We start from the raw sequence: 41908 nt of genomic DNA on the forward strand, positions 1-41908 counted from the left end.
ACTAAATTATAATTGTGCTATTTAAATTTTTTGAAATCTGTAAAACTGTCAATAAATCAGAGATCATAATCTATAAGGAAAGAAAATGCTATTCCGTGGTTCCTGCATATTTCTTCTATTGATATATCAGGGTTATTAAATGACTCCATTATTACATTGAATTTTTCTTCCCCTGATCTATATGATCTGGGCATAGTTGCACCTTCTATTAAATACTCCAATTAATATATTACTCCTTTTAACTATATGCAAATTATTACTGGGCATAATCAGTAACCTTGCCCAACTCTTTCCTAATCAGTATCCTTTTCCGGCTTGTAATCCATGTCAAAGAGCATCGCATTCTTGATGTTGCTTGTTTCTTTCGCTCTCTCCTTAACCTTTGCCTCAAGGAATGCGTATGGATCTCTCATGGACATATTCTCACCAACAATACAGATTGCAAAAGCAAAATTATTAATTCGTCTGAAAGAGTCGAATTATATGGTGTTGGGAAACCGTTTCTCTGCATTAAGAAGAGAATGAATCGGAAAACGATTGAGTATTCTGGTTTGTAATAAATACAAAAGCAAAAGAAATTCTATTTTTTTAGAATGGACTTACCAGTTTCCAATTTATAGTTAATTACCTACATTATTATACTATCATTTAAGAATTCTTTTATCCAGTCTTTCGCATATGATTTTTTTACTGATAGCCCCAGAAATCCAGATCTCATAGTTTCTTTCACATCATCTTCAGAATTTATTTTGGCTGTTAAAACAATTCTTTTAATGCCATTCCATATAAATTCTATTGGATTAGGGTCTGGAGAATATGGTGAAAGGAATACCAGCTTTATGCTTTATAAGGATGCAATATCTTTTACTATGGTAGAATTACGGAAATTCGCCACAGAATCCAATCTGAATATAACCGTATGTCATTTCCCTCCCGGGATGAGCAAGTGGAACGGGATTGAGCATCGCATGTTTTCGTATATAAAAATGAACTGGAGAGGCAAACCACTGAGATCATTTCAGGCCATAATCGAGCTCATTGTTGCAGAAGTGAATCCTGTCATGGATAAATTCACATGGAATGGAACTATTCCATGCTATCCGGAAATAGTAAACCTGACAGTGTTATTCATTAACAAATCCTTAGTTAATTTACAGCAATGTTAATGCACAACCAGAATTAGTAATTATACGAATGTTCTTAGACTTAAAAGAACCGATGCGGATTATAAATATCATTTTGATAATATAAAAGATGAATTTAAAGCTGTATTGATTAAAGTAGAAGAGATTGAAAAGATACTAAATCAATCAGGTCAATTATAGAAAGAGGAACATCAATTTGATAGAGCCCATTTGAAATTTAGTTTATTTTCGAACATGCCCTATATGAATTATGTGTTGCATAATATAATGTTTATGCGGTAATTCAATTCTGGATTCGCCATCTTTGCACAACATAAAACAAAATTGAAATATAAAATAATGAAATAACGTTCTGATAATTATGGTAAAATGTGTCATGTATAACCTGAAAATGAGTGAAACGCACCCTTCAACTATATGTGTCCTTGCTGACAGATTTGAGGATTCGTTCAGGGATTTAATTGAAGTATTAACATCTCCGCTTCCAGTAGAAAGCCTTGAGGAATATATAGAAGAATATGCAAGAACAGATGAAATTATGCCGGAAGATAAAACAATTGGATTTGTTATAATAAATAAGGAGAAAAAAGTTGCTTCGCTGAATTTTAATGAGAAAACTTATGACGATGAAGAAATACAAAAAATATTGCAGAAATATAAGGAACTGGGATTTAAAACAGAAATTGAATTAGATTAATACATTGTTAAATTATATCTTTTATCCGCAGATTCATAGGTTTCTCTTGAATTAATTTCAAGGATCTTGCTAATTTTTATCATATGCTCTTCCGGGCTTTTGTCATATATTTCACGCCAGAGTATCAGGCGCTTTTCATGGTCATCGTATAATACTGTTTCACCGCATTTCTGAATGCAGTGTATGGCTTCTGCTGCCTCATAGGCATTTGAAATATTATTAAAGCATTCCATATAGTTCACAGGTCATCACACCTCTTTCCATCAAATTCAGGATATTTTATATTGTATCTGTTCATTGAATATTTAATTATATCTACCAGTGCAAATATATACTCTTTATAATCCCTGATAAATGGGAATATATTGTACTTATCATCAGAATAGATCTTATATAAATCCTCCGGGTCTATTTCTCCTTTTAACGTGTTTATAAGGTATTGCATGAACTCTTCTTTATTTTTCAATCCTTTCTTTTTGTATAATTTCATGTTTTTATCAACTATGCTGTATGCATTATTAACATCGCCATTGACAACGGACATTTTGAATATTTCTATTACATCTTCAGCATTCATTTTTATCACCTATATTATAGCTATACCTGCCAGATATGTGTAAAGGGCAAATGATACTCCAAGGCCAAGGGTTATCAATCCCATGATAATGACACTATATTTTATCCCGGGAGCCATGTTGAATTCATTATCGCTTTCCTTTCTGTATGAATATATAATTATCCTGAAATAATAGAATATCGAAATGGCACTGTTCATTATTGCTATTACTGCAAGCCACCAGAGATCTCCTATGATAAGGGAAAAGAACAGGAAATATTTAGCAATAAAGCCTCCGGTAAGCGGAACTCCTGCCAGGGAAAGCAGCATTATGGCAAAGAACAGCGCTGTCCATCTGGATTTCTTGCTCAACCCTACAATATCATCTATCATCACTTTATCCTTCTTTACAAGGCTCATTGCTATGAAAGGCCCGGCTTTCATGAATATATATGCTATGGCATAAAACATTGCAGACGAAATGGCGAACCTCACAAATACTTGTTTGGAAACAAGAACAGCTGGATAATATGAGTACCCTATTAATGCAAATACAAGAATCATGTATCCGGCCTGTGCAACACTGGAATATGCAAGTATGCGCTTTAGATTGTTTTCCATTAAAGCTGCCAGATTGCCGTAGGTCATTGTCAGTATTGCAAGTATTGCGAAGAGGAAAAATACGTAATTATAGTCAGGTATAAAACCAAGGAACAGGAATTTAAGAAGTATCATATAAGCTATAAGTTTTCCTCCGGTGGAAAGAAAAGCAGAAACGGAATTTGGAGCGCCGTCATATGTATCTATTGCCCATTGCTGCATTGGGAATATTGCAATTTTAAATCCAAATCCTATTGTTATAAATAGCAGTGAAAGCAGAAGGGAGTGGTTAAAATCTATTGTTCCAACAGCATTCAGGTTAAATGTTTTAGTTGATAGATAGAAAAAGGCTATGCCCATAATATTAAATGATGTGCCAACAGTGCTTATCATGAAGTATTTAAGTGAAGCCTCAAGATTTCTCCTGGTCTTGTTAAATGCGGTTAATATATATGTGGCTATGCTTACTCCTTCAAATGAAACAAACAGTACTATCAGATTATAGGTATATGCTGCTATAACCATTGATAATGCCATAAATAGCAGGATAGCGTAATAAACATCAAATCTCTTCTTTATATCGTTCATTGATGGTATAATAATTACCATTATTGACACAAGGAATATCAATGCCCAGTATGAGTCAAATGAGGAAATGTTCAGTGATGCTATGCTGTAATTATTTTTCTGGAACATTATAATAAAAAATGCAGCTATTAAAACGATAAAAGTGAATCCTCCAAGTATTTTTTTATTGTCTGTTTTTATTCCAGCAGCCAGTGCTATAAATCCTGCGGTTCCCAGCAGTACCAATGCGTAAAGATATTCATAATTCATATTAATCCCCCAAGATGAGATGCGTAGGCAGTAAGTATTCTAAAGAATAGTGTGGGATATATTCCAAAGAATATGGATAATGCCATAATTGAAAAAAGAATGGCAAACTCCTGCTTGCTAATATCTTTTAGCCTGCCAAGCCTTTCGTCGAAAAATCCGAATAATGCCCTCTGTGCAGCCCAGATCATGAATGCAGCAATAATTATAAGGCCAAGTACGATAAATAATGTATAAAATCCAATGCTCTGAAATGCAGCTATGGTAACGGAAAATTCACCTATAAAACCAGCCAGTGCAGGCAATCCAAGAGAAGCAAGCATGCCAACAAGAATAAACGATGAGAGGATCGGAATCTCTCTGTTGAGCCCACCGAGTTCGTATATCTTTGAAGTTCCCGTTCTCTTGTAAAGAAAAGAAAGTGAAGCAAATATCAAAGATGCTACAAATGCATGTGCTATAATCTGATACATTCCTCCGGAGAGGTCCATGGTTCTAACATATCCAGTTGAAAGCAATGCGGTTCCAAAAGCGATTGTTATGAATGACATCTCCGCAGCACTCCCATAAGCAGCCATTCTTTTTAAATCCGTTTCAAACAACGCTGAGAATGCAAAATATACGATGCTGATAATGCCAAGCAATATTATAAAATATGCCAGGTCTTTTGGGAATAGCCCTGCTATTGGGTAGAGTATTCCAAGAAGGCCATATCCACCCATAGCCACAAGGCCGCCAGAAAGTAGTATTGTGCCTGAATATGGTGCATCAAAATATGCATCTGGCAGCCATTCATGCAATGGAAATGTGGGCAGTTTTATAAGAAATGCAAGCAAAAATCCAAATATTATAAAATAGAATGCGAATGATGGAATAGTTGCCATAAAGTTAATGTTCATCAGGTCACTGATCTGGAAAGTGAATATGTTTGTATTTAAGAAATAGTATGTAGACAGTGTAAATATAGAAAGCAAAAGGAATAATGAACCAATATGCGTATATATTAAAAATTTCAAGGAGCTTCTTTCCTTGCTTCCGGTTCCATATTTTCCAATAATAAAAAATACAGGTATCAGAACAGCTTCCCAGAATATGTAGAAGAAGAGAAGGTTACGAACCATGAATAATCCTGTAAGCCCAAATCCTGCAGCCATAAACAGGCCATAAAAATATGCACCGTGTGATTTGCTTCCCATCAATATGGCGAAGATTGACACAAGCAACGCTATCAGCACAAGCAAATCCGAGAATCCTGTAAGCCCAAGGGAGAAATTAATATGCACTATTACACCATTTATATTGGAGTTTGCAAGCAGAACATTATAATATGAGATGACACCGCCATTGTAATTTCTAAAATCAAATACAGAATATATAACAAATAACACTGTAAGTATTCCCAGTGATATTAAAGCTACAGACTTTGAATGCTTTCCTCCGAAAAAGCTCAATCCTGTCATTATAAAGAACAGTATAAAAAAGTAAAGCAAGAACATTTAAATCACCCCTATTAGCTCAATAACAGCAAAAATAACAACCATTCCTATTATTAAAAATGCCACATAAAACGGAATATTTCCTGTTTCTATTTTTCTGAAATCCGTTCCAAGTATGGATATTTCAGTACCCACTGAATCTACTTTTTCATTGTATTCCCTGTCCAGTATACCTAAAAAGTATGCAAATGGAAGTATAATTCTCTGCGCTATTATTTCTGTATAAAGCCAGTCAAAATAGAATTTATTCTTTACAATCTTATAAAGCGGATTCTTTGTTATTTTTGTGTTTCCATTTACGTTGTAGCGATATATAGCATATGCTATAGCTATTCCAAGAAATGAAAATACAACAGGCAATGCGGCTATTGCAAGGGGTGGCGAATAAATATTTACCGATGCATAAATAAATTTGTAAAACGGCTTCTGTATAATTCCAAGGGTAAGTGACAGGAATGCCAGTACAATCAGAGGCGATAGATAAATCAATTTGGGATCATGCGCATTCTCTGCGATCTTTGACCTTGGTTTTCCAAGGAATACCAGGAAATACAATCTAAATGCATATGTAGCGGTAAGAACCTCGCCAAACAATAGCAAAAGCCAGGGTATTATATTGCCTGAATTAACAAAATATTCATATGCACCTGAAATTATCTGATCCCTTGAGAAATAACCGGCCGTTGGCGGTATGGCTGCAAGAGTAATAGTTCCAATAAGCATCAATATTGCTGTAGCTGGCATTCTTTTGAAAAGTCCGCCCATATCCTTTACATTTCTTAACTCCAAAAGCATAACAAGTATTACTCCTGCCCCCATGAACAGCAATGCCTTAAATACTGCATGAATTACTAAATGATACATCCCAAAAGCAACTCCGGAGTATCCAATTACTCCTCCAAGCCCAATAGCGGCCATCATATATCCCAGTTCACTTATTGTAGAATAAGCAATTATACGCTTGATATCATTAACTACTATTCCGAGTATGCCTGCATAAAATGCGGTAAACGACCCGATAATTACAACTGCATATAATGAATATGATGATGAATAATAGAACAGTGGAAATAATCTGGCAACAAGGTAAACACCGGCTGTTACCATAGTTGCTGCATGGATTAAAGCAGAAACGGTAGTTGGCCCTTCCATTGAATCTGGAAGCCATACATGCAATGGAAACTGAGCCGATTTAGCTACAGCTCCTGCAAGGAAGAGAATTGTTGCCATCGCAAGGACGTTTGGACCTATTGCAGAAGCAATAGATTGTGCATTGTTTATCAAATACGGTATGCTCAACGGGCTTGTTCCTGAAGGCACCACATTTACAAGTTTAGAATACAGCACGCCCATTCCAATTATGAATAATAAATCTCCAACACGGGTAACAATAAATGCTTTCTTTGCAGCAGCAGCTGCATTTGGCTTGAAAAACCAGAAGCCTATAAGCAGATATGAACATAATCCAACTATTTCCCAGAAAAGGAAGAAAAGCACAAGATTAGAGGAAACAACCAGACCAAGCATTCCAGCTATAAAAAGCGATGTTTCTGAAAAATAGATATTCTTCCTTGGATCATCTTTCATATAGAACAAAGCAAATAGTGTTATCATCAATGACATGAAGGCTACCATCATTGCCATGATTACAGTTAAATGGTCTATGTAAATTCCAAAATCTATGTTATAAAACCATGTATAATGGGAATATATATAGTTGCGGTGGAGAAGGTCCAGATATGCCATTATGACCAGAATCAGCGATCCAAGAATCATAACAGTGCTGAAAATGCCTGAATATTTCAATTTGTATCTGCCTGTTATATATTCTAACGGGAAAGCGAAAAGCGGAAGCAAGAATATGAAATAAAATATGTTAATTACCATTTTATATCCCTCAGCAATGAAATATTTATTTTCCCATATTTTTTGGAAATTAAAGTAAATATAGCAATTCCAACGGAAGTCTCAATAACACCTATTGCAATTATAAATAATGCAAAAACAACTGCAGATGTGGAATAATATAATGATGCCACGCCGATAACATCAAGCAGGGCAGAATTCAATACAATTTCCAGAGATATTATTACCTTCATTCCGACCTTTGAAGTAATTACCCCATAGATTCCTATAGTAAATAAAATCAATGAAAGGTAAAGTATATAAATTATATTCATTTTTCATCATCTCCAACTATATACATTATTCCTATTATGGATGCCACAAGCAAAACAGAGAGAAGTTCAAATGGAACTATGTATGAGGAAAACAGCAATATGCCTATTCTGGAAATATCCTGCGATTTCGGGGTAAAGCTTTTGCTTATTGTGAGCAGATTTGCCCCTATTACTATTATGAATGCGATCACAGCAATTTTCTGTGCTTTATTCTTCAACGTCCTTACCTCCTGTGAGCATTAAAACAAAAACAATTAAGATTACTATAGATCCCGTATACACAAGCAGCTCAACGCTTCCAACAAAACTCAGGCCCAGGAAGATAAAAATTGAAGAAAATACCACCATGAGCATTAAAAGGAATATGGATGAATGTATGAGATTTTTTGAGCTTATGGCGCTGAGTGCCATAATTACTCCTATTGCCGCCAGTATAAGGAATATAATAGTGTATATCATTTTATAACATCCTCCTCCTGCATTGTCAGTTCCTCTGGAGAATATGTAAAACTATTTCTTGTTCTGGAATCTTCAAACTGATGTGTCAAATATATTGCATCGGTGGGGCATATTTCCTCACATTGCCTGCAAACTGTGCATGTGCCAAAGTTAACGTCTGGATATATATTCCTCTTATTCTGCAGGTTTTTTCTATCACCCCTTGCTGTCTGGACAACATTATTTTCAAGCCCTGATCGGTCAAAGTCCCAGTGCTCCATCTTTATGCTGTGGTTAGGGCATATTTTTGAGCATAATGTGCATCCAACACATGCCTCTGGAACAAGGAATATTCTGTATCGGAATCTTTCAGGTATTTCACCTTTATCCTCCGGATATTGAGTTGTTACGGGCTTTGTGAACATATACTTTCCCATATTCACCATGGCTTTCAAAGACCCGATAACAGGCACCGGTTTTTTTGGCATTTTAAGTTCTTTAACTGTTCCAACCATTTTTATCACCTTATATACAATACGAATAAACCTGCATAAACCAGATTAATCATTGATAATGGAAGCAGATACTTCCATCCTAAATTTACAAATTTATCTATCCTTATCCTTGGCAGAGTAACCCAGATCAGGAATGCTATTAGCACCAATATTATAGTCTTGATTAACAGGTATACAAAGCCAACATAGTTATCAAATGGGCCATTTGCACCACCGAGGTATAATACAGCTACAAGAAAAGAGCTCAGGTATACCATTCCAAATAATCCTACGTAGAATAAGCCGAATCTCATTCCAGAATATTCTGTTGTATATCCGGAGATAAGTTCACTGTCACTTTCTCCAAGATCAAATGGTGAATAAGAAGCTCTTGCTACCATAGAAATAAAGAAGACAAGGAGTCCAAGTGGCTCTATTATTCCGTATGGGATAATTTCATTGGAAACAATTGCAGAGAGGCTGAAGCCACCGTTAATAGCTCCGCCGGTCACATATGATCTGGATGATATCATAACTATTGCAAGGACGCTTATCATCATGGGGATTTCAAATGAAATATCCTTTGCAACAGCCCTCATGGTTCCAAGAAGTGCATAATTGCTTTTTGTGCTGATTCCACCAAGTATTTCGCCTATTGGAAGTATGGAAAGTATTCCAAACATCAGTATCAGTGTAACTTTTGAATGCGTAACAGCAATAGACCCGAAATATGCCAGGTCACCGAATGGTATCAGCATGAATGCCAGCATTGTAGCAATAATAACTATGAGTGGAGCTATCTTATATGCAAGGTCGTCCCTTCTTTCAGGCATTATGGCTTCTTTCCCAAGCAGCTTAAAAAGGTCTGCTATCAGCTGAAGCAGGCCATATTTCCCAACCCTGTTTGGGCCAACCCTTCTCTGTATCCTTGCCATATATTTTCTGAAAATATATATTAAAGCAATAAATGAAATTCCTACAAAGGCAAGTACAACAATAGTCTGCAAAAGATATGCAAGACCAAATGAAGTAAAATTTCCAAGGAAAGAAAACCACTGATGAATACTTAACAGGAGGCTCATCTGTCCACCTCTCCGGCAACAGCATCAACAGAAGCTATCGTGGCAATTAAATCTGCTATCATGCCCCCACGTGACATAATTGGCACAGTTGCAAGATTTTTAAAGGAAGGGCTTCTTGCATGAACTCTATATGGCTTTACTCCTCCATCGCCACGTATGAAAACGCCAAACTCCCCGCTTTCCGATTCAACCCGTGTAAACACGTCGCCCTGTGCTTTTAACAATAACATAGCAGCCTTTTTGGCCTTAGGATTGAAATATGGGCCATCTGGCAATTTATCAAGGCACTGCTCTACTATTCTTGCAGATTGCCGTAGCTCTTCAACCTTAACAAGAAATCTGCCTAAATTGTCCTTTGTATGTGCAACAGGAACGTCAAAATTAACTTTATCATAAAATAAGTAAGGTGAATCTTTTCTCACATCGTAGCCTATTCCTGAAGCCCTCAACATTGGCCCTGTAACACCATAATCCAGTGCCACTTCCGGCTCCAGTATGCCTATTCCTTGGTTTCTCTGCCAGAAAACCTCGCTGTCAACATACATTTTTACAATTTCTTCCAGCTTGCCCTTAAACTGGGAGATAAATTCTTTAATTTCTTCAATAATTTTATCGTTAAAATCCTGGTAAACTCCGCCGATGCTCATATAATTTACTTCCTGCCTGCCACCGGAAGCTTCGGTAAAGATTCTCTGTATTTTTTCCCTTTCATGGAATGTGTGAAAAAAGGGAGTAAGCATGCCAAGATCAAGCCCCACAGCCCCAATTCCCACCATTCTTGATGCTATTCTGCTCAGTTCAGCCACAATCATTCTGATCCACTGTGCCCTTTCAGGAACTTCCATGCCCATTAATGTTTCAGCTGCCCTTAGATAACCAAGCTCCATGTTCATTGCGTCTATATAATCCATACGGTCAAAATATATTGTAGCGTTTGAATAATAACCTAATTCGCAGATTTTTTCAGCATTTCTGTGTAAATAACCGATAGTTATGTCCACATCCTCAACAGTCTCTTCATTGAGTTTTACCCTGAACCTGTATATCCCATGTGTAGCTGGATGCACGGGGCCAACATTAAGTTCTATCCAGTGTGCCATTACCAGCCCTCCTTTTCATCAAAGCTCACATGCTCATTTCCGCTTTTGTCCATGCTTATGTACTGAACCTTTTTCAAATCATAATCCTTTCTAAGGGGGTGGCCAACCCATTCATCCGGAAGCACTATACGCCTTAAATTGTCATGCCCTTCAAATATTATTCCTACAAGATCGTATTGCTCCCTTTCATCCCAGTCCGCTGCTTTCCATAGTTTGGTTAATGAAGGTACCTTTTCATCATTTGTTGATACCTTAACAGCAACATAATCATTTTTATCAAAATTATGGATATGGTAAATTACTTCCAGATGGTCTTTCATATCGATTCCGGTTATAGATGATAAATAATAACCATTACCTTTATAATCGTTCATCAGCTCCAGCAAATCTGATTTATCTATATTTAGAACCTTCATGCCGGATTTGTCAGCCTCTTCAGATAAAATTTTGTACATTTTGATCACCTGTCAGTCTCATTTCTGATTTTCTTCTGGAGCGTAATTAATCCATAGGTAAGAGCCTGTGGCGTCGGAGGGCACCCTGGAACGTATACATCAACTGGTATTACCTTATCTACGCCGAGAACTACGGAATAACCGTCTACGTATGGGCCTCCCTGGATAACACAGACACCCATGGCAATGACATATTTTGGATACGGCATTTCTTCATATATCCTCTTTACCCTTGGAGCCATCCTTTTTGTAGTTGTACCGGCAACAATCATTAGGTCTGATTGCCTTGGAGAATTTCTGAATATTTCACTTCCAAACCTTGCAAGATCAATATCGGCCGCCTGTGTAGCCATCATTTCTATTGCACAGCATGCAAGTCCCATTGTAAGTGGCCATAAAGAATTTGATCTTCCCCATTCAAGGGCTTTATCAAGAGTGGTAGTTTTTATGCCTATATCCCCTGTTTTCATTTCATCCACCTCATATACCCTTTCTTATAGGCATAAAAAACAGCAAATAGTGGCATTGCCAGGAAAATTATAGTTTCTATAAATGGAGTAATCCCAAGTGCATAGAAATCAAATGCCCAGGGCAGCAATAACAGCATATCTATATCAAATAAAATGAAAAGAAATATTATAACATAATACTGTACTGTAATATGGCCTTCCTCATATTCTACTGCAACCTCACCGCTTTCGTATGGCTCACGATATGAATCGTCGCCCGGTGGATTATTTTCAATATCAATGTTTCTGACTATATTATTTATGCTGAACTTGATCCCGCCTTTTTTATTTCTGTTATCTCCTACAGTTGGGAGGATCTTAAATACAAGGGATAGTGCAAGCACCAGTAAAATTATGGTAATCACAATTGAAGCGTATCCCTGTAACATTGTTCTTATATTTTTACAGCCTATTTAATTATATCGAACGGTAATAAAATATTTAAATTTCGGCATTTCTAATAACAATATAATCAATAAGTTATGTCTAAATTTTTAGTTTTTGAAAGTATAAATTATTAGTTTTATTTTTGAATTTCTCCGAATATTTTTATGACTTCGGCCGGATTAAAAGAACTTTTTGTATATTTTCTGAAAATAAATATTAAATTTTTTTCATTAACATTTTCTTGTTCCATGATTTCGCCAATAATTTTCCTGATCTGTTCATCATTAAGCATGTTTAATTCCCCGTAGTTTTCCAGCTGATCAAGAGGAACTTTTTCAAGAAGATATAATGATATTGCTTTCTCGAGAGCATCTTTATTCCAGCCTTTCTTTTCTGCTACTTGAAGAATAGATTTGCTTGTTCCCTCTTTTCCTGTACCATTTTGATTTTTATACTGCTTTCCAAGTAAATCTTCCATTTCCCTGTCATTAAGTTTTCTGCCTATGCGTTTTTCCATTTCTGGAATTGTCTGCAACAGTACTCTAGCAAGCAAATGGGCATTATTAAAATAATTGATTATTGATTTAAATGCTGAAAGTAAATTATTATTTATCAGGGCTTCGGATTCAACTGAAGATAGCCCGTAGTTTCCTGTAAGTTCTCCAATAGTTTCAGCCAGTGATTTTGGAATTATTGCAAGAGTGCTTTCAATTACTGCTTCAGTGAGTTGCGTAACAGGTATATCTGTTTCAGGGTACATTCTCTCTTTTCCTGCAAGTGGCCGCAAATATCTTGTTTCTCCATTAGCTGTTGCCGCCCTTGTTTCTTCCAGCTGCATTTTTAATATCTTATCCAGCCTTTCATCAAGCAGTGGTTTAAGTTTTGAAACTGTTAATTTATCTGAAAGAACAACTATAACTGCATCATCATTATTTTTTTCTGATATTAAATACAGTTTTTCCAGCTCTTCACTGGAAATGCCATATGCGGGAAATTCATCTGAATGCATCAATCCCCCGATGCCCATGTTTTTTGCAACATCAGCGAATTCCCTTCCAAGTTTATAATTACCATGTTTCATCAATTTGTTGCAATGCGATACTCTTGCACACATAACTGATTTTCCTGATGAAATTGCCTTTTTTATCATTCCTGATTCTGTATTTGCAAAGATCTCAGTTATATCTTTAAAATCCCCTATTACAGGATTTTTATCAGCAAGGATACCTGAGATTTCTTTAAGCGATGTTTGCCTTGCAATCTCATATTCTATTGTATCTTTTATAAAAGAAAGCTTTGAAACACCTTTAATTTCAACTCTCCCAAAACCCATTGAAAAATTAACATCCTGCCTTATGGAATCCACTTCCCCTCTAAAATTTTGCATGGACATTACATAGTGCCCTATATTCCTCGCAGTTTCCAGTGCATGGTCTGGATCTATTATATCCGGCTCTGTTGAGATTTCTATCAGTGGTATGCCAAGCCGATCAAGGGAATATTCAACTGAATCATTTTTTTCAGATATTTTTCTGCAAGCATCTTCTTCAAGAGTTATGGTTGAAACCCTTACATTTCCCTTTGGTGTGCTTACATAACCATCCATGCCAATAATACCAGTTCTCTGAAAACCTGAAGTATTGGAGCCGTCAACAACTATTTTTCTCATAAAAGATGCATAATCCATAACTTTGCAGTGTAACGCTTCAGATATTGCAATTGAAGTTTTCAGTGCATCATCGTTAACTGGATGTGGCGGTTCTTCATCCATTTCCACAAGGCACGCATTACTGCTTACCGTGTATTTAAAATTTCTATTTCTTATAGTTTCATATGCAACAGCAGTATCCATTTTGCCCATTTCACCCATTACAGGAGTTAATTTCCTGCTGAATGAATTGCTGATATCTGCACCTTCTGTACTGCAGGAACAGAACAGTTTATTTCCCTTTAACTGAAAATGTATTTCAAGGCCTATTTTCATATTTATCACTTTATTGTATTTTCAATTTCTCCCCTTAAATTTTTCACCATTAAATCAGTGAATTTATCAGGATAATTTGCAGAAAGATACATGGCTTTTGCCATTGCAGTTTCTGCCAGCATATCTTTAAGGGATATTACTCCAGCTTCCATAAGTTCCCTTCCAGTGGAATAGACATTCATATTTACATTCCCATATATGCATTGGGATGCCATAAAAAATACTGTTTCTTTCGATAATTTTTTTATAACTCCGGTTATTCCTTTAGAAACATGGCCAAGCCCGGTACCCATTATTATTACTGCTTTTTTATTATATGAAAGGTTATAAAAATCCTCTTCTGCCATTCCGGGATAGAAATATATTAAACCTATATTTTTGTCAAGCTTATCCTTTAATATTATATTATCCGATCTTTTTCGTATCTCCCGCTCTATTATTGTTTTGCCATTTGAATAAACAGCCAGTTCTGGTTCATCTATGGAAATAAATGCATTTCTGCGGCTTGTATGCATTTTCCTTGTTCTTGTAGCCCGGTATAGTGAAATTGAATTATCCGATGTTCCTGTATGCATTGCTATGCCTACTTCACCATAATCCATAGCTGCAAAGTGTACAGAGCCCTCTATATTAAGGAAAGCATCACTGCTGGGCCTGTCAGAGCTTCTCTGGCTTCCTGTAAATATAATTGGAGCTGTCTGTTCCTCGAACATAAATGATAATGCAGATGATGAATACTGCATTGTATCAGTTCCATGGAATATTATTACAGAATTTCCTTTTTTCATTGCCTCTTTTGCTTTTTTTGCAAACATGACCCATTTATCAGCATTTACGTTTTCACTGAGGATATTGTCTATATTTTCATGATAAAGTGAAAAATTCTTGATATTTGGAACATAATTATATAAATACGATATATCTTTTACTGGCTTTACAGCACCGGTTTTATAATCTACAGAGCTTCCTATTGTACCACCGGTGGTAAGGATGCATATCCCATTTTCTCCGCATTTGCTGTTCCCTGGAGGTGGAATGTTATTCTTTTTTTCTTCAAAGTTATATTCCTTAATTAATGTAAATGATTCTTTATTAATGGTGATATTATAACCACTGTCCAGTTTAATGGTCACTGTATTTTTATTTGAGCTGATATATATCCCACTGTAGTTTTTATCATGATAGGAAAAATCAATTTTCTGGCCTGTTAACATCATACACCAATGTTTCTGCAATATAAAAACTTTATAAGTTTTTAATGAGCTCCCTTGCTATAATTATTTTCTGGATTTCATTTGTCCCTTCATAAATCTGTGTTATTTTTGCATCGCGCATATGCCTTTCTGCATTGAAATCCGTTGTATAACCATAGCCGCCAAATAATTGCAGTGACCTTTCAGAAACATAAACTGCAGTATCTGAAGCGTACATTTTTGCAATCGATGAAAGCTCTACAGAATTTTCATGGTTTTGCCATTTTTCTGCTGCTTCCTTAACAAGAAGCTCTGACGCTTTAATTCTGGTTTCCATTTCGGCTATCATGAACTGAATTCCCTGAAAATCAATAATTTTCTTATTGAACTGCTTCCTTGTATTTATGTATTCTAATGCCTCATTAAAAGCTGATTTAGCTATTCCCAGTGCCTGTGCTGCTATTCCAATTCTTCCAGCATCAAGTGTGTCCATTATTACTGAAAAGCCTTTATTGTATTCTCCAACTATATTTGATTCAGGAACGAAAACTTCATGGAAATTCAACTCCACGGTGCTTGAACCCCTTATTCCCATTTTATGTATATCTCTGCTTATTTCCAGGCCAGGTGCATTTCCATCCACAACAAAGGTTGTAATTCCTTTGTAACCCTTAGATTTATCTGTTGATGCATCCATAACAAAAAATTTTGCAAGCCTTCCATTGGAGATAAAGGTTTTAGTTCCAGTGATCTTATATCCACCTTCAGATTTTTCAGCCCTGGTTGATATGGATGCGGCATCACTCCCGGACCCTGGCTCAGTAATTGCAAGCCCCCCCACAGCGCCTCTGGCAATTTCTGTTAAGTATTTCTGATTTAATTCTTCAGAACCAAACATTATCAGGGGCTCGGCAAATAAAGTCAGTGCACCGTCAAGTACCAGTGCTGTGCTCGGGCATGCCTCTGATATTATTTCAATTGCATTTACAAGGAATGGAAAACTCAATCCATACCCACCATATTTTTCCGGAATATATGATGCAAATAATCCCATATCTCTCATTGCCTGAATAATATCCTCTGGGACCTCCATCTTTTCATCTATTTCTTTTGCCAGTGGTTTTATTTTGGTTTCAGCAAGTTCCCTGACATATTTTAAAACATCCATTTCATTTTCATTAAGCATAAAAGTGAATGGGATTTAACTTTAATAGTTTTCTTACTGCAACTAATTAAAATGGAACTGTTCTGGATAACATAGAAAATTACTTAATTTAATTTATGAGTTATATATAACAGCATATATGATGTTTAATATAAAATTGAATGGAAAGAAAATACTCTTCGCCGGTGGCGGAAGAATTGCAGAAAGGAAGATTAAAAAACTTTTAAGTGAGGGGGCAAATATTACTGTAATATCTCCTGAAGTAACAGATTATATATCTGATCTTGGAAAAGCAGGGAAAATTAACATTATAAAAAGAGAAATAACTGGTAATGATATACAAAATGCTTATTTTATGGTGTTATGCACAACCAATAATCCAGAAGTAAATAAAGAAATATCTTATATCTGCAAAAAAAACAATATTTTGCACGACGATACAGGCAATCATATCAATTCAGATATTATGATGGTGTCTAGTAAAAAAATTAATGGAATTACATTATCTATAAGCACATGCGGAAATAATCCCGCAATTTCAAAAAAATTAATAGATTTCCTTGATAATGATTTAATTTCAAATAGCATGGACTTTGAAAATTACATAAAAATAATATATGCCAGTAGAATGTAAATATATGAAAATTCTAGGAAATAAAAAGATATATGAAAATGTTGAAGAAATTTTGGAGCCGGAACACACATTGCTGGTAAACTGGGACCTGCAGAATGGGCTTGTAAAGAATGTATTTAACAGAGAAGAATTAATATCCAATGTTAAAAGCCTGATATCTGCATCCAGGCAAAAGGGGATTCCTGTTCTTTATACAAAAATAACTCCATTGCCATTCAGATATATGGCTTCGTCCAGCATTTACAGTTTTATGAAGAGATTTAACATTGCTGATCCCTCAAAACTTCCCCTATTTATGGCACCAGGTTCAGAAGATGCTGAAATTTATAAAGATGTTGCACCTGAAAAGGATGATTTTGTACTTAACAAAAATACAGCCAGCCTGTTTATTGGCACAAATGCTGATAATATGTTTAAAAATGCGGGCATTACAACACTCATATTTACTGGAATAGCAACAGAAATAGGAGTGGAATCAAGTGTCAGGGATGCTGGAAACCTTGGATATTATACAGTTGTAGCTTCTGATTCCTGCTCATCGCACAGTAGAGAAATGCATGAAGCCTCGCTTAAATCAATTTCTGCAGTCTCAACCGTAATGGCTACACAGGAAATTGTAAAAATACTTGAAAAAAAATAATTTATTTAATCTCAAAACTGGATTTTTTATATTCTATACTTTTTGTTTTATTTTTATAAACAAGATCCAGAACTATTATAAAAATTACATAAATGCCCATTGTAAATAAAGCGTAGGTAAATGGAAATGCAAGGCCTGAAATGGCATAATATATTGCTACAAGTATTATGATAGTTGATAGAGATGGAATTAAAATATCAAAGGTTAAGTTTTTATGGACTTTAGATAGGCCGGTGTTAACAATCATATGTATAATAAGCGTTGATAATGTGCTTATTGTAGCATAAAATATAAATTGATCCAGAAATCCGAATATGCTAAATGAACTGTAAAATATATATGTTGAGATAATTCCGATAAATATAAAAATGCCAAGGAGCAGGAACAGGCTATTTGCCGGCGCATCGTACCTATTTAATTTTGAAAAAACCGATGGTAGATAGCCGTCACGTGCCATCGAATATATATTTCTTGTTATCGCAGTTCCAATAGTATTAAAAAGTGTGTATAGTATGAAGAAATTGAATGCAAGGAAAAACAGTGAGGCGTATAAACCTATATGCGACCGTATTACGATAAATGCAGGTATAACAGTATTTGCAAAACTTCCCATTTTGCTTACTCCGTAACCAACAACCAGTGAATAGGAAATGAGAAGGTCAAGCACCCCTATAATTAAAAGCATAGCCACTATGGCTTTTCCTATGTTCTTTTCAGGCGCTTTCGCTTCTTCACCAAGTGACACTATTGAACCGTAACCGGTATAGGCCAGAAAACTTCCTGTTATAAAACCAAGAAACAGGTTTTTATATCCTGAAATTGGAGTGAAAACTGCAAACGTATTATCGCTTGATGTAAATATTATTATAACTGATATTGCCACTACAAAGATTATTTCTGCAATATTTATCGTTATCTGGGATTTAAACGACGGGATTATTCCCCTGTAAATTGCATAAAATGATGGAATGCTTATTGCAATAATCAAAAGTATGCCATAATAATATGGGACGTTTATTCCAGTAAGGTACAAAATTGCGGGATTAAATATCATAATAAAGAATGATAGAATGAAAATCAGGTTTGCAAGCTGGTATATAAGATAAAGATAACTGGTAATAAAGGCTGCATGCCTGCCCAGGGCATATCCAGAATATCCGTAATATCCTCTTGCACTTGCTATTCTTTTTGAAAATTGATATAAGGTATTGCCGGTTAGAAGCGATGCTATAAGCCCCACAAGAAATGCAAGGGGGCTGGCTCCCATTGCAAATGCGGCAACACTTATTATTCCATCAAATGTAAATAAAGGTGAAAGCTGCCCCATTCCCTGAAATATTAGTCCATGAAATGATACAGCATTTGCTCTTAATTGGTTTTCCATAGAAGTTAATTGTTTTTTTGTATATAATGTTAATTTAAAATATACATTGAAGTATATTATATATGTATTCTAATACATAATGTATATACAAAGATTTAATAAATTAATTTGTTTATAAGTGCTAATGGATATTAAAAAGTATATACGATTAAAAAATAACATTGAAACCGTTGCTGGAATAATTGTTGGTGTTTTATTTGGAGCGAAGTTTATAAAATTTTTATTTCCATTGCTTCTCCATTATTCATCATCCAGTATAAACGCCTCAACTGGAGTTTATGCTGCATTGATTGCCATAGCAGCAGGAGTTATCTTATTTTTCGGGATAAGAACGCTTGCTTACCTTCTTTCATCAATGTTTCTTGGTGCAGGAATAGGCATAGCCTTATATGATTTAACCGGAATTGATTTTGTTGATATTTTTATTAAAATTTCACATGCTTTTATCCTGTTAATGATATAATTTATTTAATAAAATATAAATTTGAAATGTTGCATCATAGCAGTTCTGTATCAATTTGGATTGAAATAATTACCTGACAGTAATTGATAATTTGTAACTTCAAAATAATTTCATTTCAAGCATAAACTAATATACCATTATGAAACTACACTATTAATGATTGCTGTAGAGCATCTAATGGTAAAAAATAAATTACTCAGTAAATTAAAAAAAGCTAAAGATAGGAACAATATCACCATCTTTACAGATTATATTATACAGGCAAAAGAAGATATCAAGGAAATACTGGACAGCCAGATTTCCCAGTTTCTATATGATAATTTAAAAGACGTGAAAATAAATGATGAACTTTACAGTGCCCTTTTGTATATAGACAGTAACAATCCAGTTATTGCTAGGGAGCAGGCGCTAAAATTCTATGATGAGGGGGACATTAGGGAGTTTGTTAATTTAATTAGAGAAAGAAAAGACCTTTTGAATTTGAATGAAGTAAAAGAAGCATTTAATAATATTATAAGCAACTCCAGCAATGATGAAGTTGTAAATCTTCTTGCAAATGCTGGAATATATATGGAAATGCCTTTTAGAAATTATTTCAGTGCTCATCACAAAGAAAAGGAAATAAGAGAGCTGGTAGAAATTTATAAAATTAATGGAAGCTCCACAGATTTTGAGAATATTATGAATATCTGTATTAAAGAAAATGCAAGCCCTGACTGTTATTCAATTCTGGCGAACTATTATATGGGAGCAGGCAAGAAAGAGAAACTTGAGCAATTGGTTCACGAGGTCCTGGAAAACAATATAGATTATAAAAAAATTAATTTAGAAAAGTATTATTCGTATCTTGGAAATTATCAAAAAGTCATTGAATTAGCAAATTCAGTTGAAAATGGAGATGAATTACTGGCAGATGCCTACTATCATACAGGGAACTATGAGCAAGCCTTAAGGATTTATAAATACATTTATTATAATATTAATAAAAATGCTATTAACATGGTTATTGAAAACAGTTATGAAATAAAGGATTTTTATTCTGTATTAAATTATATTAATTTGCTTGAGAGTGCCGGAAATCTTGATAAAAAACTTTTAAGATATAAAATTGAAAGTGAAATTTCACTCGACCTTTATAATGAAGCAGAAGCTGATTTTAAGGAATACACTTCCAAATATGGTGACAGCAATGAAATCCAGGAATTGCTGATAAAGTATTACCATGCTGTTGACAATCCTGAAATGGAATACAAAAGCGCATTAAATTTAATTGAAAGAGGAGAAAAGGAACCGGGAAATTATAAAATTGTTGTTAATTACCTCTTCAGAAATGAAGAATATAAAGAATTGATTTCATATATTGATGCAAATAATTTAATTGATTCGTTTAAACCACTGTATTGCAGTTCATTGATATACTCCCGCAGAATAGATGAAGCTGTAAGTTTTATTTCTGGCAATGAAAGCATGCTTGATTCCGGCGCTGTCATTGACGCTATTTTTGCTATTATAAGGAATAAGGAAAATGTAAAAAAATTCAGTGTGATAAACAAAAGTGGAACCCTACTTGATCTGATAATTTTGTATATACAGGGCAAAAAAATAGATTATATAAAATTTATTAATAAAATGAAAACTGGAAACTCGGTTTCATGCACATACATAATTGCCGCATCTGCTGGCGGCCATGGGTCTTTCAATAAAAGTTACATAAGGAATCTTCTTGGAATGGGGCAGTATAAATCGCTGTCATCTCTCAAGGACAATATTTTATCAATAAATAACGGTGAAAGTGCTGAAGGCCTTAGCGATTCAATATATTTCCTGTATCCATTAACGAGAACACTCATAGTGAATAAGCGTTATGATGATGCTTTAGAGGTTCTTACTTCTGCACAGGCACAGGGCAATGATGCATTTTATTATTATTGCAGAGCCTATATTGAATTCAAAAAATCTGATTTATCCGAGGCAATTAAACACGTCGAGGCAGCCATGTCAATATTGGACAATACTGATTTTATGGCTTTGAGGATAAAAATTGGTCTGGTGAAAAATGAAAATGTGGCAGCTTATATAAGGTCGGCAGTTGATTTAGGATTTATAGATGTGCTTTCAAAGTTAGATAGTTTTGTGGAAAACGAGCAGATCAAAGTTAATGATGAATTTGTGACGGCTATTGAAAAGCTTGATATGCCGGATTTGAGTGTATATAGATTGAAGCGTTATTGCTTTGATAATTATAAGCAAAAATTAAAATATTCTGCTATGGCACTTTTTATTAGTGGGGATCAAAAAGATGTGATCAGGCACTATTCAATACTAAAAACAAAAAATGAGCAAATTGCCATAGACTTTCTGGAATATTACAAAAAGAAATGTTATGCTGGTTTCATGATCCTATCAAGATACTATTATAGCAAGAGAATAATCAAAAAAGCTCTGGAGTATTTTAATCTTGCATACATAAGGAATAATAAGGCTTCAAAAGACCAGCTTTTTCAGGATCTTTTTGCAGGAGAACCATTGTCCAATGCTGTGAGCAGTGCCATGGAATTAATGAATGAATGGTTTCATCTCATTCTTTATTATTATTTCAGGAAAGATTATGAGAATGTCAAAAAAATAGCAAAAGATCATTATGATAATAAAAAGATTGTAGAATTTTTAATTGCACATGCGTGGGAAACAATACCATTGAAATCCTTCATGTCCGATCTTTTCTTTAATACCCATGACAAAATCATGGGCGAACTTCTTGCTGAGAGATTTGATAGTATGGAATTATACGGTGATGAGATAGTGATATTAAGAGAACTCATAAAATATTATCCAGATGAAAATTTATTATATGATAGGCTTATTAAGTCACAAATCAATAATGGAAATACTGATGAGGCTCTTGAAACTTCTTACAGACTTTTTTATGAGAGAAAAAATACTTCATCTTTTAACAGGATGGTTCAAACCTCTTATAATTTGCGTGATTATAGCTCAACCGTAAATTTATTCAAAAACAATAGTGAATTTATAAATGAAAATAATATAAAATACTGGATTTATTCCCAGATCAGATTGTTTAATTACACTGGAGTTCGTGTTATAATGCATGATTATGAAAATATGTTAACAGATAATATGCGTGCAGGCATAAATTCAAGGCTCGGATCTGCTTATAGAATTAAAACGGTTATCGGCTTTACAAGAAAAGTCCTGGAAAATGAATATATTGAAAATAAAATATGGGATCTGGATGAAATCCGCAGTAATGTACCGGAATACCTTGCAAATGACGTATATGAATTTATAAATGGTGGAGAGCCTTATTTGTACATAGCTCCATATGAATACAATAATGAATCGGTAAATATAATTGAGAGACTTGCAAATGCCGGCATTAAAAACATAATGGATGTGCGTATATATCATATTTTTAAAGTCACTGATAGCGTAATAAAATCTAAAAATTTTTACATTTTTATTAAAAGATGCATAGAAGGATATTATAAAGAGGATGAATTATCGGGAAACTGGATGTTTATAGATATTGAAAATCTCAGTTTTGTACCTGGAATTATAGAAATTATATTAAAATATAAGATAGGCATAATGGATGCAGTGTATATTGTGGGAAAAATTAAGAAAGGAATGTTGAATTAAATGATGTACAACAGAAACAATGAATCAAATGATATTATTATTGCGGTGATAGTACTTACAATAGCATTTACTTTGATGATTAATGGTGGGCTTAGAATTGTAAGCCCAACAAGATTTGAACTTGACTTATTGATAGGCTTTTCAGTGACAGTAACTGCGTTCTTAATGCACGAAATGGCACATAGAACTGTGGCAAGGAAGCTTGGTGCTGTCGCATTTTTTAAGTTATGGCCTGCTGGCATACTTCTGGCACTGGTAACATCGATTTTTGGATTTATATTTGCAGCACCTGGTGCAGTTCAATTTGCAGGATTATATGATAAGGAGAGTGAAGGAAAAATAGCTCTGGCTGGTCCGGGAACGAATATATTTATTGGAATTGTTGCATTTCTTGCCTATACTTTTTTAAATGTAGGTTTTATTGCCTCAACAATTTTATTCTGGGTTGCATTGCTAAATTTATGGTTTGCACTGTTCAATTTAATACCGTTTCCGCCACTGGATGGCAGCAAAGTATTTTACTGGAACAGCAAGATCTTTGCAGTGGTATTTATACTTACAATAATACTGAATATTATTGATGGATTTATACCATCATTTTTCGGCCTTTAATATTTTATTCCGGCTTTATAAAAAATATGCTATTTTCTCCAACATCGATTCTATAAGGAATAGTAAATTTTTCCTTTTTCTTTTCTACAACGCATTCCACCATGTTCGTCTGAACCATATAGCTCCAGAGATCACTGGATGGATTTACTATCAGCCCATAATATAAAGGGTTTCTTGAAGCTATAAAAAATCCCTTTTCATCGATTTCCGTTTTATTATTGTTATATAATACTTCCATGCCGGATAATTATTAACTATTAAATTAGTTTATGGTAAAAATATAATACAGCGTATTTTACTCCATTCTGCTGAGAAAACCACCTGTTTATTATACACGAAAATATAGAGTGCCGTAATAACAGGCAACCAACTGAAAACATTATAATAAGAGGATTTACTGCTTGTATGCAATTCAACGTTGTGAAATTTGTTAACTATGTTAATAAATTCCTTTGGAAGTTATCATTTCTTTGATGCTTAAACTTCCTAGGTACAACCCAATACCCTCTATCCGTCCTCTAATGATTCTGGGATTGCTTTTCTTATCATATTATATGCGGTATTGGTATCTGCATTAATTATTGTTTTATCTGAGGACCTGAAGAGACCCCTTGATATCCTCTTTCCTGTATATTTATTATGGTTCTCTATTTTTTCGTTATCAAGAAATAATGCTTTGCCTGTATATGATTCATCTATAACTATGGTATTTATACTGTATTTCTCTGCTTTTTATCTTATACTGGATATTGGCTTATTATATGATATTTGAACGAACTTCTGGTTATTCTTTGAACCAATATTTACGTTTTGCTTCCATCCTTCATTGTGACCCACGACAATCATGCCTATTCCATTTGCCTCTGCATAATCGATAATAAATCCGCTGATTTTATGCATAATGTCATTTATTTTCCTGTTCCTAATAGCAAATATTTTCTTTTCTTTTTTAGTTAGAAATTTATTACCAAACTGCCAGTCACTTATTGATTTTAGCTCTGCATATTCCTTATTAAAATACTGGTTTACAGAATTGAGTACACCGCCTTTGACAGCAATTGGCTTATTTCCAATGCTGCCTGCAATGGTTTTAGCATTCCTTATGCTAGAGTCAATGCCTATAATGCCATTTGCATTGGATTATTCATCTGAAATATCTTTCATGTATACTACATAAACGACATATCCGATACCTTGAGGTACTATCATTACCTCTCTTAATTCTACATTATTTAATGCTGTTTTTATTTCTATATTCAATGCTTTGGGAAACTTAAGCACTCCGTTTTATATTCTGCACTGCTGGTTCCTGAATATAATTATAAATTCACCATCCTTTTCCTTGTATTGCGGCATTCCTGGCCTTTCAGTGAATTTATCAAGGTCTTTATTGTATTCTTTTAATGCCTTAAAGAATGAACTCCATGAATCCTTTAATGTTTTAATTGCCTACTTGGTGTTTATGCTAGAAACCTCTTATTTGGCATGATAATATAATTAATCCTGTTTTTCCATATACATGAAGTGCCTTTCTGGATATCTGCAACAGGTTCATGAATTCTTCGGCTTTTATGATTAATTACATATATATCGATAATAGGTAGGGAATTACTATAATTGATTATATATTTTTGATAGAGAGTGCGGTAATTAAATAAATATATAAAAGTTAAATAGGTATATTTAATAAAGAGCCAGAGAGTGGTTAAAATAAATACAAAGGAAACATGTACTTCATGCGGCATTGGCCTCGTTGAAGTAGGATATTCAATATTCGAATGCCCACAATGTGGGGAAGAAATGATTGGAAGATGCAAGCAATGCAGAGAGCATTCAACAAAGTATGAATGCCCAAAATGTGGATTCATAGGGCCGTGATATTATGGGAGATGTAATGGTTCAGTTAAGGGTGCTTCCAGAATCAGTAGAAGTTGACTTGAATAATTTAAAGAAAACCATTTCTGAAAAGATTGGCAACTTATGCAAGATTAATGAAGTAAAGGAAGACGAAATAGGCTTTGGCCTCAGTGCGTTGATGTTTTCTGTTATAATACCTGATGAAGAGGGAAAAATAGATGCAGTTGAGAATGCCATATCATCTATTAAGGATGTGAGCCAGGTAGATACAAGAGATATTACATTAATATAAAATGCTAATTTTATTCATTTTATTTGCTTTTTATACTGTTATTTTGCTGTTCATATCTGCGGGATTTATTTACATTGAAATGCATAAATATAAAAGCGAACATATAGTAAATGACTACAGGCCAAAAACACTGGTTATTATGCCAGTAAAGGGCATTGATTATAGCCTTGAAACTAATTTGCTTTCAATAAAAAAGCAGAAATATGATAATTTTAAACTTTTATGTGTTGTTGATTCAGAAAAGGAAGAAGCTCTGGAAATAATTAGGAAACTGGAGATAGATTATATAATAAGCTCATACAATTGCAACAAATGCAGTGGAAAGGTGAGAGCTATAAGCACTGCAATTGAAAAATTTAAGGATTATAATGCTTATCTGCTTGCAGATTCCGATATTGAAGTAAATGAAAACTGGCTTTTAGACATGGTAATGCCCTTGAAAAACCAGGATGCAGGATTGTCAACAACGTTCCCATATTTTGAGCCAAAAAATGGCTTCTGGTCTAATGTTAAAGAGATATGGGGATTTGTAGGAATGGGGCTTATGGAATCAAAATTAACAAGATTTGGATGGGGAGGATCCCTGGGATTCAGGTCTGAGTTTATACAGGATTCTCTAGGTTTTTTCAGTGAGCACATATCTGATGACACTGCACTTACAAAGATATGCAAGCAGAAAGGTAAGAAAATTTATTATGTTGATTCTGCTATGCCGGATGTTAATTCCCCTGATAATTTCAAAATATTCTTTGAATGGGCAAATCGGCAAACTGCTTTATCCATATCAGCTTCGCCAAAAGTATATTATTACGGCATGCTTTTCTATGGTTCATACATGTTTTTATTCCTTTCTGCAATTTTTATGGGCATATTTTACAATCCATTATATTTCCTTTTTCTTATTCCATCAGCAATTTACATATATAACATGCTCAAAAGATTGAAGCATGTGAAACCGGATAATATACTGGCAGCCATAATGCTTCCGGTTATTTACATGATAAATCTGATTATTGCCAGGAGAATGAAAAGTATATCATGGCGTGGCAGTACATATGATATACAGGATAAAAACTTATTATAATAAATAACAATCATAAAGAATGAAACAGCCACAGTTATTTGGCACAAATGGGATAAGGGGCATACCAAACCAGGATTTGACCATTGAACTTGCAAGTGGAATAGGTAGCGCAATTGGCACATTTTTTAATTCACCGAAAATTGCAATAGCAAAGGATACAAGAATCAGTGGTGATATGTTCATGCAGGTTGTTGATTCTGCAGTTATGTCTACCGGTGCAGACGTTATTTATACAGGTGAATTGCCAACTCCGGGCCTTCAATATTATTGCAAAGTAAATAAAATTCCTGGAATCATGATTACAGCATCGCATAATCCTCCGCAGTATAATGGAATTAAAGCTATAGCTTCTGATGGTACTGAAATAAATGAAGAGATGGAAGTAAAAATAGAAGAGATCTACGAAAAAAAGGCATATAAAAAAGCTGCATGGGATAAAATAGGAAGATATTACTATGACAGCACTGCTATAGACCTTTATATGGACAGCATTATAGATTCTATAGATTCTAAAAGGATTATGGAAAGCCATTTGAAGGTAGCAATAGATACGGGCAATGGAGCATCATATTTTACGAGCCCAACAATACTTGCAAAATTAAATTGCCATGTAGTATCATTGAATGCAAATCCGGATGGAAAGTTCTCATCAAGAAATTCAGAGCCAAAACCAGAAAATCTTGTGGATCTTATTTCTATAATGAAGACTGGTAAATTTGATCTGGGTATAGCGCACGATGGAGATGCCGATAGATGTGTATTCATAGATGAGAATGGAAATTATATCGATGGTGACAAAAGCCTGGCATTAATTGTTAAGAATACAGTAAATAAAGGAGATATTGTAGTTACACCAGTAAGCAGTTCTGATGCCCTGGAGGAAGTTTGCAGGGAAAAAGGTGCGAAATTAATATCAACAAGAGTGGGAGCACCAATTGTTGCACGTGCTATGATAGAAAACAAAGCATCAATAGGCGGAGAGGAAAATGGTGGCATTATATATGGAAAGCATCAATTCTGCAGGGATGGAGCAATGACTATGGCACTTATGCTTAATTTACTGGCAAAAGAAAATAAAACAGTATCAGAATTGCTTAAGGGCATACCTGACTATACTATGATAAAAACATCTGTTCCAAGAAAGAAAGAATGGGATGACATAAAAAAATTATTAATGGAAAAATATAAAGGCAATAAAATGGACTTTACAGATGGAATTAAACTATATGACGCAAATGGCTGGACATTGATACGCCCATCAGGTACAGAAAAAATAATAAGAATTTTTTCTGAGTCCATTAATAAAAAAGATGCTGAACAGTATAATAAAAAATATGTTGATTTCCTAAATAATTTATAAACTTTTATACATGTCAAAGAATCTTGTAATGGCATTGATATTTCCTGCCAGCCCAAACCATATAAGCAGCAAACCTGTGGCATATATATCTACAGAATAAACAATAAAATGGGATGTTATAAAAAACTGAAGCAGTGAAAATATAATTATAAGAACAAGCCTGTCAGCCCTCCCTGCAATTCCGGAATAATCCCGTTTAAGGCCAAGAGCCTGGGATTGTGTGCCCATATAGCTTGTTAACAGTATTCCTATTATTGCGAACAATCCAAGGTAAACATTTCCATAAATTGAAAATGTCATTCCAAGAATAATGAATATATCAGAATACCGGTCGAATACATGGTCCAGCATGTCGCCCTTGCTTGATTGAATATTTCGCAATCTTGCAACTTTCCCGTCAAGTGCGTCAAAAAGTGCGGAAAATATTATAAAAATAAAGGCGAGCAATAAAAAATAATGGCTTAAATAATAAAATATTCCCGCAAGTGCAGCAAATACAAGCGATAATATTGAAATAATATTTGGGTTTGCTTTTGAAAATTTTTTTGTTAAAGGGTCTAAAAATTTGTCAGCATTTTTTCTGTATGAGTCAAGTACCATATCTGGACATAAAAAAGTAATTATTAAAGTGTTGTTTTGCCGGTCTTCTTTACCTTATGCCAGACACGTTTAGCCCCTGTAATTTCCAGGAAAAATGTATAGATTGAAATCAACGAATTCAATGTCAAATATATGTAAATAAGGGGTATATATATCAGATTCTGCCTTTTTTTAATTAAGACAAGAATGAGAGCAGCCGCATATATTCCAAGAGATATCAAAATCAGCGATATAAAATAAGTTCTCATTGAATGCACAAATGGGTTGTAAAAATTTAAAAGTGATATGTATAACCACCCGAAGAACAGGATGCCTGAAAATGTCGGTGCAAGAACAATCATCAGTACATCAAAATCGGCAAATTTGCTTAACTTTTTCTTGGAATGCAGAAATACCTGATGATAGCCACGAAGCCATCTTGTTCTCTGCTTAAAATATTCTGAATATGATGCGGGAGTTTCCTGCAACGCCTTTGCACTGCTAAGATATGCAGATTTGTATCTTGCATTTGAGATTCTCAATGAGCTTTCAAGATCTTCGGTAAGAAATTTTTCATCCCACCCACCTATATTTTGTATTACCTTTCTTTTGAAATACTGATTTGAACCGGCAACCGGGACAAATAGATTAAAATGTGTTCTTCCTATAAGAGTTGCTTTTACTAAAATTTCATCTATTACTGCAAGCCTTGTAAATATATTCTCATCCCTATTTATATAGGAATTATATCCCTGCAAAACGTCAACATTGAAATAATTCATTCCGTATACAGCATTTTCAAGTGTATTTGGCAATAGCACTGTATCTGCATCATATGTTGCAATTATTTCACCGCTGGACATTTTAAAACAAAAATTCAGTGCTGATGCTTTGCTTTTGCCATCCGGCCTGTTGAATACTTTAACTCTTTTGTCCCTGGTCTCATATTCTTTTGCAATTTTATATGTGTTATCAGATGAATTGTCTATAACAACAAACAGTTCAAAGTTTTTATATTTTTGATTTAGAATTGATTCGATAGTTCTGCCAATAACTGATTCCTCATCCTTGGCCGGAACAATAATGGTTACTAATGGCTTATACATTTTTAATCCAGAAAACTTTTCTTCATCGAGTTCTGAAAAATCAATATCATATTTCGTGAATTCTTTGTAGCCATAGTATAATATGGGAAACTGATAAATCACGTAAACTAATCCAATAGCAATTATAGCGAGACCAATAGCCTGTAAAATATCCATTATGTATGAGTATTTGTAGGACATATATAAATTTATATAAAACCCTCCGTTTTCTTAGCCTACAAAAAATATGTGCAGAAAAGTGTTTATAATATGATGTACAGAAATTATGGATAATTTTTTGATTCCCATTAGAAAATATTTTGTAAATTGTACATTCAGGATTAATACATATTGTTATTTCAAGATATCACAATAATTCTGCACCGTTAAGATCCATGGCCAATTTGTTAAGGTTTTTTAACAGTTATTGCTATATCAAGATAATCATTGCTTTTTTTCTCTAATAATTTATTAACTTTAAGCATTAATGCTTTTGATAATAAAAAGTACAGAATTAGAGTTAATCCATTTTTCATAGAAATTTTAAATAATATATTATGCCACTGGTTTCTGTTTTCAGTAAAAATGATTGAATACTGTAATCTATACTCTTTCTATATTTTGATAGTTGTTAAACCAGAGGCTATTTGAGTCTCCAAAGAATCCACTCTGTTGGAAATTGAGATATAGTAGACCCCAAATAAACAGTGAATTTCCCATCATGAAGGTTATGTATAGTATTTTGTGTATTTATAAATCATTTTTATCTCAATATTGTTAAATATTGTTAATGTATAATATAAACATGGTTAGCAGAGTTATGACTGTTGCTTCAACCGATTCTGGAGGTGGAGCAGGCATTATGGCAGATTTGAAAACATTTACTGCTATGAAAGTATTTGGAACTGCTGTTATAGTTTCTTTAACAGCACAGAATAGCGTAACCGTAAAATCGATTTACGAGTTGCCGATTAAATTCATCAATGAAGAGTTTGATGCAATTATGGAAGATATTGGTACAGATGCTGCCAAGACAGGCATGCTGTATTCCGAGCATGTTATTTCCGATGTTACTGAAAAATTTAAACAGTATGATATTAAAAACATTGTTGTAGACCCAGTAATGATTTCTAAAACAAACGTCAGGCTTCTTAAAGAGGATGCTGTGGATGCAATGGTCTCAAAGCTGATGAAAATTGCAGACCTTATTACGCCAAATATACCTGAAACAGAAGTAATTTCTTCCATGAAGATTAATAATTATGATGATTCAAGACAGGCAGCAAAGAGAATTTATGAGATTACCGGTTCCTCTGTCCTGGTGAAAGGAGGGCATGCTAATGGTAATTTCTCCATAGATATTCTCTATGATGGTTCTGAATATTATGAATATAAATCAAAACGCATTTCTACAAAAAATACGCATGGAACAGGAGATACCCTTTCGGCATCAATTGCTTCTTACCTGGCAAATGGAAAAAAATTGCCTGAGGCAATAGAACTGGCAAAGCAATACATAGAAGGCGCAATTGAAAATTCATTTCCAATGGGAAAAGGGTATGGTTCATTATCACATTTCTGGGCGATAAAATGATAGGAAAGATATCAAGAGATTTTTTTGAAGAAAATATAATAAACAGGATCGGGGCTGTTAGAAAAGAAGTTGTGATGCCGCCAAAAAACGGTGTTGACGTTGGCATAGTTAAAATAGGAAATAAATTCATGGCTGTTACCACAGATCCTCTATATATAGATACATCATTTGGCTTTGAGAAAGCGGCATGGTTTGCACTTCATATACTTTTATCGGATCTATACACTTCAGGCATACCGGCTGAATATATGAGCATTGACCTTAACCTTCCATTGAAGATTACTGATAATGAATTTAAAGAAATCTGGGATGTTATAAATTCTGAATGCATAAAATACAATATAGAAGTTGTAACAGGACACACAGCAAGGTATGCGAATACTGAATTTCCAATGGTTGGGGGAGTAACACTAATGGGCATTGGTGATCAGTACATAACAACACAGAATGCAGGAGTAGGCGATAAGATAATAATGACAAAAAGCTGTGGGCTGGAGGCTTCAATTATTCTTGCAAATACATTTCCCGAATATGTAAGAAAAAACATAGGCAAAGAATATTTTAACAGCATAATCGATAAATTTTATTCCATGACATGCGTAAATGAAGAGCAACTCGCAATAAAATATGGAATTGTAAATAAGGTAACATCAATGCACGATGCAACAGAAGGTGGTTTGCTGAATTCTATCTATGAAATAGGAAGTGCTTCTGAAAATGGTTTGATAGTTGATTATGATAAAATAATTATAGATTCTGATATAGAAAAACTGTGCAGTTTATTTCATATTGATCCTTTAAGGTCGATAAGCGAGGGGACTTTGTTAATTACTGTTAAAAATGAGTGTGCAGATGAATTTATATCAATTCTTAATAAGTCTGGAATACACGCAGCGATTATAGGAGAGATTCTTGAACAATCGCATGGAATAAAAATCAAGAAAGCGGGAAATACTGAATTGATCTTGCCTGAAAAAGACCAGTTCTGGGATGCAGTTGGTGATGGAATAAAAAGAGGATTAAAATGAAATTAAAGGGGCTTTACCTGGTTACACCTGATTATTTCAACGATCAGGTTATTAAAGCAACAGAAAGGGCTGTGAAAAGTGGTGTTGATATACTTCAATACAGGAATAAAAAATCTTCGTTCAGGGAAAAATTTGAGAATGGCAGGAAATTGAAAACCATATGCGATGAATATGATATACCATTTATTATAGATGATGATCCAATCCTGATGGATGTTCTTGATGCCGATGGAGTGCATATAGGAAAAGATGACGTCCCTTTTGATTATGTGAAAACGAAATTTCCCGGTAAAATTATTGGTGTTTCTACATATGGAAATGTTGATACTGCAGTTAAATATGAAAAACTTGGTGCAGATTATGTGGCATTTGGTTCATTCTTCCATACGGATACAAAAGAAGATGCAACAATGTGTGATATTAAAATTTTAAAAAATATCGATAAGCTCAAAATTCCTGTCTTTGCCATAGGCGGCATTAACAGGGAAAATGTAGATGCATTATTGAATTACGGAATTTCAGGGATAGCTGTTGTCTCGGCAATTTATTCATATCCTGACATAGAATCACAGGTAAAATACTTCAAAGAGGAATTAAAAAAATATGGCATAGAATAGAATTTTATGTGGAATAAAACCTATAGTATAATAGAAAAATTATAATATTCATGCTAATATTCAGAAACATGAAAATTGAGCAGGCTTTAATTTCACAGTTAATGATACTGTTAAATATAAAAAATGGGAAAACAAGACCATCTGAGATATCTAAGGAACTGGACATTACTCTCCAGGGCGTTGTTTACCATATAAAAATATTGAAAGATAAAAAATTTATCGATGAAAATAATAAAATTACCAAGGAAGGTTTCGATTTTCTTTATAATGGGCTCAATTACATAGAAGATTTTGTACATTCAAGCCTTATAAGCATAGATTCTTCTCTGGTCTGGGAAGTTATATCCGATGCCGATATGAAAAATGGGGAGCAGGCCTCGCTTTATATGAATAATGGTTATTTGCATGCAGGGCCATACACCGGCAAAGGTGCCAGTGGTAAAATTGTCAGGGATTCAAATAAAAATCAGTGCACAGGAATAACAGGAGTTCGTGGCATAATCAACATTAAAAAAACAAAAATTATTATTATTACTATTGACAATGTTGAAAAAATAAGGAGTATTGAAGACATATCTATTAAAGTGAAGAATTCTATTGCTAATATTGATTATGATTTCCTCGGGACGGTAGGCGAACTTGCTGCAAATGTTATGGAAAACCTGGCAATAAAGCCAAAATTTGAATATTCTGCCATTAACGCTGCTTTTGAAGCAGCCAAAAGAGGATTTACCACAGCCATAATCATATCTGACAGATTTTTCCATTTCTCATTAAATGAAATCAGAGATTTGCAATCAAAGTATCCAGATATTGAACTGGATTTGAAGCACATATAAATCCGCTTATGAATTTAAATATTCACGTAAAATAAATAATAATTATAGGATTAATGTATTAAAATTTGTTACAAAAAATCTCAAGTAATAATAATATAAAATTATTAATATAATTATATTAATATTTCAAATTTAACCTAGTGGCTGCTAGTATTATAAAACTAATAAAATAAAATTAATTTTTCCAATTTTCATAAATATTTAAATAAGACTTTATCATAATGGTGAATTGTAGAGGTGTAACAAATATGGAGGACGATGAAAGTGGCAGTAGGGGTACATATTATAGCGGATTTATACGGTGTAGATGCAGGATTAATATCTAGTGCTGATGGTATTGCACCCATTATAGAGAATGCTATTAAGGAAGGAGAATTAACAGAAATTTCTTCACAGTATTATCAGTTCCGTCCAATGGGCGCAAGTGGAATAGCTTTGCTGGCAGAATCACACTTGTCTTTTCATACATGGCCTGAACATGGACTTGTAACTCTGGATATATACACATGCGGTGAGCACAGCAATGCAGACCGGGCGTTTAATTATATTTTAAATGTATTGCATCCCACTTCTATTGAATATAAAAAGCTGGAACGGGGCACAAAAATAGAGGAAAACGTAAAAATTGATAACCCTCAGTTGATGCTGTGATACGTTGAATAAAAAAATAAATTTAATTTCCTTTTTATTTATATTGTTATTTTTGGATTTATTAATAGGAATTTATCATATAACTACTGCATACAATGTTCTTATAATACCTGATATAATTATTTCCGTTGCATCTATATATATCGCCGGGGAAATATTTCTGGATGTATCCTATAAAGTGGGAAAATCATTATCATTTTCCGAAAAGTATACTGGGCTCTTTATAGTAGGATTTGCTGCAATAGCTGATGAGATAGTGATGTCGTTAATGGCTTCCGCTGAAAATCTTGGAACAGTCAGTTTTGGTACAATTCAGGGTTCCAATGTAATAACCCTCATTGCATTTTTGATTATTATGCCATTGTACAGCAGAACCGGCTTTTCCAGATTCAGGATGGATTCATATGTACTGGCCGGTACTGCCATAATAATACTGATAATATCATTTTACTTTGTTAGTATTCCATTTTACATAGGATTTATTACTCTTATTATTTTTCTTTTCTACATTGTTAAGAAAATAAAATCCCCTTCTATAGAAAATAAAATAACAGTGGAAGAAGTATATCCATCTTACTATGGCATACTTGCAATATTTGTTATAATATTTGCATCCTATAATATGATAAATTCCGCACTTATAATATCGGATGTTTTTAAAATAAATGAATTTCTATCATCATTTTTGCTCCTTGGATTCTTCGGTTCTATTCCAGAAGTAATTATGATGTCTATTTCACTGCATGACAATAAGAAAGATGTATCAACAGGCTTGATTGCAGGCAGTACAATTTATAAGGAAACAATACTTTTTTCTATTATAGCTTTTATGGGAACTTTAACGCTTGCGAACTCCCTATTTTCATTGATATTAATGATAATTTTTTCAATAATTCTAATAATATACTCAATTATATTTAAATGAATGTATTTGAATTGCTGTGTTATTATAGCAGGATCAGAATCCCCAGAATTGTTCATCCTTTCTTTTAATTTTTATTAGTTCTTCCATGGTTTCTTTAACATCAGGTTCCATGGGCTGATCCTTAATTTCTTTAATTACATTTTCTGGAACATCAACGTATAAATCCTCATCGGCGAATATTTGCCGATTCAATGTAACACCTTCTATTGCACAGGATAGTTCAGATCCCCGGTCAGCATACTGCTTATTTACGTCACCGTCCCTCATGCTTTTTATTGTGCCTGCATATTTGTTTTTGGCGTTTATAAGCTTATCCCCAACTTTAACTCTCCCTGATATTACTTTAATTCCCACAATGACCGGTTTTGCAGCCCTGAAAATATAATCTGGCATTATAATAAGCTTTGCCGGTACAGGCCTGGAATTTTTCTTTTGTTCCTCTATTTCGTTCTTCCTGAACTCAAGCCATTTATTTAAGTCATCGAGCATTGAATATATTACATTTCCTGAAATAGCCTTAACGTCATTGGATAAGAGAGCCTCTTTTGCATCTCCAGTAATATTTACATTGAAACCAACTATAACTCTATCAAGCGGATTATTAAGGGTTGAAACATTTATAATATCCTTTTTTGTAATATCCCCTATCTGCGCTTCCCTGACATTTATTTTATTCTGCTCCATTTCATAGGCTATGGCTTCAAGTGAACCTATGGCTTCAGCCTTTATTGTAATTCCATTTTCAGAGAGCTTTATATCTGGCTTTGACTCGCTTATAAGTTCTTTAAATGCAGCATCAGTATTCCCGCCCTTAATAGCAATTATGGATGTGCCGGAAATGGCATCAACCTTGTCTGTTAAAAGTATTCGAATTCCTGCAGCTGCCCTTGCACTATCTTTTTCTTCAACGCCTTTTTTTCCAGTAGCAAGTATGGCCTTTACCCGCGTCACTGCAGGGCCTGAGCTGGTGTTAAGTGCAATTTTATCGCCTTTATGAAGTGTTCCCTGATATAATATTGTGTCAAGTGTAGTTCCAAGGGACTCCTCCTTCTTAATTTCTATAACTGATCCCCTTGTGGATTTATTTTCAAATTGTATATGATCTTCAAGGAATCTCTGTGCAAGACCTGTAAGTACCATTAAAATATCCGGCACACCTATGTTTAATTTTGCACTTACCGGCACTATTGCAAATGATTTTGTAAAATCTGTTATTCTATCATACCTGTCAGATGATACCCCTTTAACATATAAATCGTTAATTATTTTATATAATTTATCATCCAGTGCATTGACATATTCTTCTCTCTGTTTTTTTAATGTTTCTTTAAAAGATGTATTCTTTGTGGAAATGAAATATGGTATTAAATCGATTTTATTTGCTGCTATTATAAAAGGGGTTTTGTATTTTTTTAAAACATCAATAGATTCCAGTGTCTGTGGCTTAAGTCCCTCGTTAATATCTATAACAAGTATTGCAATATCTGCCAGTGCCCCGCCCATCGCACGCATATTGGCAAAAGCCACATGCCCTGGCGTATCGATAAATAACAAACCGGGAATACTGATATTTATGTTTTTAAAATAATTTTTAATGTTTGAATCCAGTGTATTTTTATCTATTTCAGTTGCGCCAATTTTCTGCGTTATGCCACCTGCTTCCTTCTTTGCTACAGTGGTACCACGTATATCATCAAGCAAAGTGGTTTTTCCATGGTCTACATGGCCAAGCACACATACGATTGGTTCCCTTAAATTTTTTTTTGTTGTTGTTTCCATATTCAATAATCCATTATCTCGTTCTCATTAAAGAATATTTTATATTCGTGATTGTATGCTTCCTGAGAATCAGAGGCGTGAACTATATTTTCTTCTATATTCAAGGAGAAATCTCCGCGAATAGTGCCTGCAGCAGCTTTTGACCCATCGGTTGCACCAGCAAGATTTCTGCAAGAAATAATAGCGTTATCTCCTTCCAGTATTATGGCTATGATAGGCCCTGATGTTAAATATGAAACAAGGCCATCAAAGAATGGCTTCATGCTGTGAACACTATAATGTTCCTTAGCTTTGCTTTCTGAAACTTTCATCATCTTTAATGACAAAATTTTTAATCCTTTATTTTCAAACCGCTCTATAATATTCCCTACGATATGCTTTTTAACTCCATCGGGTTTTACGAGTACCAGTGTCCTTTCCATAAGCCTACGCCTTTTTCATTTCTTTTATGCGATGGTACTCGTTTGTCCATTTAACATTTCTTGCTACCCTTTTCAGGTCGATCATATTCACTCTGCACTTTTTTGAACAGAAATTCATTACGTTTCCATCCTTTCTTATATAAATCATTCCTGATGCAGGTTCAATATCATGACCGCAAAAGATACATTTTCTATATTCCATTTATTTCACCTTATTGATAATCTCCTGGCTTCTCTCGCAGTTTCTCTTAGCATTAATATATCGCCAACTTTAACGGGACCAAGAACATTTCTTGCAATTATTCTTCCCTGGTCTTTGCCATCAAGGACTCTGACTTTTACAGTTGTGGCTTCGCCGGTCATCCCGGTTCTTCCCATCAACTCTACTACTTCAGCTGGAGTTGCATCGTCTGCCATTTAGCATCACTCTTCACTTTCTTCTGAATCTTTTTTCTTTGATGTCTTTTTAGGTGCTTTTTTAGCTTCTTTTGATTCAGATGCCTTTTCTTTCTTTGGCTTTTCCTTTGATTCCGCCTTTGATTCTTTTACTTCTTTTTTCTTTTCTGGTGCTTCTACAGATTTCTGTGCTTCTGTTTCTACTGCCTTTTCTGATTCTACTGCCTTTGGTTTTTCAACTTTCTTCTTTTCTTCCTTTCCGGACTTTGCACTTTCTATTGAAGATATAAGGCCTTTATATGCGTCGTCATTTTTGCCATAATCAACAACGGCAATAGATGCTGCTGAAGCAATGCCGACTTTTAATCCAAGGTCACTTTTATTTTTTACATATGTATATGGAACTTTTCTCTCTTCACATAATACTGGTATATAAAAAACAACCTCTGGCGGTGAAACATCCTCTGCTATAACCACAACCTTTGCCTCTCCTCTCTCTATAGACTTAACTACTTCATTTGTCCCTTTCTTAATCTTGCCGGATCTATAAGAATTTTCTACAAAATCCAATGCATCTTTGACTAACGATTCGGGAGCTTCAAACTTTACATAACTGTTTTCCATGATAATCCTCCTTCACTTCTGCATGGTATTATAAACTGTAATATAAATATTTAGCATTGTTATCTCTGTTCTGCATTCGGATTATAGCATGCTGCTTTTTGTTTAGTGTCTGAGCACTTATTAAAGTCTAATATTAATAACTATTATAAATTATAACTAAATAAAAGAAGTAAAATTATAAAATTTTATGAAATTTCAGTTTCTATATTGATAACAGGATAAAACGCCAGAAAACTGATAGATACTAATATATATAATATATAGTTTCTGCTTTATGAGTGAAAAAACTGATGTTATTGCTGCATCAATGATTGGGACAATAATAGAATGGTATGGGATTTTTATTTTTTCCTCAGGAGCTATTTACATAGCACGCACATTTTATCCAAATGTATCAGCTGCTGAGGCCCTCCTTCTGACATTATTGACATTTGCCCTTGGCTTTGTCACAAGGCCCGTAGGAGCCTATGTATTCGGCCATTATGGAGACCGGCTTGGAAGAAAAAAGATTTTATTGCTGACGTTATTAATATCCGGCATATCCACAGGCCTAACAGGGTTAATTCCGTCCGAGGCCAGTATAGGAGTTATGGCAATTGTTTTGCTTGTTATCCTGAGACTTGTGCTTGGTTTTGGCCTCGGCGGAGAATGGGGAGGTGCCATGTTGCTTACCCTGGAAACATTTAAGAAAAGAAGAGGATTTTTCGCTTCATTTATACAATCAACTGTTGGAATTGGGCTTCTACTTGGAACAGCAATTTTTATACCTTTGGTATATTTCCTGCCCTCATCTTTCATGTATTCAATAGGATGGAGAATTCCTTTCCTTGCAAGTTTTGTAATTGTAATTGTAGGAGTATTTATAAGATTAAAAGTTAAAGAAACACCGGTATTTGAAGAAGAAAAGAAAAAGAATAAAGTCTTAAAATCTCCTGAAAAAGAGTTATTCACAAAACACTGGAAGAAAATAATAGTTGGAACACTGCTTGCAGGTTCTTCTGGAAACTTTTTCTATTTCGCAATATCACTGCTTCCGGTTTTGTTTGAAGATGCAAAGGAAATTACCGTGCTGGATGGATTGATAGGAACTGCAATTTTTGGGGTGCTTGACATAATATTTGTGTTTATAGGCGGCCAGTTATCTGATAAAAAGGGAAGGAGAATTCTCATTGCAGGTGCAAATTTGCTGGCTCTGATTATACTGTTTCCATCGATATACCTTGTAGGCGTTGATTACTTCATTTTATTCCTTTCCCTCTTTGCAGTGGCACATGGATTGAGCTACTCGCCTTTAGGTGCAATGATATCGGAAATTTTCCCCACGAATGTAAGGTATTCTGGAAATTCAGCAAGCTACCAGTATAGTCAATAATAACGATATATTTATATGATAATAATTAATAAGATATTTACTATGAAAGCTGAAGAGGTCATGAACTTATTGCAGATATCAAGAAAGACACTTCATGTATATGCAAAGGCAGGAAGAATTAGATACACTGTTATGCCGAACAAGAGGTACAACTACAACGAGGAAGATATTTATAAGATACTCAATAAGGATGTTAAGAGGAAAACAGTCCTCTATGCACGTGTATCAACATACAAACAGAAAACAGATCTGCAGAATCAGATAGATCAGATGAAGCAGTGGTGCTTCATGAATGGTTATACAATAAATGCAATATATTCTGACATTGCTTCAGGAATATCATTTGAAAAGAGGAAAGGCTTCTTTGAAATGCTTGACCAGATAATGGACAGTAAGGTGGAAAAGGTTGTTGTAACATATAAGGCTCGATTGACCAGATCTGATTTTGAATTATTAAACTATATATTCAAAAAATACAGGACTGAAATAGTTGTAATCTCTGAAGTTGGTAATACTCAACTGGACTCTGAAGAAATATATGAAGATATATCTTCAATGGTCCATTATTATTCATTGAAGATGCATTCTAAAAAGAATAAACAATCCATCGAGGTAGGATATGAAAGTTAACAGGACAGAGCAGATATATTTAAAATACGACAGTAACATCTCCAACCAGTGCCATTTCTCAAAGAATCTTTACAATCAGGTCAATTACATACTCAGGCAGGCATTCTTAAAAAAGGAGAAAATGCCATCTTATAATAACCTTGTAAAGCAGTTTCAGCTCCCTTCAGAGAACAATGAAAACAACAATTACCAGAAACTTCCAGCAAAGACAGCACAGTGGACAATAAAAACTACAACAATAGCATGGCTATCTTTTTTCAGGGCAAAAAAAGAATATAATAAAGACCCTGATAAATTCACTGGAAGGCCAGGAATACCCGACTATAAGGAAAAGAACGGTGAATTTATTTTAATTTTGACGAACCAGCAGTGCAGAATTGAAGATGGAATATTGAAATTTCCCAGGATTATGGAATTGGAGGTGAAGACAAGGTTAAAAGATGTTGATTTAAGAGAAGTAAGAATAGTTCCACAGGGAGTTGGGTATACTGTGGAGATAGTATACAGGAAAGAAATTGAAGACATTGCAGACAGAGAATCAAAGAGAATTATTGGAATAGATTTCGGAATAAGGAATACCGTAACCATTGCAGACAGCATTGGAAATAAGCCGATTGCTGTTAAGGGCGGTGCACTTAATTCTGTGAATCAGTATTTCAATAAAGAAAATGCAAGACTCAAATCCATCAGTGACAGGCAGTTTGGCAATAAATTTCTAACCAGAAGAGAAAAGAAAATATTTTCTATGAGGAAAAGAAAAATATATGACATCATGCATAAAATCAGCAGATTTATTGTTGATGATGCAAGAGAGAAGGGCATAGATACCATAGTCATGGGCCACAATGAAGGATGGAAGCAGAATGTCAACATAGGCAAAAAGAATAACCAGAAATTTGTTCAGATACCATTTAACATCCTGATCTCCATGATACAGTATAAGGCAGAAGAATCAGGAATACAAGCCATAGTTATTGATGAAGCGTATACAAGCAAATCATCTTTCCTTGATAACGAGATAATAGAACATCATAATAACTATGCAGGAAAAAGAACATCGAGAGGG

General features: G+C 34.3%; 48 protein-coding genes and 1 pseudogene. 20 read left to right on the plus strand and 29 right to left on the minus strand.

Annotated features, from left to right (window positions below; translation table 11 throughout):
• Positions 1–56 precede the first annotated feature (56 nt).
• On the minus strand, positions 57–194 hold the full coding sequence (locus WKI77_RS01475) for a hypothetical protein (protein ID WP_337860061.1): 138 nt from the start codon (positions 192–194) through the stop codon (positions 57–59).
• Between the two features lie 99 nt (positions 195–293).
• Positions 294–419, minus strand: a complete 126-nt coding sequence (locus WKI77_RS01480; RefSeq protein ID WP_337860062.1) for a hypothetical protein — start codon at positions 417–419, stop codon at positions 294–296.
• A gap of 456 nt (positions 420–875) precedes the next feature.
• On the opposite strand from WKI77_RS01480, the pseudogene WKI77_RS01485 reads away from it, so the two are divergent.
• Positions 876–1046: pseudogene (locus WKI77_RS01485) on the plus strand (ISAzo13 family transposase); the annotation flags it as partial.
• A 460-nt stretch (positions 1047–1506) separates the two neighbouring features.
• Positions 1507–1842, plus strand: a complete 336-nt coding sequence (locus WKI77_RS01490) for a TA0956 family protein (RefSeq protein WP_337860063.1) — start codon at positions 1507–1509, stop codon at positions 1840–1842.
• On the opposite strand, the gene WKI77_RS01495 is transcribed toward WKI77_RS01490, so the two are convergent.
• From WKI77_RS01495 to WKI77_RS01575, 17 genes are all read right to left on the minus strand, one after another.
• Entirely contained in the window at positions 1839–2075 is a 237-nt protein-coding gene (locus WKI77_RS01495; RefSeq protein WP_337860106.1) for a hypothetical protein, read from the minus strand. The genes WKI77_RS01490 and WKI77_RS01495 overlap by 4 nt on opposite strands.
• Before the next feature lie 5 nt (positions 2076–2080).
• The gene (locus WKI77_RS01500) at positions 2081–2419 is read right to left on the minus strand and encodes a hypothetical protein (protein WP_337860064.1); all 339 of its coding nucleotides are present in this window, start codon (positions 2417–2419) and stop codon (positions 2081–2083) included.
• A gap of 9 nt (positions 2420–2428) precedes the next feature.
• Positions 2429–3835 carry an NADH-quinone oxidoreductase subunit NuoN gene (nuoN, locus tag WKI77_RS01505; protein ID WP_337860065.1) on the minus strand — a complete coding sequence of 469 codons (1407 nt, stop codon included), beginning with the start codon at positions 3833–3835 and terminating at the stop codon, positions 2429–2431.
• Positions 3832–5328, minus strand: coding sequence for an NADH-quinone oxidoreductase subunit M (locus WKI77_RS01510; protein WP_337860066.1), 1497 nt, complete (start codon positions 5326–5328; stop codon positions 3832–3834). Before WKI77_RS01510 ends, nuoN begins: the two co-directional genes overlap by 4 nt.
• Positions 5329–7215 carry an NADH-quinone oxidoreductase subunit L gene (locus WKI77_RS01515; RefSeq protein ID WP_337860067.1) on the minus strand — a complete coding sequence of 629 codons (1887 nt, stop codon included), beginning with the start codon at positions 7213–7215 and terminating at the stop codon, positions 5329–5331. It lies immediately after the preceding gene.
• Complete coding sequence (gene nuoK, locus WKI77_RS01520; protein WP_337860068.1) at positions 7209–7508, minus strand: NADH-quinone oxidoreductase subunit NuoK; 300 nt, start codon at positions 7506–7508, stop codon at positions 7209–7211. The genes WKI77_RS01515 and nuoK overlap by 7 nt, the downstream gene beginning before the upstream one ends.
• Positions 7505–7726: an NADH-quinone oxidoreductase subunit J gene (locus WKI77_RS01525; RefSeq protein ID WP_337860069.1), complete on the minus strand. Its 222-nt coding sequence runs from the start codon at positions 7724–7726 to the stop codon at positions 7505–7507. The genes nuoK and WKI77_RS01525 overlap by 4 nt, the downstream gene beginning before the upstream one ends.
• Positions 7716–7967, minus strand: coding sequence for an NADH-quinone oxidoreductase subunit J (locus tag WKI77_RS01530; RefSeq protein ID WP_337860070.1), 252 nt, complete (start codon positions 7965–7967; stop codon positions 7716–7718). The genes WKI77_RS01525 and WKI77_RS01530 overlap by 11 nt, the downstream gene beginning before the upstream one ends.
• Entirely contained in the window at positions 7964–8461 is a 498-nt protein-coding gene (gene nuoI / locus WKI77_RS01535; RefSeq protein WP_337860071.1) for an NADH-quinone oxidoreductase subunit NuoI, read from the minus strand. The genes WKI77_RS01530 and nuoI overlap by 4 nt, the downstream gene beginning before the upstream one ends.
• 5 nt (positions 8462–8466) lie before the next feature.
• Complete coding sequence (gene nuoH / locus WKI77_RS01540; RefSeq protein WP_337860072.1) at positions 8467–9522, minus strand: NADH-quinone oxidoreductase subunit NuoH; 1056 nt, start codon at positions 9520–9522, stop codon at positions 8467–8469.
• Positions 9519–10622 carry an NADH-quinone oxidoreductase subunit D gene (locus tag WKI77_RS01545; protein ID WP_337860073.1) on the minus strand — a complete coding sequence of 368 codons (1104 nt, stop codon included), beginning with the start codon at positions 10620–10622 and terminating at the stop codon, positions 9519–9521. Before WKI77_RS01545 ends, nuoH begins: the two co-directional genes overlap by 4 nt.
• Entirely contained in the window at positions 10622–11077 is a 456-nt protein-coding gene (locus WKI77_RS01550; RefSeq protein ID WP_337860074.1) for an NADH-quinone oxidoreductase subunit C, read from the minus strand. Before WKI77_RS01550 ends, WKI77_RS01545 begins: the two co-directional genes overlap by 1 nt.
• 5 nt (positions 11078–11082) lie before the next feature.
• Positions 11083–11547 carry an NADH-quinone oxidoreductase subunit B gene (locus WKI77_RS01555; protein ID WP_337860075.1) on the minus strand — a complete coding sequence of 155 codons (465 nt, stop codon included), beginning with the start codon at positions 11545–11547 and terminating at the stop codon, positions 11083–11085.
• On the minus strand, positions 11544–11975 hold the full coding sequence (gene ndhC, locus WKI77_RS01560) for an NADH-quinone oxidoreductase subunit A (protein WP_337860076.1): 432 nt from the start codon (positions 11973–11975) through the stop codon (positions 11544–11546). The genes WKI77_RS01555 and ndhC overlap by 4 nt, the downstream gene beginning before the upstream one ends.
• 134 nt (positions 11976–12109) lie before the next feature.
• Positions 12110–13957, minus strand: a complete 1848-nt coding sequence (gene gatE, locus WKI77_RS01565; RefSeq protein ID WP_337860077.1) for a Glu-tRNA(Gln) amidotransferase subunit GatE — start codon at positions 13955–13957, stop codon at positions 12110–12112.
• A 5-nt stretch (positions 13958–13962) separates the two neighbouring features.
• Entirely contained in the window at positions 13963–15171 is a 1209-nt protein-coding gene (gene gatD / locus WKI77_RS01570) for a Glu-tRNA(Gln) amidotransferase subunit GatD (protein ID WP_337860078.1), read from the minus strand.
• Between the two features lie 31 nt (positions 15172–15202).
• Positions 15203–16336 carry an acyl-CoA dehydrogenase family protein gene (locus tag WKI77_RS01575; protein ID WP_337860079.1) on the minus strand — a complete coding sequence of 378 codons (1134 nt, stop codon included), beginning with the start codon at positions 16334–16336 and terminating at the stop codon, positions 15203–15205.
• Positions 16337–16454: 118 nt separating this feature from the next.
• Here WKI77_RS01575 and WKI77_RS01580 point away from each other — a divergent pair, with 118 nt between their 5' ends.
• Complete coding sequence (locus tag WKI77_RS01580) at positions 16455–16949, plus strand: bifunctional precorrin-2 dehydrogenase/sirohydrochlorin ferrochelatase (protein WP_337860080.1); 495 nt, start codon at positions 16455–16457, stop codon at positions 16947–16949.
• A gap of 4 nt (positions 16950–16953) precedes the next feature.
• Positions 16954–17589 (plus strand): isochorismatase family cysteine hydrolase, encoded by a 636-nt coding sequence (locus WKI77_RS01585; RefSeq protein WP_337860081.1) that lies wholly within the window; start codon positions 16954–16956, stop codon positions 17587–17589.
• Between the two features lies 1 nt (position 17590).
• On the opposite strand, the gene WKI77_RS01590 is transcribed toward WKI77_RS01585, so the two are convergent.
• The gene (locus tag WKI77_RS01590; protein WP_337860082.1) at positions 17591–18973 is read right to left on the minus strand and encodes an APC family permease; all 1383 of its coding nucleotides are present in this window, start codon (positions 18971–18973) and stop codon (positions 17591–17593) included.
• Between the two features lie 124 nt (positions 18974–19097).
• On the opposite strand from WKI77_RS01590, the gene WKI77_RS01595 reads away from it, so the two are divergent.
• The 3 genes from WKI77_RS01595 to WKI77_RS01605 all read left to right on the plus strand — a co-directional run bounded on the left by WKI77_RS01595 (position 19098) and on the right by WKI77_RS01605 (position 23708).
• On the plus strand, positions 19098–19436 hold the full coding sequence (locus tag WKI77_RS01595; protein ID WP_337860083.1) for a hypothetical protein: 339 nt from the start codon (positions 19098–19100) through the stop codon (positions 19434–19436).
• Positions 19437–19592: 156 nt separating this feature from the next.
• Positions 19593–23096: a hypothetical protein gene (locus tag WKI77_RS01600; RefSeq protein WP_337860084.1), complete on the plus strand. Its 3504-nt coding sequence runs from the start codon at positions 19593–19595 to the stop codon at positions 23094–23096.
• Entirely contained in the window at positions 23097–23708 is a 612-nt protein-coding gene (locus WKI77_RS01605) for a peptidase (RefSeq protein WP_337860085.1), read from the plus strand.
• A gap of 4 nt (positions 23709–23712) precedes the next feature.
• Here WKI77_RS01605 and WKI77_RS01610 read toward each other — a convergent pair whose 3' ends face one another.
• Both WKI77_RS01610 and WKI77_RS01615 read right to left on the minus strand, forming a co-directional pair.
• The gene (locus tag WKI77_RS01610) at positions 23713–23946 is read right to left on the minus strand and encodes a hypothetical protein (protein ID WP_337860086.1); all 234 of its coding nucleotides are present in this window, start codon (positions 23944–23946) and stop codon (positions 23713–23715) included.
• A 494-nt stretch (positions 23947–24440) separates the two neighbouring features.
• Positions 24441–24833 (minus strand): IS200/IS605 family accessory protein TnpB-related protein, encoded by a 393-nt coding sequence (locus tag WKI77_RS01615; protein ID WP_337860107.1) that lies wholly within the window; start codon positions 24831–24833, stop codon positions 24441–24443.
• Positions 24834–25409: 576 nt separating this feature from the next.
• Here WKI77_RS01615 and WKI77_RS01620 point away from each other — a divergent pair.
• Genes WKI77_RS01620 through glmM form a run of 4 tightly spaced genes read left to right on the plus strand, consistent with a single transcriptional unit; the run spans position 25410 to position 28301 of the window.
• Positions 25410–25586, plus strand: a complete 177-nt coding sequence (locus tag WKI77_RS01620) for a zinc finger domain-containing protein (protein WP_337860087.1) — start codon at positions 25410–25412, stop codon at positions 25584–25586.
• Positions 25587–25602: 16 nt separating this feature from the next.
• A complete protein-coding gene (locus WKI77_RS01625) occupies positions 25603–25857 on the plus strand; it encodes an elongation factor 1-beta (protein WP_337860088.1) in 255 nt (84 codons plus the stop codon).
• 43 nt (positions 25858–25900) lie between these two features.
• Complete coding sequence (locus WKI77_RS01630) at positions 25901–26941, plus strand: glycosyltransferase family 2 protein (RefSeq protein ID WP_337860089.1); 1041 nt, start codon at positions 25901–25903, stop codon at positions 26939–26941.
• A gap of 19 nt (positions 26942–26960) precedes the next feature.
• A complete protein-coding gene (gene glmM / locus WKI77_RS01635) occupies positions 26961–28301 on the plus strand; it encodes a phosphoglucosamine mutase (RefSeq protein WP_337860090.1) in 1341 nt (446 codons plus the stop codon).
• On the opposite strand, the gene WKI77_RS01640 is transcribed toward glmM, so the two are convergent.
• Complete coding sequence (locus WKI77_RS01640; protein ID WP_337860091.1) at positions 28296–28901, minus strand: CDP-alcohol phosphatidyltransferase family protein; 606 nt, start codon at positions 28899–28901, stop codon at positions 28296–28298. The genes glmM and WKI77_RS01640 overlap by 6 nt on opposite strands.
• A 23-nt stretch (positions 28902–28924) precedes the next feature.
• Positions 28925–30142: a glycosyltransferase gene (locus WKI77_RS01645; protein ID WP_337860092.1), complete on the minus strand. Its 1218-nt coding sequence runs from the start codon at positions 30140–30142 to the stop codon at positions 28925–28927.
• A gap of 628 nt (positions 30143–30770) precedes the next feature.
• Here WKI77_RS01645 and thiD point away from each other — a divergent pair.
• From thiD to WKI77_RS01675, 6 genes are all read left to right on the plus strand, one after another.
• Positions 30771–31559 carry a bifunctional hydroxymethylpyrimidine kinase/phosphomethylpyrimidine kinase gene (thiD, locus tag WKI77_RS01650; protein ID WP_337860093.1) on the plus strand — a complete coding sequence of 263 codons (789 nt, stop codon included), beginning with the start codon at positions 30771–30773 and terminating at the stop codon, positions 31557–31559.
• Positions 31556–32587: an AIR synthase family protein gene (locus tag WKI77_RS01655; RefSeq protein WP_337860094.1), complete on the plus strand. Its 1032-nt coding sequence runs from the start codon at positions 31556–31558 to the stop codon at positions 32585–32587. Before thiD ends, WKI77_RS01655 begins: the two co-directional genes overlap by 4 nt.
• On the plus strand, positions 32584–33204 hold the full coding sequence (gene thiE / locus WKI77_RS01660; protein ID WP_337860095.1) for a thiamine phosphate synthase: 621 nt from the start codon (positions 32584–32586) through the stop codon (positions 33202–33204). Before WKI77_RS01655 ends, thiE begins: the two co-directional genes overlap by 4 nt.
• Before the next feature lie 68 nt (positions 33205–33272).
• Positions 33273–34043, plus strand: coding sequence for a transcriptional regulator (locus WKI77_RS01665; protein WP_337860096.1), 771 nt, complete (start codon positions 33273–33275; stop codon positions 34041–34043).
• 258 nt (positions 34044–34301) lie between these two features.
• The gene (gene speD / locus WKI77_RS01670) at positions 34302–34694 is read left to right on the plus strand and encodes an adenosylmethionine decarboxylase (RefSeq protein ID WP_337860097.1); all 393 of its coding nucleotides are present in this window, start codon (positions 34302–34304) and stop codon (positions 34692–34694) included.
• Between the two features lie 52 nt (positions 34695–34746).
• Complete coding sequence (locus WKI77_RS01675) at positions 34747–35619, plus strand: hypothetical protein (RefSeq protein WP_337860098.1); 873 nt, start codon at positions 34747–34749, stop codon at positions 35617–35619.
• A gap of 33 nt (positions 35620–35652) precedes the next feature.
• On the opposite strand, the gene infB is transcribed toward WKI77_RS01675, so the two are convergent.
• The 5 genes from infB to rpl7ae are packed head-to-tail and all read right to left on the minus strand — an operon-like array spanning position 35653 to position 38840.
• Positions 35653–37398, minus strand: a complete 1746-nt coding sequence (gene infB / locus WKI77_RS01680) for a translation initiation factor IF-2 (RefSeq protein WP_337860099.1) — start codon at positions 37396–37398, stop codon at positions 35653–35655.
• Positions 37399–37400: 2 nt separating this feature from the next.
• On the minus strand, positions 37401–37820 hold the full coding sequence (ndk, locus tag WKI77_RS01685; RefSeq protein WP_337860100.1) for a nucleoside-diphosphate kinase: 420 nt from the start codon (positions 37818–37820) through the stop codon (positions 37401–37403).
• Between the two features lie 4 nt (positions 37821–37824).
• Positions 37825–38022 carry a 50S ribosomal protein L24e gene (locus WKI77_RS01690; protein WP_337860101.1) on the minus strand — a complete coding sequence of 66 codons (198 nt, stop codon included), beginning with the start codon at positions 38020–38022 and terminating at the stop codon, positions 37825–37827.
• A 5-nt stretch (positions 38023–38027) separates the two neighbouring features.
• On the minus strand, positions 38028–38237 hold the full coding sequence (locus WKI77_RS01695) for a 30S ribosomal protein S28e (protein WP_009887647.1): 210 nt from the start codon (positions 38235–38237) through the stop codon (positions 38028–38030).
• 6 nt (positions 38238–38243) lie between these two features.
• Entirely contained in the window at positions 38244–38840 is a 597-nt protein-coding gene (gene rpl7ae / locus WKI77_RS01700) for a 50S ribosomal protein L7Ae (RefSeq protein ID WP_337860102.1), read from the minus strand.
• 274 nt (positions 38841–39114) lie between these two features.
• Here rpl7ae and WKI77_RS01705 point away from each other — a divergent pair, with 274 nt between their 5' ends.
• The 3 genes from WKI77_RS01705 to WKI77_RS01715 form a co-directional block, all read left to right on the plus strand.
• Positions 39115–40212: an MFS transporter gene (locus WKI77_RS01705; RefSeq protein WP_337860103.1), complete on the plus strand. Its 1098-nt coding sequence runs from the start codon at positions 39115–39117 to the stop codon at positions 40210–40212.
• A gap of 42 nt (positions 40213–40254) precedes the next feature.
• Entirely contained in the window at positions 40255–40842 is a 588-nt protein-coding gene (locus tag WKI77_RS01710; RefSeq protein WP_337860104.1) for an IS607 family transposase, read from the plus strand.
• Positions 40832–41908: transposase (locus tag WKI77_RS01715; RefSeq protein ID WP_337860105.1), on the plus strand; the 1077-nt coding region annotated here is incomplete at its 3' end. The genes WKI77_RS01710 and WKI77_RS01715, both read left to right, overlap by 11 nt.

Origin of the sequence: Ferroplasma sp., assembly GCF_037442045.1 — an archaeon.
Classification (GTDB): domain Archaea; phylum Thermoplasmatota; class Thermoplasmata; order Thermoplasmatales; family Thermoplasmataceae; genus Ferroplasma.

Excerpts from the sequence above, each read along its gene's own strand:
- WKI77_RS01475 (WP_337860061.1), bottom strand. The coding sequence starts at position 194 with ATGCCCAGATCATATAGATCAGGGGAAGAAAAATTCAATGTAATAATG.
- WKI77_RS01480 (WP_337860062.1), bottom strand. The coding sequence starts at position 419 with ATGTCCATGAGAGATCCATACGCATTCCTTGAGGCAAAGGTTAAGGAG.
- WKI77_RS01490 (WP_337860063.1), top strand. The coding sequence starts at position 1,507 with ATGGTAAAATGTGTCATGTATAACCTGAAAATGAGTGAAACGCACCCT.
- WKI77_RS01495 (WP_337860106.1), bottom strand. The coding sequence starts at position 2,075 with ATGGAATGCTTTAATAATATTTCAAATGCCTATGAGGCAGCAGAAGCC.
- WKI77_RS01500 (WP_337860064.1), bottom strand. The coding sequence starts at position 2,419 with ATGAATGCTGAAGATGTAATAGAAATATTCAAAATGTCCGTTGTCAAT.
- nuoN (WP_337860065.1), bottom strand. The coding sequence starts at position 3,835 with ATGAATTATGAATATCTTTACGCATTGGTACTGCTGGGAACCGCAGGA.
- WKI77_RS01510 (WP_337860066.1), bottom strand. The coding sequence starts at position 5,328 with ATGTTCTTGCTTTACTTTTTTATACTGTTCTTTATAATGACAGGATTG.
- WKI77_RS01515 (WP_337860067.1), bottom strand. The coding sequence starts at position 7,215 with ATGGTAATTAACATATTTTATTTCATATTCTTGCTTCCGCTTTTCGCT.
- nuoK (WP_337860068.1), bottom strand. The coding sequence starts at position 7,508 with ATGAATATAATTTATATACTTTACCTTTCATTGATTTTATTTACTATA.
- WKI77_RS01530 (WP_337860070.1), bottom strand. The coding sequence starts at position 7,967 with ATGATATACACTATTATATTCCTTATACTGGCGGCAATAGGAGTAATT.
- nuoI (WP_337860071.1), bottom strand. The coding sequence starts at position 8,461 with ATGGTTGGAACAGTTAAAGAACTTAAAATGCCAAAAAAACCGGTGCCT.
- nuoH (WP_337860072.1), bottom strand. The coding sequence starts at position 9,522 with ATGAGCCTCCTGTTAAGTATTCATCAGTGGTTTTCTTTCCTTGGAAAT.
- WKI77_RS01545 (WP_337860073.1), bottom strand. The coding sequence starts at position 10,622 with ATGGCACACTGGATAGAACTTAATGTTGGCCCCGTGCATCCAGCTACA.
- WKI77_RS01550 (WP_337860074.1), bottom strand. The coding sequence starts at position 11,077 with ATGTACAAAATTTTATCTGAAGAGGCTGACAAATCCGGCATGAAGGTT.
- WKI77_RS01555 (WP_337860075.1), bottom strand. The coding sequence starts at position 11,547 with ATGAAAACAGGGGATATAGGCATAAAAACTACCACTCTTGATAAAGCC.
- ndhC (WP_337860076.1), bottom strand. The coding sequence starts at position 11,975 with ATGTTACAGGGATACGCTTCAATTGTGATTACCATAATTTTACTGGTG.
- gatE (WP_337860077.1), bottom strand. The coding sequence starts at position 13,957 with ATGAAAATAGGCCTTGAAATACATTTTCAGTTAAAGGGAAATAAACTG.
- gatD (WP_337860078.1), bottom strand. The coding sequence starts at position 15,171 with ATGTTAACAGGCCAGAAAATTGATTTTTCCTATCATGATAAAAACTAC.
- WKI77_RS01575 (WP_337860079.1), bottom strand. The coding sequence starts at position 16,336 with ATGCTTAATGAAAATGAAATGGATGTTTTAAAATATGTCAGGGAACTT.
- WKI77_RS01580 (WP_337860080.1), top strand. The coding sequence starts at position 16,455 with ATGATGTTTAATATAAAATTGAATGGAAAGAAAATACTCTTCGCCGGT.
- WKI77_RS01585 (WP_337860081.1), top strand. The coding sequence starts at position 16,954 with ATGAAAATTCTAGGAAATAAAAAGATATATGAAAATGTTGAAGAAATT.
- WKI77_RS01590 (WP_337860082.1), bottom strand. The coding sequence starts at position 18,973 with ATGGAAAACCAATTAAGAGCAAATGCTGTATCATTTCATGGACTAATA.
- WKI77_RS01595 (WP_337860083.1), top strand. The coding sequence starts at position 19,098 with ATGGATATTAAAAAGTATATACGATTAAAAAATAACATTGAAACCGTT.
- WKI77_RS01600 (WP_337860084.1), top strand. The coding sequence starts at position 19,593 with ATGATTGCTGTAGAGCATCTAATGGTAAAAAATAAATTACTCAGTAAA.
- WKI77_RS01605 (WP_337860085.1), top strand. The coding sequence starts at position 23,097 with ATGATGTACAACAGAAACAATGAATCAAATGATATTATTATTGCGGTG.
- WKI77_RS01610 (WP_337860086.1), bottom strand. The coding sequence starts at position 23,946 with ATGGAAGTATTATATAACAATAATAAAACGGAAATCGATGAAAAGGGA.
- WKI77_RS01625 (WP_337860088.1), top strand. The coding sequence starts at position 25,603 with ATGGTTCAGTTAAGGGTGCTTCCAGAATCAGTAGAAGTTGACTTGAAT.
- glmM (WP_337860090.1), top strand. The coding sequence starts at position 26,961 with ATGAAACAGCCACAGTTATTTGGCACAAATGGGATAAGGGGCATACCA.
- WKI77_RS01640 (WP_337860091.1), bottom strand. The coding sequence starts at position 28,901 with ATGGTACTTGACTCATACAGAAAAAATGCTGACAAATTTTTAGACCCT.
- WKI77_RS01645 (WP_337860092.1), bottom strand. The coding sequence starts at position 30,142 with ATGGATATTTTACAGGCTATTGGTCTCGCTATAATTGCTATTGGATTA.
- thiD (WP_337860093.1), top strand. The coding sequence starts at position 30,771 with ATGGTTAGCAGAGTTATGACTGTTGCTTCAACCGATTCTGGAGGTGGA.
- WKI77_RS01655 (WP_337860094.1), top strand. The coding sequence starts at position 31,556 with ATGATAGGAAAGATATCAAGAGATTTTTTTGAAGAAAATATAATAAAC.
- thiE (WP_337860095.1), top strand. The coding sequence starts at position 32,584 with ATGAAATTAAAGGGGCTTTACCTGGTTACACCTGATTATTTCAACGAT.
- WKI77_RS01665 (WP_337860096.1), top strand. The coding sequence starts at position 33,273 with ATGAAAATTGAGCAGGCTTTAATTTCACAGTTAATGATACTGTTAAAT.
- speD (WP_337860097.1), top strand. The coding sequence starts at position 34,302 with ATGAAAGTGGCAGTAGGGGTACATATTATAGCGGATTTATACGGTGTA.
- infB (WP_337860099.1), bottom strand. The coding sequence starts at position 37,398 with ATGGAAACAACAACAAAAAAAAATTTAAGGGAACCAATCGTATGTGTG.
- ndk (WP_337860100.1), bottom strand. The coding sequence starts at position 37,820 with ATGGAAAGGACACTGGTACTCGTAAAACCCGATGGAGTTAAAAAGCAT.
- WKI77_RS01690 (WP_337860101.1), bottom strand. The coding sequence starts at position 38,022 with ATGGAATATAGAAAATGTATCTTTTGCGGTCATGATATTGAACCTGCA.
- WKI77_RS01695 (WP_009887647.1), bottom strand. The coding sequence starts at position 38,237 with ATGGCAGACGATGCAACTCCAGCTGAAGTAGTAGAGTTGATGGGAAGA.
- rpl7ae (WP_337860102.1), bottom strand. The coding sequence starts at position 38,840 with ATGGAAAACAGTTATGTAAAGTTTGAAGCTCCCGAATCGTTAGTCAAA.
- WKI77_RS01705 (WP_337860103.1), top strand. The coding sequence starts at position 39,115 with ATGAGTGAAAAAACTGATGTTATTGCTGCATCAATGATTGGGACAATA.
- WKI77_RS01710 (WP_337860104.1), top strand. The coding sequence starts at position 40,255 with ATGAAAGCTGAAGAGGTCATGAACTTATTGCAGATATCAAGAAAGACA.